Source organism: Flexivirga sp. (genome assembly GCF_051955415.1).
Taxonomy (GTDB): Bacteria; Actinomycetota; Actinomycetes; order Actinomycetales; family Dermatophilaceae; genus Flexivirga.
In genome coordinates, this window is the sequence record NZ_JBQCGS010000035.1 from 1 (window position 1) to 52,250 (window position 52,250).

General features: G+C 68.5%; 47 protein-coding genes and 1 pseudogene. 13 read left to right on the top strand and 35 right to left on the bottom strand.

From position 1 onward, the window contains the following. Positions 1-497 (bottom strand): annotated as a pseudogene (locus ACTHL4_RS05670) (nitrite/sulfite reductase); the annotation flags it as partial. Positions 498-613: 116 nt separating this feature from the next. Here ACTHL4_RS05670 and ACTHL4_RS05675 point away from each other — a divergent pair. Together ACTHL4_RS05675 and ACTHL4_RS05680 are read left to right on the top strand one after the other, a co-directional pair. After that, on the top strand, positions 614-1,534 hold the full coding sequence (locus ACTHL4_RS05675) for a DUF4439 domain-containing protein (RefSeq protein WP_440281770.1): 921 nt from the start codon (positions 614-616) through the stop codon (positions 1,532-1,534). A 3-nt stretch (positions 1,535-1,537) separates the two neighbouring features. Beyond that, the gene (locus ACTHL4_RS05680) at positions 1,538-2,545 is read left to right on the top strand and encodes an aminoglycoside phosphotransferase family protein (RefSeq protein WP_440281771.1); all 1,008 of its coding nucleotides are present in this window, start codon (positions 1,538-1,540) and stop codon (positions 2,543-2,545) included. A 50-nt stretch (positions 2,546-2,595) separates the two neighbouring features. Here the strand turns inward: ACTHL4_RS05680 and ACTHL4_RS05685 are convergent, their stop codons facing one another. The 4 genes from ACTHL4_RS05685 to ACTHL4_RS05700 all read right to left on the bottom strand — a co-directional run bounded on the left by ACTHL4_RS05685 (position 2,596) and on the right by ACTHL4_RS05700 (position 6,527). Beyond that, the gene (locus ACTHL4_RS05685) at positions 2,596-3,375 is read right to left on the bottom strand and encodes a DsbA family protein (RefSeq protein ID WP_440281772.1); all 780 of its coding nucleotides are present in this window, start codon (positions 3,373-3,375) and stop codon (positions 2,596-2,598) included. Between the two features lie 111 nt (positions 3,376-3,486). Next, positions 3,487-3,999: a MauE/DoxX family redox-associated membrane protein gene (locus tag ACTHL4_RS05690; protein WP_440281773.1), complete on the bottom strand. Its 513-nt coding sequence runs from the start codon at positions 3,997-3,999 to the stop codon at positions 3,487-3,489. Positions 4,000-4,008: 9 nt separating this feature from the next. Then, positions 4,009-4,755 (bottom strand): HAD family hydrolase, encoded by a 747-nt coding sequence (locus ACTHL4_RS05695; protein WP_440281774.1) that lies wholly within the window; start codon positions 4,753-4,755, stop codon positions 4,009-4,011. Further along, positions 4,752-6,527: a proline--tRNA ligase gene (locus tag ACTHL4_RS05700; protein WP_440281775.1), complete on the bottom strand. Its 1,776-nt coding sequence runs from the start codon at positions 6,525-6,527 to the stop codon at positions 4,752-4,754. Before ACTHL4_RS05700 ends, ACTHL4_RS05695 begins: the two co-directional genes overlap by 4 nt. Before the next feature lie 234 nt (positions 6,528-6,761). On the opposite strand from ACTHL4_RS05700, the gene ACTHL4_RS05705 reads away from it, so the two are divergent. The 3 genes from ACTHL4_RS05705 to ACTHL4_RS05715 are packed head-to-tail and all read left to right on the top strand — an operon-like array spanning position 6,762 to position 10,736. Further along, on the top strand, positions 6,762-7,802 hold the full coding sequence (locus tag ACTHL4_RS05705; protein WP_440281776.1) for an imelysin family protein: 1,041 nt from the start codon (positions 6,762-6,764) through the stop codon (positions 7,800-7,802). Next, positions 7,799-9,016 (top strand): Dyp-type peroxidase, encoded by a 1,218-nt coding sequence (locus ACTHL4_RS05710; protein WP_440281777.1) that lies wholly within the window; start codon positions 7,799-7,801, stop codon positions 9,014-9,016. The genes ACTHL4_RS05705 and ACTHL4_RS05710 overlap by 4 nt, the downstream gene beginning before the upstream one ends. 37 nt (positions 9,017-9,053) lie before the next feature. Next, positions 9,054-10,736, top strand: coding sequence for a phospholipase C (locus ACTHL4_RS05715; protein ID WP_440281778.1), 1,683 nt, complete (start codon positions 9,054-9,056; stop codon positions 10,734-10,736). A 116-nt stretch (positions 10,737-10,852) separates the two neighbouring features. On the opposite strand, the gene ACTHL4_RS05720 is transcribed toward ACTHL4_RS05715, so the two are convergent. Next, on the bottom strand, positions 10,853-11,596 hold the full coding sequence (locus ACTHL4_RS05720; protein ID WP_440281779.1) for a DUF981 family protein: 744 nt from the start codon (positions 11,594-11,596) through the stop codon (positions 10,853-10,855). Between the two features lie 137 nt (positions 11,597-11,733). Between ACTHL4_RS05720 and ACTHL4_RS05725 the strand changes: the two genes are divergently transcribed. Beyond that, positions 11,734-12,348, top strand: coding sequence for a TetR/AcrR family transcriptional regulator (locus ACTHL4_RS05725; protein WP_440281780.1), 615 nt, complete (start codon positions 11,734-11,736; stop codon positions 12,346-12,348). 1 nt (position 12,349) lies between these two features. On the opposite strand, the gene ACTHL4_RS05730 is transcribed toward ACTHL4_RS05725, so the two are convergent. Next, positions 12,350-14,008, bottom strand: coding sequence for an acyl-CoA dehydrogenase family protein (locus ACTHL4_RS05730; RefSeq protein ID WP_440281781.1), 1,659 nt, complete (start codon positions 14,006-14,008; stop codon positions 12,350-12,352). A gap of 48 nt (positions 14,009-14,056) precedes the next feature. Between ACTHL4_RS05730 and ACTHL4_RS05735 the strand changes: the two genes are divergently transcribed. Continuing rightward, positions 14,057-15,445, top strand: a complete 1,389-nt coding sequence (locus tag ACTHL4_RS05735; protein ID WP_440281782.1) for a CoA transferase — start codon at positions 14,057-14,059, stop codon at positions 15,443-15,445. A 14-nt stretch (positions 15,446-15,459) separates the two neighbouring features. Here ACTHL4_RS05735 and ACTHL4_RS05740 read toward each other — a convergent pair whose 3' ends face one another. Both ACTHL4_RS05740 and ACTHL4_RS05745 read right to left on the bottom strand, forming a co-directional pair. Then, on the bottom strand, positions 15,460-15,849 hold the full coding sequence (locus ACTHL4_RS05740) for a DoxX family protein (protein ID WP_440281783.1): 390 nt from the start codon (positions 15,847-15,849) through the stop codon (positions 15,460-15,462). Between the two features lie 12 nt (positions 15,850-15,861). Beyond that, on the bottom strand, positions 15,862-16,704 hold the full coding sequence (locus ACTHL4_RS05745; RefSeq protein WP_440281784.1) for a GNAT family N-acetyltransferase: 843 nt from the start codon (positions 16,702-16,704) through the stop codon (positions 15,862-15,864). 82 nt (positions 16,705-16,786) lie between these two features. On the opposite strand from ACTHL4_RS05745, the gene ACTHL4_RS05750 reads away from it, so the two are divergent. Next, on the top strand, positions 16,787-17,404 hold the full coding sequence (locus ACTHL4_RS05750) for a DUF402 domain-containing protein (RefSeq protein ID WP_440281785.1): 618 nt from the start codon (positions 16,787-16,789) through the stop codon (positions 17,402-17,404). Here ACTHL4_RS05750 and ACTHL4_RS05755 read toward each other — a convergent pair. Both ACTHL4_RS05755 and ispG read right to left on the bottom strand, forming a co-directional pair. Beyond that, a complete protein-coding gene (locus tag ACTHL4_RS05755; RefSeq protein WP_440281786.1) occupies positions 17,384-19,162 on the bottom strand; it encodes an alpha/beta-hydrolase family protein in 1,779 nt (592 codons plus the stop codon). The two genes, ACTHL4_RS05750 and ACTHL4_RS05755, sit on opposite strands and share 21 nt — an antisense overlap. 91 nt (positions 19,163-19,253) lie before the next feature. Next, positions 19,254-20,396 (bottom strand): flavodoxin-dependent (E)-4-hydroxy-3-methylbut-2-enyl-diphosphate synthase, encoded by a 1,143-nt coding sequence (gene ispG / locus ACTHL4_RS05760; RefSeq protein WP_440281815.1) that lies wholly within the window; start codon positions 20,394-20,396, stop codon positions 19,254-19,256. 267 nt (positions 20,397-20,663) lie between these two features. Here ispG and ACTHL4_RS05765 point away from each other — a divergent pair, with 267 nt between their 5' ends. After that, positions 20,664-22,145, top strand: a complete 1,482-nt coding sequence (locus ACTHL4_RS05765) for a nucleobase:cation symporter-2 family protein (protein ID WP_440281787.1) — start codon at positions 20,664-20,666, stop codon at positions 22,143-22,145. Between the two features lie 312 nt (positions 22,146-22,457). Here ACTHL4_RS05765 and ACTHL4_RS05770 read toward each other — a convergent pair whose 3' ends face one another. The 4 genes from ACTHL4_RS05770 to dxr form a co-directional block, all read right to left on the bottom strand. Then, positions 22,458-23,192, bottom strand: a complete 735-nt coding sequence (locus tag ACTHL4_RS05770; RefSeq protein WP_440281788.1) for a class I SAM-dependent DNA methyltransferase — start codon at positions 23,190-23,192, stop codon at positions 22,458-22,460. A 73-nt stretch (positions 23,193-23,265) separates the two neighbouring features. Next, positions 23,266-23,853, bottom strand: coding sequence for a DinB family protein (locus tag ACTHL4_RS05775; RefSeq protein WP_440281789.1), 588 nt, complete (start codon positions 23,851-23,853; stop codon positions 23,266-23,268). 86 nt (positions 23,854-23,939) lie between these two features. Then, on the bottom strand, positions 23,940-25,271 hold the full coding sequence (locus ACTHL4_RS05780) for a M50 family metallopeptidase (protein WP_440281790.1): 1,332 nt from the start codon (positions 25,269-25,271) through the stop codon (positions 23,940-23,942). Between the two features lie 35 nt (positions 25,272-25,306). After that, positions 25,307-26,512: a 1-deoxy-D-xylulose-5-phosphate reductoisomerase gene (gene dxr, locus ACTHL4_RS05785; RefSeq protein ID WP_440281791.1), complete on the bottom strand. Its 1,206-nt coding sequence runs from the start codon at positions 26,510-26,512 to the stop codon at positions 25,307-25,309. A 227-nt stretch (positions 26,513-26,739) separates the two neighbouring features. On the opposite strand from dxr, the gene ACTHL4_RS05790 reads away from it, so the two are divergent. Next, positions 26,740-27,219: a hypothetical protein gene (locus ACTHL4_RS05790; RefSeq protein ID WP_440281792.1), complete on the top strand. Its 480-nt coding sequence runs from the start codon at positions 26,740-26,742 to the stop codon at positions 27,217-27,219. 723 nt (positions 27,220-27,942) lie between these two features. On the opposite strand, the gene ACTHL4_RS05795 is transcribed toward ACTHL4_RS05790, so the two are convergent. From ACTHL4_RS05795 to ACTHL4_RS05840, 10 genes are all read right to left on the bottom strand, one after another. Further along, complete coding sequence (locus ACTHL4_RS05795; RefSeq protein ID WP_440281793.1) at positions 27,943-29,307, bottom strand: phage major capsid protein; 1,365 nt, start codon at positions 29,305-29,307, stop codon at positions 27,943-27,945. Between the two features lie 1,124 nt (positions 29,308-30,431). Then, positions 30,432-30,695 carry a WhiB family transcriptional regulator gene (locus tag ACTHL4_RS05800; RefSeq protein WP_440281794.1) on the bottom strand — a complete coding sequence of 88 codons (264 nt, stop codon included), beginning with the start codon at positions 30,693-30,695 and terminating at the stop codon, positions 30,432-30,434. Then, positions 30,692-31,531 carry a hypothetical protein gene (locus ACTHL4_RS05805; protein WP_440281795.1) on the bottom strand — a complete coding sequence of 280 codons (840 nt, stop codon included), beginning with the start codon at positions 31,529-31,531 and terminating at the stop codon, positions 30,692-30,694. The genes ACTHL4_RS05800 and ACTHL4_RS05805 overlap by 4 nt, the downstream gene beginning before the upstream one ends. A 247-nt stretch (positions 31,532-31,778) precedes the next feature. Next, positions 31,779-33,992 (bottom strand): bifunctional DNA primase/polymerase, encoded by a 2,214-nt coding sequence (locus ACTHL4_RS05810; protein ID WP_440281796.1) that lies wholly within the window; start codon positions 33,990-33,992, stop codon positions 31,779-31,781. Continuing rightward, on the bottom strand, positions 33,989-34,186 hold the full coding sequence (locus ACTHL4_RS05815; RefSeq protein WP_440281797.1) for a helix-turn-helix domain-containing protein: 198 nt from the start codon (positions 34,184-34,186) through the stop codon (positions 33,989-33,991). The genes ACTHL4_RS05810 and ACTHL4_RS05815 overlap by 4 nt, the downstream gene beginning before the upstream one ends. Positions 34,187-34,532: 346 nt before the next feature. Further along, entirely contained in the window at positions 34,533-35,708 is a 1,176-nt protein-coding gene (locus ACTHL4_RS05820; RefSeq protein WP_440281798.1) for a tyrosine-type recombinase/integrase, read from the bottom strand. Positions 35,709-35,803: 95 nt separating this feature from the next. Continuing rightward, entirely contained in the window at positions 35,804-36,559 is a 756-nt protein-coding gene (locus tag ACTHL4_RS05825; RefSeq protein WP_440281799.1) for a hypothetical protein, read from the bottom strand. Next, positions 36,556-37,221 (bottom strand): hypothetical protein, encoded by a 666-nt coding sequence (locus ACTHL4_RS05830; RefSeq protein ID WP_440281800.1) that lies wholly within the window; start codon positions 37,219-37,221, stop codon positions 36,556-36,558. Before ACTHL4_RS05830 ends, ACTHL4_RS05825 begins: the two co-directional genes overlap by 4 nt. Then, on the bottom strand, positions 37,218-37,505 hold the full coding sequence (locus ACTHL4_RS05835) for a hypothetical protein (protein ID WP_440281801.1): 288 nt from the start codon (positions 37,503-37,505) through the stop codon (positions 37,218-37,220). Before ACTHL4_RS05835 ends, ACTHL4_RS05830 begins: the two co-directional genes overlap by 4 nt. 94 nt (positions 37,506-37,599) lie before the next feature. Further along, positions 37,600-39,057 (bottom strand): NAD-dependent succinate-semialdehyde dehydrogenase, encoded by a 1,458-nt coding sequence (locus ACTHL4_RS05840; RefSeq protein WP_440281802.1) that lies wholly within the window; start codon positions 39,055-39,057, stop codon positions 37,600-37,602. A gap of 55 nt (positions 39,058-39,112) precedes the next feature. Here ACTHL4_RS05840 and ACTHL4_RS05845 point away from each other — a divergent pair, with 55 nt between their 5' ends. After that, a complete protein-coding gene (locus ACTHL4_RS05845; protein ID WP_440281803.1) occupies positions 39,113-39,799 on the top strand; it encodes a copper homeostasis protein CutC in 687 nt (228 codons plus the stop codon). Here ACTHL4_RS05845 and ACTHL4_RS05850 read toward each other — a convergent pair whose 3' ends face one another. Genes ACTHL4_RS05850 through ACTHL4_RS05875 form a run of 6 tightly spaced genes read right to left on the bottom strand, consistent with a single transcriptional unit; the run spans position 39,800 to position 45,651 of the window. Further along, positions 39,800-41,278: a M81 family metallopeptidase gene (locus tag ACTHL4_RS05850; RefSeq protein WP_440281804.1), complete on the bottom strand. Its 1,479-nt coding sequence runs from the start codon at positions 41,276-41,278 to the stop codon at positions 39,800-39,802. It lies immediately after the preceding gene. Then, a complete protein-coding gene (locus ACTHL4_RS05855; RefSeq protein ID WP_440281805.1) occupies positions 41,275-43,191 on the bottom strand; it encodes a M3 family metallopeptidase in 1,917 nt (638 codons plus the stop codon). Before ACTHL4_RS05855 ends, ACTHL4_RS05850 begins: the two co-directional genes overlap by 4 nt. A 24-nt stretch (positions 43,192-43,215) precedes the next feature. Further along, positions 43,216-44,085 carry a bifunctional DNA-formamidopyrimidine glycosylase/DNA-(apurinic or apyrimidinic site) lyase gene (mutM, locus tag ACTHL4_RS05860; RefSeq protein ID WP_440281806.1) on the bottom strand — a complete coding sequence of 290 codons (870 nt, stop codon included), beginning with the start codon at positions 44,083-44,085 and terminating at the stop codon, positions 43,216-43,218. After that, a complete protein-coding gene (gene rnc, locus ACTHL4_RS05865) occupies positions 44,078-44,857 on the bottom strand; it encodes a ribonuclease III (protein WP_440281807.1) in 780 nt (259 codons plus the stop codon). Before rnc ends, mutM begins: the two co-directional genes overlap by 8 nt. Before the next feature lie 16 nt (positions 44,858-44,873). After that, complete coding sequence (gene rpmF, locus ACTHL4_RS05870) at positions 44,874-45,068, bottom strand: 50S ribosomal protein L32 (protein ID WP_440281808.1); 195 nt, start codon at positions 45,066-45,068, stop codon at positions 44,874-44,876. Between the two features lies 1 nt (position 45,069). After that, on the bottom strand, positions 45,070-45,651 hold the full coding sequence (locus ACTHL4_RS05875; RefSeq protein ID WP_440281809.1) for a YceD family protein: 582 nt from the start codon (positions 45,649-45,651) through the stop codon (positions 45,070-45,072). Positions 45,652-45,804: 153 nt separating this feature from the next. Here ACTHL4_RS05875 and ACTHL4_RS05880 point away from each other — a divergent pair, with 153 nt between their 5' ends. Next, the gene (locus ACTHL4_RS05880) at positions 45,805-46,896 is read left to right on the top strand and encodes a hypothetical protein (protein WP_440281810.1); all 1,092 of its coding nucleotides are present in this window, start codon (positions 45,805-45,807) and stop codon (positions 46,894-46,896) included. Here ACTHL4_RS05880 and coaD read toward each other — a convergent pair. From coaD to ACTHL4_RS05900, 4 genes are read right to left on the bottom strand one after another with little or no spacing between them, the layout of a single operon-like run. Then, on the bottom strand, positions 46,841-47,329 hold the full coding sequence (coaD, locus tag ACTHL4_RS05885; RefSeq protein ID WP_440281811.1) for a pantetheine-phosphate adenylyltransferase: 489 nt from the start codon (positions 47,327-47,329) through the stop codon (positions 46,841-46,843). The genes ACTHL4_RS05880 and coaD overlap by 56 nt on opposite strands. 24 nt (positions 47,330-47,353) lie before the next feature. Then, entirely contained in the window at positions 47,354-47,929 is a 576-nt protein-coding gene (rsmD, locus tag ACTHL4_RS05890; protein ID WP_440281812.1) for a 16S rRNA (guanine(966)-N(2))-methyltransferase RsmD, read from the bottom strand. After that, positions 47,926-50,130 (bottom strand): ATP-dependent DNA helicase RecG, encoded by a 2,205-nt coding sequence (locus tag ACTHL4_RS05895; RefSeq protein WP_440281813.1) that lies wholly within the window; start codon positions 50,128-50,130, stop codon positions 47,926-47,928. Before ACTHL4_RS05895 ends, rsmD begins: the two co-directional genes overlap by 4 nt. Next, a complete protein-coding gene (locus tag ACTHL4_RS05900; protein WP_440281814.1) occupies positions 50,131-51,711 on the bottom strand; it encodes a DAK2 domain-containing protein in 1,581 nt (526 codons plus the stop codon). 194 nt (positions 51,712-51,905) lie between these two features. On the opposite strand from ACTHL4_RS05900, the gene rpmB reads away from it, so the two are divergent. Further along, positions 51,906-52,100: a 50S ribosomal protein L28 gene (gene rpmB, locus ACTHL4_RS05905; RefSeq protein WP_166118878.1), complete on the top strand. Its 195-nt coding sequence runs from the start codon at positions 51,906-51,908 to the stop codon at positions 52,098-52,100. Positions 52,101-52,250 lie beyond the last annotated feature (150 nt).

Consider the following 52,250-nt stretch of genomic DNA (forward strand, 5'->3'; position numbering starts at 1 on the left):
GTACACCCACCCCCCCGGGGGGTCCCGCCCCCGCACCCGCCGGTGGACGGGCGGCCGCCGCCCGCGACACGTCGCCAGATCTCCGGCACGTTCTCGATCTCGATCCAGTGGAACTGCACATTCCCGCGATCGGTGATGTCCGCGGTGTTCCGTGCGAACTCCTGGGAGATGCCGGCGATCACCCGCACCTGCTCGGTGGACAGCTTCCCGCCGTCGATGCGCACGCGCATCATGAAGTACGGCGCCTCCAGCTCCTCCGGCGACAGGGTCGCCGTCTGGCCACCCGGGATCCCGTCGCGGCGTTGGGTGTAGAGACCCCACCAGCGCATTCGCCCGCGTAGGTCATCGGCCGGGATCGACGCGAAACCCTCACGGGCGTAGGTCTCCTCGATCCGCGCCCGCACGTTGAGACCGTCGTCGTCGCGCTTGTATGCCTCGTTATGGTTCAGCGGCTCGTGCTCACCGAGCGCCCACTGTCCGTTGGTCTTGGTCACCACGTCCCATAACGTTCCATTTGCCGATGCAAAACGTCAAATGATGTTCAGAGAGTGACACGACCCGACGGGACCGGTCGCTGCGCCGACAGCCGGCTCGCGCGTGCGAGGATGCGACCATGCCCAGCGCCTCCCAGCACGCCACCGTGCGCCGGCGCGCCGTGCTGGGCGCGGCCCTCGCCGGCTGCGTCGCCACGCTGACCGGCTGCGGCATACGGCTCGAACGTGACGCGCCTCACATCCCCGGCATCAAGACGCAGGGCCCACCGCCGGACCAAACCGTGCTGCGCCGACTGCTCGACTCGCTCGATGCATCGATCAACGCCGCCGCGACCGACACGGCCGCCTGGGCGGCGAAGCTGGCGGCCCTCCATCGCGCCCAGCGGACCAGGGTCACCGCCGTGATGGCCACCCAGGGCATGACGCCTTCGGCAAGCACAGCTGCGCCCAGCGGTCCGGCGGTCGATCCCGGCGCACTGTTCAGGTTCGAGCAGGCTGGTGCCCGCGCGGTCGGCACCCTCGCAGACCTGTCCCACCGGAACCTGCCGATGGCGGCGGCGGTCGCGGTGACCCAGAACGCCGGTGCCTCCCTGCTGGGCCACGGGGTCGAGGTCAGTGGCGCCACGGTGCCGAAAGCCGCTGTGGCGCAAGCGATCCTGCCCGCACTGCGCGCGGCGACCTACGCGCTGGAGGTGATCGTCGCCAAGACACCGCTCGACCAGCGCACCCGCGCGGAGGACACCGTGACGATGCTGCACGCGACGCGAGCGCGCTTTGAAGCGGCCCTGGGCAGCGACCTGCCGCTGCCTCCCGACGGCTACGCGCTGCCCGTCCAGCCGACATCGGACGCCCGGCGTCGGCAGCTCGCCCAACGAGTCCTGCACGACCTGGTCACAGCCTGCGCCGACCAGGTCGTCGCCACCAGCGCCGACCACACCTCCTTCATCGGACTCACCAACCTGTGGGCGGACGCCACGGAACAGTGGTGGCGGTGGGGCGCCGCGCCGACGCCCTTCCCCGGACTCAAGTCGGTCGAGTAGCGGATGGCGGAGCGCAGCGGGGGAAATCCGTGTATCGGGACCACTTCAGGCGGGTCTCGATACACCTCCTCCGCTTCGCTCCCCCGGCACTCGACCAACCTCGACGACTTCGGACCGAGCATCCCGGCCGCGTTCCGGCAGATCGTCCGAGGCCGCGCCGCCGAGCCCGCGGTCAGCGGCGAGGACTGGCTGGCCCGGCTGCCCGGGCAGGTGGCCGAGCTGGCCGGCGCCTGGGGTCTGGTGGCCGACGGCCCGGTCTGGCACGGCGTGTGCGCCGTGGTCATACCGTGCCACCGGGACGGGCAGCCGGTCGTGCTCAAGGTCAGCTGGCCGCACGAGGAGGCCAGGCTGGAGCACCTGGCGCTGCAGGCATGGGGTGGTGACGGTGCGGTGCGGCTGCTGGCGGCCGATCCCCCGCGTTGGGCGATGCTGCTCGAACCGCTGCTGCACGACCGGAACCTCGACTCGACCGGGCTGCTCGAGGCGTGCGAGACGATCGGTGGTCTGATGCGCCGCCTGGACCGGTCCGCGACGCCGCAGTTCACCAGGCTGAGCGATGAGATCGAGCGATGGATCCCGTTGTGCCGCAATGGTTCGCCGCTCGTCCCGCGCCGTCTCACGGAACAGGCCGCCGCGACTCTGGGCGACCTGCGCGACGGCTGCGACGGTCGCCTGATCCACCAGGACCTGCACTTCCAGAACGTCCTGGCGGCCGAGCGCGAGCCATGGCTGGCGATCGACCCCAAGCCGTTGTCCGGCGAGTGGGCCTTCGCCGTCGCGCCCGTGCTGTGGAACCGCTGGGACGAGGCGGCCGCCGCGACGAATCTGCGCACCCACCTACGTCTGCGCGTCGGCCTGGTTTGCGACGCCGCGGGCCTCGACGAGGATCGGGCGATGGCATGGAGCTTCGTGCGCCTGGTCACCAACGCGATATGGGAGGCGCAGGAGCCGCAGCCCGGGCAGGCGGAGCTCTCCCAATGGATCGCTGCCGCGAAAGCGATGACCGCCTGAACACAAACGGCGGCCACACCGTGAAGGTGTGGCCGCCGCCTCGAGTGGTCCTACTTCGTCAGCTTGGCCAGCACCTTGTCGAAGGTGTCCTTGGTGCTCAGCAACTGGGAGTACTCGGTCGCGTTCTTGCTCGACGACAACTCCTTGCCGTTGATGAACAGCGTCGGAGTGCCGGTGACGCCGTTCTTCGTGGCGTTGTCGGCGGTCGCCTTGACGTACTTGTTGTAGGTGCCCTTGTCGACGCACGAGTTGAACTTGGTCAGCGCGGCTCCGGTGATGCCGGCCTGCTTGCCGGACTTCTTCAGGTCCGCCTTGGTGAAGGTGTCGCCCTGCGCCTCCTGCTGCTCGGGACGCTGCCCGGCGAAGGTCGCCTTGTGGTACTCGGCGGCCTTGCCAGCGTCGGCGGCGCAGTAGAGGCCGTTGGCTGCGATCGTGGACGCCGGCTGGTTGCTCATGTTGTCCTCGAGGAACGTCATGAGGTGCCACACCAGCTTGATCTTGCCCGTCTTGGCCTGCTGCAGGATCTGCTCACCGTTGGCCTTCTCCAACTCGTTGCAGATCGGGCACTGAAAGTCCTCGTAGATGTCCACCGTGGGCGCGCCGGACTGCAGCTTCACGTCCGGATAGGCACGCAGACCCTCGGCGTTGGAGGTGCCGCCCTTGGGCACCGGGCCCGAGTAGGAGCCGCTCTTGTTCGCCTGGGTCACGAACACCGCCACGACGACGACCACCACCAGGATGGTGGCGATGACGCCACCGATGAGTCCCTTGGACGGTCCGTCCTTGGGCTTGGTGGCAGCAAGTCTCTGCGAGGCATCAGGGCGTGGCATGGAGTCACCTTAACTGTCGTTGTGTGTGAATCTGCGATCACTTCGCCGTCATGGCAACGATCAGGAACGCACTGTGGTTCGGTCGCGGCGGGTGTGGCGGCGAAGCTGCGCTCAACCCCACAGTGCGCGGTCGGCGCTGAGTCGGGTGCGCGGCCAGATCACCAGCCAGGCAGCGCACAGCAGGAGGCCGACGTCGCGCAGGATGTCCCACTTGTATGCCGCCGTGGTCGGCAACTTCCCGTTGCTGCCGAAACAACCGCACTGGATCACGATCCCGCGCGCCCACACCGAGCTGATGCCGATGATGAAGGCGATCATCAGCAACCCGCCGAGCACCGCCGTCATCCGGGTCATCAGACCGGCGATCAGCAACAGGCCCAGGATGATCTCGACGAACGGCATCACCGTGCCCCAGATGTTGGACAGGTCATAGGACAGGATGCGGAACGCCTGCGTGTCCAACCGGGTCGTCTGCAGATCACGCGCCTTGAGCACGCCGGCGACCAGATAGGTGACGCCGAGGATCAGCCGAGCCGCCACGCCGATCCAATCCATCGCGGGGTGCTGGTGCCACTTCGTCGTCGCGCTCACCTGCGACGACACCGACTCGGTCTGCTCTGCCACGCCGACAGACTAAACGACTTCGCTGTCCGAGCCGTGCCGACGGGCGGGCCCGCGGTCCGCCAGCCAGCCGCCGACGACGGCCAGCACGTCGAGCAGCTCGTGCGCGACCGCGTCGGGCCGCGCCGCGGTCACCACGATCTGCTCCTGCGGCAGCACCGAGTGCGGAATCCAGATGGCGCGCATGCCGACCTGCTGCGGTCCGTGGACGTCCTCGAAGAGGCGGTCACCGACATACACGCACTTCGCGGGGTCGGCTCGCACCGCGTCGGCGGCCGCGCGGAAGGCCTCGTGGTGCGGCTTGACCCACGGGATCTCGCTGGAGTAGACGTCCCCGTCGATCAGCTCGAGCACGCCATCACGCTCGAACAGCGCGCGGTGGTAGTCGCGGTCCCAGATCGTGTTGGACAGCACACCCACGCGAATCCCCTTGGCGCGCAACCCTTGCCACACCTGCTGGACCTGCGGGTCGATCTGCGTGTGCGGCTCCCAGAACGCGCGGTATGCCGCCAGCGCCGCCGGGTGCGAGCCGCCGCGCAGGTCCGCCCCGGCTTCGACGAGGATCTCCTCGATCCGGGCGCTGCTGTGCTCGGTGCGAGCGCGAGCCCACGCCACGGCGGTCGCCTCCAGCAGCCGCTGCGCGAGCGCCGGGTCGCCGTAGGCGGCGGCGTAGGACATCGCCTCGGCCTCGAAATCGATGTCGTGCCAGGGCGTCAGCGTGCCGCCCCAGTCGAAGATGACGGCTTCGACGTTGCTCACAACGTCGGAGTTCCCTCGGCGATCTCGCGAGTCACCTCGGTGACCACGTCGTCGACCGCGACCTCGCGGCGATCACCGGAGCGCCGGTCCTTCAGCTCGACCACACCGTCGGCCAGGCCCTTGCCGATGACGAGAATCGTCGGGACACCGATCAATTCGGAGTCCTTGAACTTCACGCCCGGGGACACCTTGCGCCGGTCGTCGAAGAGCACGTCGATCCCTGCCGCCTCCAGCTCGCGGACGATGTCCTCGGCCTTGACGAAGACCGCCTCGTTCTTGCCGGTCGCCACGACGTGCACGTCGGCGGGCGCGACGTTGCGCGGCCAGATGAGACCGATCTCGTCCAGGTTGTCCTCGGCGATCGCCCCGACCGCACGCGTCACGCCCACGCCGTACGAACCCATCGTGACGGTGACCAGCTTGCCGTTCTCGTCCAGCACCTTCAGGCCGAGCGCCTCGGCATACTTCGTGCCGAGTTGGAAGATGTGCCCCATCTCGATGCCACGGGACAGCTTCAGCGTGCCGTGCCCCGTCGGCGAGGCGTCCCCCTCGCGGATCTCAGCCGCCTGGATCGTGCCGTCGGCGGTGAAGTCGCGTCCGTGCACCAGGTCGATCACGTGGTGGCCGGCCCGGTCCGCGCCGGTGACCCATGCCGACCCCACGGCGACGGACGGGTCGAGCAGGTAGCGGATCCCGCTGGCGTTTCCCTCGCCGAGGACGCCGGGACCGATGTAGCCCTTCGCCAGCACGGGGTATGCCGCGAAGTCCTTCTCCTCGAACGCGGCGACCTCGGCGGGCGCGACCTTGACCTCCAGGCGCTTGGCGTCCACCTCGCGGTCGCCGGGCAGCCCGATGGCCAGCGGCTCGCGTGTGCCGTCGGGGTGCTCGAGCATCACGATGACGTTCTTCAGCGTGTCGGCAGCGGTCCAGTCCCGGCCGTCGGCGCGCGCGTGATCCTTGTTCAGCGCGGTGACCAGCGTCTCGATCGTGGGAGTGTCCGGGGTGGGCTCCACGTGCGCGGGCCCGGCGGTCACCGCCACCTCGGGGGCCTGCGCGATCTCGACGGCCTCGACGTTGGCGGCATACCCACTGTCGTCGCGGACGAAGGTGTCCTCGCCGTGCGGGCTGACCGCCAGGAACTCCTCGGAGGCGGAGCCGCCCATGGCGCCGGAGTCCGCCTTGACGATCACGTACTCGAAGCCGAGCCGGTCGAAGATGCGGATGTAGGCGTCGCGGTGGGCGTCATACGCCTTCTGCAGGCCGGCATGGTCGACGTCGAAGGAGTAGGAGTCCTTCATGATGAACTCGCGGCCACGCAGGATGCCGGCCCGCGGGCGGGCCTCGTCGCGGTACTTGTTCTGGATCTGGAAGAGCGCCAGCGGCAGGTCCTTGTACGAGGAGTACATGTCCTTGACGGTTAGGCAGAACATCTCCTCGTGCGTGGGGCCGAGCAACATGTCGGCGTCCTTGCGATCCTTGAGCCGGAAGAGGTTGTCGCCGTATTCGGTCCAGCGGTTGGTCGCCTCGTAGGGCTCCCGCGGCAACAGGGCCGGGAACTTCACCTCCTGGCTGCCGATGCGTTCCATCTCCTCGCGGATGATGCCCTCGACCTTGCCCAGGACGCGCATGCCGAGCGGCAGCCAGGTGTAGATGCCGGGCGCTACCCGACGGATGTAGCCCGCGCGGACCAACAGCTTGTGGCCCGGCAGCTCCGCGTCGGCCGGGTCCTCGCGCAGGGTTCGCAGGAACAGGGTCGACATACGCAGTGCCACGGGGGCTCCTTCGGATACGTGCGGTGGGTTGCGCGCAAGGATACCGACCCGGTCGCGGACGGCGGCGCTCACATTGGCCGGTCCGGAAGCTCACCTGGTCACCGCGCGAGCACTACCGTGACGAGAGTGCCGCCAAGAATGTGGCCACTCGCCGCGCTGAGCGTCGCCGTGATCTCGCTGTCGGGTTGTCAGACCGAAGACGTGTCGGGATCGACGGCCTCGGCTGCCCCTGCGATGCCGATGGTCCAGGCCTCCCGCAGCCACTGCGGAGCGGGCTGGACGCACGCGGCAGCCGGCCTCGTGCAGGTGCAGGTGCGCAACACCGACGTGAATGCCGAAGAGGTCTACCTGGCCGACGCCGACGGCAAGCTGTACGGCGAGATCGATCCCCTCGCACCCGGCGCCACCGCAGTCCTGCGCACCAGGCTCTCGGCAGGCAGCTACCACGTGGTCTGTTCGGTCAACGACGGCACGCCGGTGCACGGTCCGGAGGTGTCGGTCAGTGGCGCGGCAGCAGGCGTCCGTGGCGTGCGGCCGGTGACCTCCGCCGATCTGGCACCGAGGGTGATCGCCTACCAACGCTGGGTCGAGGGCCGGCTGACGGTCCTACGCGGACAGGCGAAGACTTTGTCCGCAGCGCTGAGTTCGGGTGATCGCGGCTCCGCGCGGGCGGCCTGGCGCACGGCGAATCGCATGTGGAACACGATGGGCGGTGCGTATGGCGCGTTCGGCGACCTCGGCGACGCGATCGCCGGCGACCCGCTCGGACTGCCCAGGGGCGTGCAGGACCCGCGATGGACCGGGCTGCTGCGCATCGAGTACGGCCTCTGGCACGGCCAGACGCCGACGGCACTGGCCCGGGCGTCGCTGAGGCTCGAGAGAGACCTCGGGTCGTTGGACCGGCACCTGAAGCGCACCCAGTTCCAGCCGCTGGACATCGTTCGGCGCACCCACGAGATCACCGAGGACACCCTGCAGCAGACACTCACCGGCCACGCGGACTACGGCGCACACGTGCAACTGGCCGATGCTCTCGCGCAACTGGACGGCACCACCGAACTGCTGACGATGCTGCAGCCTCTGCTGGCGCCGCGATACCCGGGGCTGCCGGCGGTTCAGCGCCAGATCGCCAAGGCTCGCACGGACATTCGCGGACAGCACCGATGGGCCCCTGGCGCCCCCGACGCCGGCCACGAACTCGTGGACAGCGACATCGCGCAGCTCGCCGAGCTGCTCGCACCCGTCCCCACCATCCTCGAACCCAGGATCACATGAACGACGTCAGTCGCAGGTCGATGCTTCGCGCCGGGGTCCTCACCGGCGGCGCCGGGGCCGTCGCGGTCGCCGCCACCGCCGGACGTGCCCTCGCCGACGCGCCGGCGCCCGCCGCGGGACGCCGGCTCGCGCCGTTCCACGGCATACATCAAAGCGGTGTGCTCGGTCAGCCACTGCCGGCGGCGACCATCGTGGCGTTCGACCTGACGACCGGCACCCGGTCCGGGCTCGCCGCACTGCTGCGGACACTCACCGACACGCTCCGGTCCGTGACGGCCGGCGGTGCCGCCGCGTCGCCGGGCATCACCACGACCGCCGGCACCGGCCTGCTCGGTCCGGATGTGCCCACTCACGCACTCGAATCCGTCGTCGCCCTCGGCGCGGAGGTCTTCACCGAACGATTCGGGCTCGCCGGCGCGAAACCGCGACGGCTGCGTGCCATGGACACCTTCCCCGACGATCAGCTCGACCCGGCCTGGTGCGGCGGGGACCTGTTGGTGACGTTGCAGAGCCAGGACCGGGACGTCGTGACCAACGCGCTGCGGGAGGTCTGCCGAGCCACCCGTGGTTCGATGCAGATCCGTTGGAAGCAGGACGGATTCACCCCACCACCGCGGCCGACCGGTCAGCCGCGCAACCTGCTGGGCTTCAAGGACGGCATCGCCGGACCCGATCCGAGCGACGACCGGCAGATGCGCTCACTGGTCTGGGCCGGCGCCGGCGAGCCGGCCTGGGCCGCCGGCGGCAGCTACTACGTCATGCGCCGGATCCGGATGCTGGTCGAGTTCTGGGACCGGGTCTCCACCTCCGAGCAGGAGCGGATGTTCGGACGGCGCAAGGACAGCGGCGCGCCACTGACCGGCGGACGTGAAGAGTCGCTGCCGGACTACCGGAACGACCCGAACGGCAGCGCCATACCGCTGGACAGCCACATCCGGATGGCCAATCCGCGCACCCCGGCGACCGCTGCGTCGCAGTTCCTGCGCCGGTCCTATTCGTATGACGCCGGCGTTGATTCGGTCGGCAACCTGGACATGGGCCTGATGTTCGGGGCGTTCAACGCGGACCTGGACCGGCAGTTCGTGACCGTCCAACGCCGCCTCGCCGGCGAGCCGCTGGTCGACTACATCACCCCGGTCGGCGGCGGCTACTTCTTCGCGCTGCCAGGAGTGCGCGACGCCACAGACTTCTACGGCAGTGCCCTACTGGCGTAGTCGTGTCCCCCACCACGCATCACGGAAGGAACAGATCGTGCACAAGAAGCCTGCACTGCTCGTCGCTGCGTCGACGAGTGCGGTGATCGTCGCCGCAGGTGCCACCGTCGCGCTGCAGTCCAGCGCGCACGCCGCGACGCCGCCTCCATCACATTCGCGTCATCAGGCCGCCCGCACCACCACGCCGATCAAGCATCTGGTCGTCCTGTTCGACGAGAACGTGTCGTTCGACCACTACTTCGGCACCTACCCGCACGCCGCCAACACCGACGGCACGAAGTTCACCGCAGCCCGTCATACGCCACGCGCCGACACCGAGCAGAACGCCGGCCTGATCCGCTCCAATCCCAATCTCTACAAGCCGTTCCGTCTCTCTCCGGACCAGGCGGTCACCTGCGACCAGAACCACGCCTACACCCCGGAACAGAAGGCGGCCGACGGCGGCAAGAACGACAAGGTCATCGAGAACACCAGTGTCGACACCTGCACCGGGGAGTTCGGCGCGCCCGGACTGGCGATGGGCTACTTCGACGGCAACACCGTCACCGGGATGTGGAACTACGCGCAGCACTACGCGATGAGCGACAACATGTACGGCTCGAACTACGGGCCGTCCTCGCCCGGTGCGATCAATCTGGCGTCCGGCAACACCTGGGGCATCCATGCGGTCGATCCCAGGACCGGCGAACCGACGTCGGACAGTTACGTCGTCTCCACGCCCGACGCGCACGGCGTGGGCACCATGACCAACGACCCGGACCCCGCCTTCGACGACTGTTCGGACCACAACCACACCTCGACCAACAACCTCGGTGTCATGCAGGGCAAGAACATCGGCGACGAGTTGAGCTCCGCCGGCATCTCGTGGGGTTGGTTCCAGGGCGGGTTCACGCCGAACACGGCGTACGCCGGAGACGGCAGCTACGCGCAGTGCACCACCGCGCACGCCAACGTCGGCGGCGGCACGTCGGTGGACTACAGCCCGCACCACAACCCCTTCGCCTATTACAAGTCCACGTCCAACCCACACCACCTGCCCCCGAAGTCGCTCGCCGAGGTCGGTCACGACGGGCAGGCCAACCACCAGTACGACCTGACCTGGTTCAACGACGCGCTCAAGCACGGCAACATGCCGGCGGTGTCGTTCCTGAAGGCGCCGTCCTACCAGGACGGTCACGCCGGCTACTCGGATCCGATCGACGAGCAGCACTTCCTGGTGAACGAGATCAACGCCATCCAGCAGTCGCCGGAGTGGAAGAGCACGGCGATCGTTGTCACGTATGACGATTCGGACGGCTGGTACGACCACCAATTCGCCACGATCCGCACCGGTGCGCGCGACACGAACCTCAACGAGCCGATGTGCACCCGGGTCAAGGAACCGGTCACCGCGAGTGGCCCGCAGGACGACCGGTGCGGTCCCGGACCGCGGCTGCCGTTCCTCGTGATCTCGCCCTACTCGAAGGTCAACTCGATCAGCCACCAGCCGCTGGAGCAGGCCTCGGTCATCAAGTTCGTCGAACAGAACTGGAAGTTGCCGCAGCTGGGCAACGGTTCGTTCGACGCACGCGCGCACTCGTTCGCCTCGCTGCTCAGCTTCGGGCGGCCGAAGGCGTCCACCGTGCTGCTGAACCAGGACGGCTCGGTCAAGAGCGTGACTCCCCCGGCGAAACACCACGGGCATGGAAAGGCGCACGGAAACGGGCACGGGCACGCCTGACGCGCGCCGAGGAAGTCGCGACAGTAGCGACCTCCTCGCCTGAAAGTCGCTCTCGGGGCGAGCAACCGACGACGGTCGTCGGTTACTCGCCCTGAGCGCATCTGTCAGCCGCTCCGTCACATCGTGTTGACGATGAGACCGATGTGGGTGAAGAAGTTCATCGCGCCGAAGAGTGCGAAGACGACGCCGGCCACGGCCCACGACCAGCCGGTAATGCGCAGCGCAACCGCTGTCGTGTCGACACGCTCACGGACGGCACGCACCGCGAAGGGGAACGCGATCGCACCGATCCCGACGAGCGCCAGCAGCAACGACATGAAGGTCGCCTCGATCATCGGGTGATCGGCGAACGCGCCGGAGATCGGCTCCTGCGCCGGTGCGGCGAACAGCTTGTACCGGATGCCGGCGGACCCGATCGCCAGCATCGACAGCCCGAGGAAGCCGATGAAGGCACTCAGCGGACCGGCGACCCGCGCCGCCGCGCGGAGTGCGCTGGCCGGCCCCTGCGCGGCACGTTCGATCAGACCGGCACCACGGCGCCACAGATAGAGCGCGGCGGCCAGCAGCAACACACCGAAGCCGAGGCTGGTCTCGCCGAAGATGATGTTGTCGAAGGGGAACCCGCCGGCCGCCAACGGCCAGGTCAGGGTCATGTGCAGCCCCGTCGTGCTGAGGATCAGCCCCAGCACCCCGAAGTTGAGCGCCCACCCGTCAGTGCTCAGCTCACGGGGCGACCGGATCAGTTCCCGGGCGAAGAGCACCAGCGTCAGCAGGCCGACCCCGGCCGCCACCGCCATGATCGTGTTGTACGTGGGCATGTTCGCCCAGTCGATCTTCAGGCCTTTGTCCGCCGTCTGCATACCTGCCAACTGAATCGATGCCGCGTGCACCGTTCCCACCTACTTTCGTCGTGCTGCGTGCGTCGTCGCACGTCATCAGCTAAAACCTATACATGTGTGTAGGTATTCCCGCACGCCGGGCGGCATACGATGCGGGTATGGCGAACTCCTCTGCCGCCCGGCGTCATACCCGACAGGCACGCAGCACGGCCAAACAGGAGGCGATGCGGTCGGCAGCCGCGCGGCTACTGATCGAGGAGGGCCCGGCGGCGGTCACCCACCGTCGCGTCGCCACCGCCGCGGGAGTGGCCGCCGGCTCCGCGACGTACTACTTCCCCAGCCGTGAGGAGCTCTACGCGCAGGCGGTCTCGGCTGCCGAGGAGCTGCGCGCGTCCGGCGCGGAACAGTTTGCCGCCGAGCTGACTCGGCGCCGCCGCGGTGCGACCCGGACAGCACAACTGCTCCTGGAGACGCTGTACTACCCGCGGCTGACCGCGGACGTGGTCCCGGTCCGGCTGGAGCCGATGATCTCCGCGACCCGCGAGCCCGGCCTCGCCTCGATCATGCGTGCGCACCGGCCAAGGTTGCTGGCTGCGTTGGGCACGGTCCTGACCAAGTGCAACCCGTCGGCCCGCCACGTGTCGGAGGCCGACCTCGAGCTCATCGCGCTGTCGATCGACGGCGCCCTGCTGTATGGCGCCGCGGGCGAGGACGACCCGGTGCCCTACGCCACCGCAATGGTGGCCCGACTGGTGTCCCTGATCGAGGTTTGAGTCACCCGGCGACGGGTTGCGCACGCCGCACGATCGATGCGGTGTCGAGTCCGGGGGGCAAGGTGCCGAAAACTCCGGCGTGCCGGCCCAGCACCCGGGAAGCCAGGAATGCCTCCGCGACCTCGGTCGGCGACTGCCGGACCAGCAGACTGGCTTGCACAAGCACCGCCATGCGTGCCGCGAGCCAGCGGGCGACATACTCGGCGCTGGACGTATCTCCCAGGTCAGCAATGGTTTTCAGCACTTCAGTGACACCGTCGTGCAGCTCCGCGACTCCGGCCTGCTCGACCTCGTCGCGCCAGGCATCGATCCCCTCCGGCTGACGCTGCAGCACCCGCAGCACGTCCAGTGCGTTGACGTTGCCACTGCCCTCCCAGATGGAGTTGAGCGGCGACTCGCGGAAAAGCATCGGCAGGCCGGAGTCCTCGACGTAACCGTTGCCGCCGAGCACCTCCAGCGCTTCCGCCACGTGGAACGGCGTGCGCTTGCACACCCAGAACTTCGCCAACGGCAAGCCGATGCGGCGCAGGGCACGCTGCGCCGGGTCGTCCGGCGTCTCGAGCGCCCGCGCGAGGCGCAGACCGAGCGCCGTGGCCGCCTCGGACTCGAGGGCGAGATCGGCCAGCACGTTGCTCATCGCCGGTTTGTCGACCAGCAGGCCGCCGAACGCGCTGCGATGCTGCGCATGCCAGATCGCCTCGGCGAGGCTGCGGCGCATGAGCGCCGAGGACCCGAGCACGCAATCCAGCCGGGTCGCGGCGACCATCTCGATGATGGTGCGCACGCCGGCGCCCTCGTCACCGAGCCGGCGGGCGTGGACGCCGGCGAACTCCAACTCGCTGGACGCGTTCGACCGATTGCCCAGCTTGTCCTTCAAGCGCACGATGTGCAGCGGGTTGCGGCTGCCGTCCGGCAGCACGCGTGGCACCACGAAACAGGTCAGGCCGCCCGGTGCCTGAGCGAGCACCAGGAAGAGGTCGTTCATCGGGGCGGAGGTGAACCACTTGTGACCGGTCAGCCGGTAGCTGCCGTCAGCCGTCGGAGCGGCCACGGTCGTGTTGGTGCGCACATCGGAGCCGCCCTGCTTCTCCGTCATACCCATGCCCGCGAGCAGACCACGCTTGCCGGTGGGTTCACGCAGGCCGAAATCGTAGGTGGTGGAAGACAATCCGGGCGTGAGCTCGTCGGCAAGTGCAGCGTCGGCACGGAGCGCGGGCACCGCGGCGTAGGTCATCGTCATCGGGCATCCGTGCCCCGGCTCGATCGCGCTCCACGCGATGTATGCCGCTGCCCGCCGCAGGTGCTGCATCGGTTCGGCCGATGTCCACGGCGCACCGGTCAGTCCGAAGCCGACACCCTTGTCGAGCATCCAGTGCCAGCTCGGGTGGAAGTCGACCTCATCGACACGCGCACCGAAGCGATCGACCGGGCGGAAGACCGGCTCCTGCGCATTGGCGAGCATCCCGTGTTCGCGAGCCTCCGCCGAACCGGCCAGTTGCCCGACCGGCGCGAGCGAGGCAAGCACCCGATCGGCAGCTGCGCCGGCCAGGGCACGCACCGCAGCTGTCAGCGCCGCATCCCCGGTGACGGTGTTGTGGCCGACCAGCACCGGGGACTGATTGCCGGGCTTCCGGGCGAAGGGATCAGTGGAGTCCGCCATGCGTGACAGACTACGCAGCTCCCCGGCCCTGGACGCTACGGTCGTCGGATGGAACCGACCTCTTGGCCGGCGCTGCCGCTGCCGTGGGCGTCCGACGAGCTCGCCCGTGGCCCGCGACGCTGGTGGACCGGTCCGCTGGACGTCGAAGGGCTCGCCGTCGGCAGTGTCGTCGCGGCGGCCTCTGCGGCGAATGCCCTTGCATCTGCACGTGGTTCGTCCTGGCGCTCGTTCGTCGCGAGCGGCCTGGTCGGCGCATCGTTCGGGTCGCTCGACCGGCTCAGGGTGAACGGGGAAGCACTGCACGGATGGGGCGAACTGTCCGGTTTCTTCCGGACCGCCGACGGCTGGATCCGGCTGCACGGCAACTATCCCCACCATGCCGACGTGATCCGTGCCGTTCTCGGCGCGCCGGACCGGCGTGCGGTCGCGAGCGCCATACAGGAGCGCACTGCGGTGTCGCTCGAGGAGGAGCTGCGCGCCGCCGGCGGCATCGCCGGTGCGGTACGCAGCGCGGACGTATGGCGCGCGCACCCCCACCATCGCGCGGCCATCGCCGACCGTCCGCTGGTGACCGTCGATCCGTCGACCGGTGCGACCAGTCCTCTCCTGCCGTCGGATTCGCTGCCCTTGCACGGAGTCCGCGTGCTGGATCTGACCCGGGTCATCGCCGGCCCGACGGCAGCACGCTTCCTCGGTGCGCTGGGCGCCGATGTGCTGCGGATCGACCGGCCCGACCGCCCCGAACTGCTCGAACAGCACCTGGACACCGGTTTCGCGAAACGGACGGCGGCACTCGACTTCGCCGACACGCACGGTCTGGCGACGGTGCGCGAGCTCGCCGGCACCGCCGACATCGTGCTCAGCGGCTACCGACCGGGGTCCCTGCACCGCTTCGGACTGGACCGGTCGTCGCTCCTCGCCGATCATCCCCGCATGGTGGTCGTCGAACTGTCCGCGTGGGGCGACATGGGCGCCTGGGGACAGGAGCGTGGCTTCGACAGCATCGTGCAGGCCGTCAGTGGCATCGCCACCGGCTACGCGGACGGCCAGGGCCGGCCCGGGGCGCTCCCGGTCCAGGCGTTGGACCACGCCACCGGGTACCTGATCGCGGCGACGGCCATGCGACTGCTGGCCCGCCGCCCGTACGAGGGCGGCGCCGGCGCACGGCTGGCCCTTGCCCGCACCGCGCACTGGCTGTTGCAGCGGGATGCGGCCCCCGTCGAGCCGCAGGACGCCTTCGACGGCCCCGACTGCCCGCTGTGGTCGGCCAGCGCCGCCTCGCCGTACGGCAGCATCGACTACGTGCGCCCGCCGCTGTTCGCCGGCCACGTGCCGCTGGACTTCCCGTCGCCGCCGCGCCGCTATGCGGCCGACCCGCCGGAATGGTGGCTCGACGACGAACCGAACGAATCAGCGGATGACCGGCTGAGCCACTGAGTGGCGCGTGCAGGTCAGCGGCCGGCGCCCCACGCGGCCCGGATGAGCGGCCACTGCAATGGCAGGCGCGCCACCGTGCCGGCCAGGAACATCGCCCGGGACGGCGAGGCACCCCGGGTGGCAACCACCTTCGCTGCGTTGGCCGTCATCTGCACGTTGGCCGGGAACACGCCCAGCAGCAGCGCAGCCGAGGCGCGGCCGGCGGTGCGGCGCGTCGTCGGCACGAGCAGCCCTGCGGCGCAGGCCAATTCGGCGATGCCGGAGGCACGGATGACGTCAACCGGCCGCGGCACCTTCGACGGCATGATCGGGGCGAACGTCTGCGGACGCACCAGATGCAGCACGCCGGAAGTGGCGAACGCGCCCACGAGGATCTTGGCGGTCGGGGTCAGGGAGGCAACCATGCTCGGAGTGTTTCAGAGGATGACGGTCGCGAAGGTGCCCACCTGCCGGAAGCCGGCGGCATGGTAGGTGCGCAGCGCCGGCTCGTTGTAGCCGTTGACATAGAGCGTCACCGTCGGCGCGATGGTCTCGATGACCTGCTGCACCACCGCCCGCATCGCGGGCGTCGCCAGGCCCTGTCCGCGCCGCTCGGGCGCCACCCAGACGCCTTGCAACTGCGCCACTCCGGCCGCCAGCGAGCCGACGTCGGCCTTGAAGACGACCCGGTGGCCCTCGGTCACGACGAAGGTGTGCCCGGCGCTGATGAGCGAGGTGACCATGCGGCGGTATTCACGATCGGAGCCGGTGTAGGGCGGGTAGCCGATCTCCTCGGTGAACATCGCGGCCGAGGCGGGCAGCACCTCGTCGACCTCGTCGAGCCGAGCCCGGCGCACCCGGGCGTCCACCGGGCCGGTGCCGTGCGCCGGGAGCGACGACACGGCCAGCATCGGCTGGTCCGGCCGGACCGATCGTGCGTCGCCCCAGTGCCTTTCCAGCCGTTGCCACAGCCCGAGGACCTGTTCGGCGTCGCCGAAGATGGAGGAGCAGCGGCGTCGCTTGCGCCGCAACCGGACTGCGAAGGCGTCCAGAGCCGCATCGTCGGCGGCGATCGGCACGACGTTGGCGGACGTCCAGCACATCGACCGCAGCCGTCGACCGTCGTCCGTGCCGAGCAGTGCGCCGACGTAGGACGGGCCGCCCTCGATGAGGCGCGCCGCGACGAAGACGTTGGCCAGTGGGTCCGCCGCACACAGGTCCAACGCCGCCGAGAAGTCGCCGGGGCCGAGAGCCCGTGCTCCGCCGAGCGTCCGTAACACACCTCCAGCCTTGCACCGTCCGCTCCCGCACACACCGAAATCCGCTGATCGATTCGGGGTGTCTCTCGTTACAGTGCCGCTGATGACTTCTCCCACGGCCTCCGACCCCTCCGGAACACGCGTTCACGCCGACTACCGCAAGTGGGACGGATCGCCGCACTGGCAGAGCTACGGCACTCTGCTGGGTGTCGATGTCCACGGTTGCTGGGTGGGCTTCCCGCAGGGGACGCACTTCGAGCGGCCCGGCGCGGCCTTCGACCTCGAGCGTGACTCGGTCTCGCTGTTCCCACCGGCGACGGGCTTCACGCCGGCGTTCAACGAGCCGACCGGGTCGCCCGAGCTGGTCCAGGTGTATGTCGACATCACCACTCCGCCGGTCTGGTCACGCACCGACGACGGGGGCTGGCGGGTGACGATGATCGACCTCGATCTGGACGTCGTGCAGCGCGCGAACGGCTTCCTGTATGTCGACGACGAGGACGAATTCCTCGACCATCAGCGCAGATTCGGTTACCCGGAGGAGGTCGTCCGGCGAGCTGAGGACGACACCAGGAGGGTGTTCGGCGCGATCCGGGACGGGCGGGGCCCGTTCGACGACACCGGATGGCGCTGGATGCGCCGGCTGCACCCGGGCACGACCGACGGCACGTCATACGGTCAGGATGCGGACGGCACCGAGTCAGCCGTCGGCGTCGAGTGACTCGACCGACCTGACGATCTCGGTCTTCTCGGACGCGTCGACCGGCACGCCGAGGACGCCTGCCCAGCCGTCGACCTGCTCGGCCCGGTAGCGGTGTCCGTGACCGCCCACCGAGGAGTTGGCCGAGATCAGGTCCACGGTCGTGAGCCAGAAGGTCACCAGCGGATACCAGGTGAGGTCCTTGTCCACGTCGTGGCCCGCGCGCTCACGGGTCCATGCCGGCTGACGGTAGATCAGTGAGGGGTCCCACCAGACGATCGGATCGGACGGATGCTGCAAGAACAACACCCGGGGCGGGCGCCAGTCGCCGAGCGGGCGGCCGTAGGCGTCCCGGTCGATCTGTGCGGTGTTGCCCGCGAAGCGGATGTGCCGCCCGTTGTCGATCACCGGAGCGACCTGCGGGCTGCCACGCTGGCGATCCCTGGTGATGGACCGCCAGAGCGGCGTGGAGTTGGGCGTGCCGCTCCACAGCGCACCGTCGACCATCGACAGCAACTGGTCGGCGCGACTGAACGCGGCCTCGGTGCTCAACGCACCGAGCGACTCGCCCGAGAGCAACAACTCCGGCCGCCGGTCCGGTGAGCGCGCCTGGATCATCGCGTGGACGGTTCGCACCAGCTCCTCCCCGCCCTGCGCCGGCAGCGAGCGGTTGGTGAGGAACTGCACCACGCTGGGCAGGAACGAGTACTGCACCGCGACGGTGGCGACGTCGCCACCGGTGAGCACCTCCAGGGTGCGCACGTTGTATTCGTCCACCCAGCCACTGCCCGTGGTGCCGACCACGTTGATGAATCTGCGGTCCAGGGCGCCGGTACGGCGCAACTCCTGGACGATGACGTGCACCAGTGCGTGCGGGTCGACATCGCCGGTCTCCGGCGCGGCGTAGAGCCGGATGGGCTGCTGGGCGGGCTGCCCGGTGATCGCCGAGATGGTCTGCGCGGACGGCGTGTGCGCGGTGTAGATCTGGCCCTCCCGCCCCAGCTTCGACCACGGCTGGGTCGCGCCGGGGCCACCGGAGACCAGCGGTGAGATCGGAGCCGTCAGCCCGTCCGGCGGCGCGTTGTTGACCTTCGCCGCGGACGCCGACAACGCCTCCAGCCCCTTCACCGCGATGACGCTGCGGGTCAGCCAGGTCGCCGACCCGGCCACCAGGCACACGGCCAGCAGGCCTGCGACCGGTTTCGGGAGCGCGAAGCCGAGCACGAACCGGGACGCGCGAAAGGCGCTGCGCACCGTCCACACGATCGCCAGCAGCACGGCCGTGAGGGCGATCGCGGCGAGCAGCGACAGTCCGTCGCTGAGCAGCGAGGGGGCCGGCAGATCGACCAACCGGGCGCTGTGTCGGCGACCGCGATAACCGGCGAACCAGACCGTGATCGTGATGGCCACCGCGAGCGTCCACAACACGATGTGCACGCGGGTGCGACGCGCTTCGGCGAAGACCACGCGCACACCCAGCCAGCCGAAGACGACGGACGCGACCGAGCCCAGCAGGGTGCCCGCGGCGTACCCGGTGATGGCGGACAGGGCCGAGGCGGCGGCCTGCACGGCCCACGGCCGCGGCAACAGGCTGGGGGCGAAACTCGCCAGCAGCGCCAGCCAGCCGAGCACCAACCCGGTGACTGACCGGCGTGCCAGGAAGCGGGCGAAAACGTTGGGTTCGCCGGCGTTCTCGGACTCGGTGGGGTCGTCATCCCGGATGGCCACCGGGCCGGGTGACGTGTCTGCGACCTCAGGAGCGGAAGCGCGGCTGGTCACCCCCGAAGGGTATCCATCGTCGGCGTCGCACCGCCGCACGGCTCCCTGCAGCCTCGCAACAGCCCGAGGTCCACAGCGGGCGCTCGGCCGGTCAGCCGACTGTGACGCTCGGGCTGCCCGCGGCGTCCTCGTCCACCGGCTCGCCCATCTCGTCGGCGATGCGCATGGCTTCCTCGATGAGGGTCTCGACGATCTGCGACTCGGGAACGGTCTTGATCACCTCGCCCTTGACGAAGATCTGTCCCTTGCCGTTGCCGGACGCAACGCCCAGATCGGCCTCCCGCGCCTCGCCGGGGCCGTTGACGACGCAACCCATCACCGCGACGCGAAGCGGGACCGTCATACCTTCGAGGCCGGCGGTGACCTCGTCGGCGAGCTTGTAGACATCGACCTGTGCCCGCCCGCAGGAAGGGCATGAGACGATCTCCAGCTTGCGCGGCTTGAGGTTGAGGGACTGCAGGATCTGGTTGCCCACCTTGATCTCCTCCACCGGTGGCGCGGAGAGCGAGACGCGGATGGTGTCGCCGATGCCCTGCGACAACAACGCCCCGAAGGCGGTCGCGGACTTGATGGTGCCCTGGAACGCCGGGCCGGCCTCGGTGACGCCCAGGTGCAGCGGCCAGTCGCCGCGCTCGGCGAGCAACTGGTAGGCGCGCACCATGACCACCGGGTCGTTGTGCTTCACCGAGATCTTGAAGTCGTGGAAATCGTGCTCCTCGAAGAGGCTGGCCTCCCAGACGGCCGACTCGACGAGCGCCTCCGCGGTTGGCTTGCCGTACTTCTCCAGCAGTCGCCTGTCGAGCGAGCCGGCGTTGACACCGATCCGCAGCGAGACGCCGGCGTCCTTGGCGGCGCGCGCGATCTGCTTGACCTGGTCGTCGAACTTGCGGATGTTGCCGGGGTTGACCCGCACGCCCGCACAGCCGGCGTCGATGGCGGCGAAGACATATTTCGGCTGGAAGTGGATGTCGGCGATGACCGGGATCTGCGACTTCTTCGCGATCGCCGGCAACGCATCGGCGTCGTCCTGGCTCGGGCACGCCACCCGCACGATGTCGCAGCCCGCCGCCGTCAGCTCGGCGATCTGCTGCAGTGTGGCGTTGATGTCGGTGGTCGGTGTCGTGCACATCGACTGCACGGAGATCGGAGCGTCTCCTCCGACCTCGACCTTCCCGACCTTGATCTTGCGAGACTTGCGGCGGGGAGCGAGCACCGGCGCCGGAGCGCTCGGCATACCGAGAGAAACAGTCACGTCTCCAGTATGACTCTCGGTCCGAAGTGATCGGCACGTGCCCGACCGGCCGCCCGCGCCGTCCCGCTGACCGAGCACTCTTCAACAAACTGTTGACGCGGAATGTGGTCCATGTCACGCTTTCGGATATCGAAAATGCAGTTCCACATTATGAAACGGAGAGAATCGTGCACGCTGAGCTCCCCCGACCTTCCTGCTCGCGCCCCGACCCTGGCGGTCCCGCGCCCAGACACCTCTGAGGATGGCGCCGTGAAACTCCTACGACGCGAGGGCACCTCGAAGTATCAGGGTCGTCCCGAGGACACGATGTACCGTCCCGGCCGACTGTTGATCTACGGAACCCAACACATCCTGACGATGTATGGCGGAGTGATCGCCCCACCCATCATCATCGGCGGAGCCGCGCATCTGAAGCCCAGCGACATCGCGCTGCTCGTCACCGCCGGCCTGTTCATCAGCGGCCTGGCCACCCTGCTGCAGACGCTGGGCGTCGGACCGGTGGGCAGCCGCCTGCCGATCGTCCAAGGCGTGTCCTTCGCCAGCGTCTCGACCATGGTGTCGATCGCCAGCAAGGACGGGCTGCGGCCGGTCCTCGGCTCGATCATCGTCGCCGGCATCATCGGCGTGCTCGCCTCGACCTACTTCGCGCGCATCGTGCGGTTCTTCCCCGCGGTCGTGACGGGCTCGATCATCACCGTCATCGGCGCTTCGCTGCTGCCGGTCTCGTTCAGTTGGTGCATGGGCGGCAACCAGTCGGCCAAAGACTTCGGCGACCCCTCCCACATCGGCCTGGCGGCGATCACCCTGCTGATCATCGTGTTGATCAGCCGGCTCTTCCAGGGCGCGATCTCGCGACTGTCGATCCTGATCGGCATGGTGATCGGCACGCTGATCGCCGTCGTGACGGGTCACGCGGACTTCTCCGCGGTCAAGGACGCCAAGGTCGTCGCCCTGCCACAGTTCCTGCACTTCGGCTCCCCGGAGTTCCAGTTCGGCGCGATCGTGTCGATGACCATCGTCATCTTCGTGATCATGACCGAGACCACCGCCGACATCCTGGCGATCGGCGAGATCGTGGAGACCGAGGTGGACGACAAGCGCGTCGCGGCCGGCCTGCGCGCCGACATGGCGGCCACGACCGTTGCGCCGCTGGTCGGCAGCTTCCCGGCCAGCGCCTTCGCGCAGAACGTCGGTCTGGTGGCACTCACCGGGATCAAGAGCCGGTTCGCCGTCGCGGCCGGTGGTGGCGTGCTGGTCGTGCTCGGCCTGCTGCCGGTCGTCGGCGCAGTGATCGCGGGCATCCCCTATCCGGTGCTGGGCGGCGCGGGGATCATCCTGTTCGGTTCGGTCACGGCGAGCGGCATCCGCACCCTCGCCCGGGTCGACTACTCGGGCGGACTGAACCTCGTCATCGTCTCGGTCGCCTTCGCGTTCGGCATGATCCCGGTCGGCATGCCCACCTTCTGGGACAAGTTCCCGGACTGGTTCAGCGTGATCATGGACTCGGGCATCAGCTCGGCCGCGATCAGCGCGGTGCTGCTCAACATCTTCTTCAACGAGTGGAAGTGGGGCAACAAGCCGGGTGCGTCCGTGTTCGCCGAGCGGGAGAACCGCGTCGACGAACTGGGCGAACGCCTCGAGGACGACATCGCCGCGTCGGAGCGTCGGCCGCGTCGTGGTCAGTCCAAGGACACTGTGACCGCCAGCGTGGACGGGGTCACCGCCGAGTAACGTCCGCCACCCGAAACACCGTCATGCCGGTCTGCACTGGAGCAGGCCGGCATGACGGCTTCGGTATGGCGACAGGTGCTTCGGCCAGGTCGTGCGGCTGGGATCCCCAATCACCTGAATATCGGGATGCTCCGTGACGTAGTTGCAGCGCTCGCAGAGCCCTTCACCATTGCGCTCGGACGTCTCACCACCGTCGGCGTGGGAATAGCCAACAACAGCAACACTCTTCGGTGATGAATGTTATTCACAAGTACTCCCTCCCCAGCGACGATGCCGTTCGAGAGGGGTGCGGATAACGAATCTCGGCGGACCTCAGCCCGGCAGCCGCCACACCGACACGTGCGACTCGCTGTCTGCGGTGAACTCGCTGCCGTGCCAGTCGGCGAACCGCTGCTCGAGCGTCATACCGGCGAGCTGTGCCATCAGGTCACACTCCGCCGGCCAGGCGTAGCGGAAGTTGCCGACACCGTGACGGAATGAACCGTCGTCCTGGCGGGTGTAATGGTGGGACTGGCTCTGCTGGGTCACCAGGTCATACGTGTCGAAGCCGACGTGGCGCTCCCCCACGTGGAACGGCACCGCGGTCTGACCCGGTGGCAGACGCCGCAGATTCGGGACGCCGATCTCGACGACGAAACGGCCGCCCGGCACCAGGTGTCGAGCGGCATTTCGGAACACCTCGACCTGTTCGTCCTGGGTTCGCACGTTGCCCAGGCTGTTCCAGACGAGGAAGACCAGGGTGAAGTCGCCGTCCACGGAGGTCGTCGCCATGTCGCCGACCGTGACCGGGACGTCGGCACGCTTGGCGGCCAACTGGTCGGCCATGGGCTGCGACAACTCGATCCCGGACACGCTGATTCCCTTGTCGTGCAACGGGATGGCCACTCTCCCGGTGCCGATCGCGAACTCGAGCGCCGGTCCCTTTCCGGCCAGTCGCGCCAGAAAGTCGACCGCCGGATCCAACACCTCCGACGTGAACATGAACGACGACTCCTCGTCATACCGCTCGGCGGTCTCGGCGTCCCACAGGTCACTGCTGCTCGTCATGGCCACGACCCTGCCGCGACCCGCGGGACAATGCCACCGAATAAGTGCCAGCGAAGATGTCCGATGAATATCGTTACGCGCCGATAGTGCCCGGCTCGGCGACGAAGGGCTGGAAGAACTGCGACGGCGCAGCACCCTCCAGGGTGAGGACGAGCGCCGGCACCGACGCACCGTCGATCTGCTCACGGATGATGTCGGCGTGCCCGGCATGGCGGGCGAGTTCCTCGATCACGTGCACCAACAGATAGCGCACCTTCGCCGGACGTTCGTCGAAGATCCCGTCCCACGGCGCCGGCGGCTCCGTGATGCCGGCGTCCGGGTCCGCCTCCGTCAGCTTCGCGGCGAACGCCGTTCGGGCGGCGTCGAATTCGGCCAGCACATCGGTCACTGCCTCGTCCTCACCCACCACAAGACTGCTCAGGTAGGCCGAGAAGCCGGCCTCGTCGAGAGCCCTGGTGACACCGTCCAGCCGCTCGACGTTGCCACGCAACACGTATGCCGCATGCTTGACCAGCGCGGCCACGGACAGCGAACTGCGGCAGGGTGTCGCCTTCGCCTCGGCCTCGGTCAGTCCGTGCAGCGATGCCCGCAGATGGTCCAGTTGCTGCTGGATGTAACCGGTCAGACCGGTGATCTCGTCGTGCTCGGCAGGTGCGTACATGGTGGCTCCTCATCGTCAGCGGTGGTGCGAACGAGACGAGCCTGCCGCTCCTTGCGGACAGTATCGGTCCGCTGGCGCGAGCGGCGTCAGCCGAGCTTGACCGGGTTGACGATGTCGGCGTAGGCCAACAGCGCGAACATCACCAACAGCACCACCGACACGCCGTACGCCAGCGGCAGCGCCTTGGCCACGTCGACATACACCGGACCCTCAATGCCTCGCGCTCGCGCGATGCGCCGCTTGATCGCCTCCCACAACGCCCCGGCGATGTGGCCGCCGTCCAGGGGCAGCAGAGGCACCAGGTTGAAGACGAACAGTGCCATGTTGAGCGATGCCAGGATCATCAGCAGGATCACGATCTTGTCCTGCGTGCTGGCGTACTTGGACTCGGTCACGTCGCCGGCCGCGCGGCCGACGCCCACGACCGACTGTGGGCTGTACTGGTCACGGGTGCCGCCGCTGAAGGCCGCGTTCCAGACGCCGACCATCTTCTGCGGGATCTTCAGGAAGACCGAGGACGTCTTGCCCAAGGCGTCGCCGAACGTCTGCATGGCCTCCGGCAGCGACTGGCGCTCGTCGCGGTAGGTGCCCCCGATCGACGCACCGATCACCCCCACGTCGGCGTACTCGACCTCGCCCTTCCAGTTGACGACCTTCGCACCGTTGCTGTCCTGCTTCGGCATCCGCTGCAGCTTGGGGGTCACTTGCAACCGGACGTCGGTGCCGTGGCGTTCCACCACCAACGGGATCTGCTCCCCGGGGTGGGAGCGCACGATCTGCGTGAACTCGGTGGTGGAGGTGATCTTGGTGCCGTCGATCGACACGATCCGGTCGCCCGGCTCGATCCCGGCCGCAGCAGCCGCGCTGCGGTCGGCGCCCGAGCACGCCGTGACCGTGGCACCGCCGGCGGTCGGCGAACACGGTTGCACCGAGGCGATGTTCGCGGTCTGCTGCACCGGAAGCCCGATGCCGCTGGCGATGATCACCAGCAGCACCAAGGCGATGACCAGGTTCATGAACGGGCCGCCGAACATGATGACGACCTTCTTCCAGGTCGGCAGCTTGTAGAAGACCCGGTCCGCGTCGTGCGGCGCGATGTGTTCGTAGGCGTCTTCCCGCATCTGGTCGGCCAGCTGACTGAAGCGGCCGGTCGACGAGGCGCGGATGTAGCCGGCCTCTTCGCCGGCGCGCGGCGGGAACATGCCGATCATGCGGATGTAGCCGCCCAACGGGATCGCCTTGAGCCCGTATTCGGTCTCTCCCCGGCGCCGCGACCAGATCGTCGGGCCGAAGCCGACCATGTACTGGGTCACCTTGACGCCGAACAGCTTCGCAGGCGTGAGGTGACCCAACTCGTGCAGAGCGATGGAGACGCCGATGCCGAGCAGCAGAATGATCACGCCGAGCAGGAACAACACGCCTACCAGCGTCTCATGGCCACCTGCGACGGCGCTCAGCGCCGATCGAGGATCTCCTGTGCGTGTGCTCGAGCCCACGTCTCCGCGGCCAGCACCTGCTCGACGGTGAGCTCGGCGTCCGAGGCGGCGTGGTCGTCCACCACGGACCGCACGGTGCCGACGATGTCGGTGAAGGTGATGCGGCCGTCGTGGAAGGCGGCCACGCACTCCTCGTTCGCGGCGTTGTAGACGGCGGGGTAGGTCGAGCCCGCCATGCCGACTTCACGAGCGAGTCGCACAGCAGGGAACGCGTCGTCGTTCAGCGGCTCGAACCGCCAGTCGGCAGCCTTCGACCAATCGATGGGCGCCTCCGCCTCGGGCACTCGATCGGGCCAGCCGAGTCCGAGAGCGATCGGCACCAGCATGGTCGGCAGTCCGATCTGGGCCACGACCGCACCGTCGACGAACTCGACCATCGAATGGATGCATTGCTGCGGGTGGACCACGACGTCGATGCGATCGAACGGTATGTCGAAGAGCAGATGCGCCTCGATCACCTCCAGGCCCTTGTTGACCAACGTGGCCGAGTTGGTGGTGATGACCTTGCCCATCGCGAAGTTCGGGTGGGCGAGCGCCTGTTGCGGCGACACCCTCTTCAGCTCCTCGAACGGCAATCCCCGGAACGGGCCCCCGCTGGCGGTGATCACCAGGCGGCGTACTTCCCGTTCGCTGCCGGCCCGCAGACTCTGGGCGATCGCCGAGTGCTCACTGTCGACCGGCACGATCTGTCCGGGTCGAGCGGCGCGTGTGACGATCGGCCCACCGACGATCAGGGACTCCTTGTTCGCCAGTGCCAGCGTCGATCCGGCGTCCAGGGCCGCGAGCGTCGGCCGGAGCCCGATCGAGCCGGTGATGCCGTTGAGGACCACGTCGGCCCCACACCGCGCGACCTGCTCCGAGGCATCCGGACCGACCACGATGTCCGGGCGGTATGACGACCGACCTGCCGCGCGCGCTTCCTCCTGCAGCACCCGCGCGAACGCGTGCTGGTCACCGGTGGCCAACCCGACGAGGGCGGCCCGGCACTGCACGGCCTGCTGCGCCAGCAGACGCGGCTGCCCTCCGCCGGCACTCAACGCGGTCACCCGGAAACGGTCGGGATTGCGCGACACGATGTCGATCGCCTGCGTGCCGATCGAGCCGGTGGAACCCAGGATCGCGACGGAACGCTGGGCCGGGGCAGCGGCAGTTGTCTGAGTCACGCCCTCATTATTGGTGGCGCAAGCCCAGCGATCGCAACGCGGCCCGCAGAATCCCAACGTTTCGTGGCCCGCACATGCTCGAACACAGTTGCAAACATCGGTTCGCGTTGTGCGTTTTTGCACAGCAGCTCTCGGCGCGCTCAGCAGTGTCGAGCGGAGCTCAAGCGGGCACGCCTGATGCCGCGAGCCGCACCCGCGAACGTGGCCCTCACCGTGATGATGACCTCATGGACTGGTCACAGATTCTGGCAAGTAGCGTCGTCGGCATCGTTTCAGGCCTTGCGGGTAGCTTCCTTGGCTACGTCGGCGCGAAGAACTCGGCTCGTCGCGAGCTCATAAGCAAGGCCCTCCAGCAGATGAACTTGTGTCTCAATCTTGCGGCTGGCCCGGGGTCGGTCAACGACGTCACCAACGACTTCTTGGACTTGCGTGGAACGTTGTATGCACTCGGCGTCCCGTCAGTTTATGCACGCCTCCACATGCCTCTGATGATCACAGAAGGCCTGGAACGCAAGCGGAAGAATCGCGGCGACGCCCCACTAGGCTCCGGGTTTAGCCTCGACGAACTCGGCGCCAGGAGCACAGACCTCCATCTCATCCTTGGGGCATACCTCGCTCATCCCGTCCGCGCTCGCTACATGCACTTGAGGGCGAAGCGCAACGCGCGCAGGCTCGCCCGGCATAGATCGATGCAGTCTCTCTTTTAGGTGCCTCGGACCTCACGGGGACACCCGGCCACGTACAGCGCCACGCTGCGCCGTAGCTTGCGCAGCGTCAGGCTCGCGCGGTGCGAGCCACTACGGCAAGGGGAACTCATGGGCATCACGACACGTCGCCAGCTCCGCAGGGAGATAGCCCAGCTCGAAGACCTGCTCGGCTTCGAGGTGCGCTGGCGCACAGAGCTGCAGGTCGAGAATCGCAAGCTCGCGGAGCTCGCGCCCGCAGGCGATGAGCGTGCAACGCCTGGCAGCTCTCCGGCGCGAGCTCGGTAACGCTCGCCAGGCGACGAAAACGCCCCCGAGTGACGTGATCACTCGGGGGCGTTCCCATGCGCGCGAAGCATGTCGGCTCTCGCGCGCGAAGTCTGATTAGCAAGTGTGGCCAGACCGGGCCACCTACGCGCTTGCTTCCCTGTGGCGCACGCCGCCACCTACGCGCTTGCTTCTCTGTGGCGCACGCCGCCACCTACGCACTTGGCGAAACACGGCGTGCGCTGCCGTGTCCGAGCCGCTCTTGACTAGCAAAGGTTGTCGCGCGGCGTTCGGAGCATTGCGACCAGGGAAGTATATAGCTGTACTATTCATATCCAAGTCGTCACAGCGGCGCGCCCCGCGCCTGGTGGGAGAGCCAGAGCGCGGGGCGCGTTGATTGCCCAAGCCTGGCAAGGGCGAAAGGCTGAAAACCCTTGCCAGGCTTGGAAGTTCGGTCGACTACTTGCCGAAGACGGGCGTAGTCATGCCCGTTCCGCTCACCACAGCGACACTCTTCGGCTGGCGGTGCGCCAGCGCCACGTAAGCGTGCACGCGGACCAACCACGAGAGCTGGGACGCGTAGGTCTGCTCGAAGGCGCCGACGTGAATATCGGACTCGTAGAGGATCGAGTCTTCCGCGCGGAGAACAAAGATCTCGTCCTGGTTGGTGCCCGCGCCGAGGTCGGACGGAATCGACGGATCGACAAACACAGGCAGCCCGAGCAGCGTGCCGACGCGGCCCTGAGCGCCCGCGATGGACTGGCCACCGAACGCGTTGAGCCCGATGCCGTCGGCGACAACCATCGGGCGCCCCGTCGAATCGGTAGCGGCCAGCAGCGACGCCCAGCGGGTCGGAGTCATCAGGATGTGCGTCGCGGGCGCGTAACGGTTCTGCGCCACGGTGGCGAGCGCCTGAGCGACAGTCTGAATGACGCCTTCGCTGCTCGGCGTGGTCGCGGTGTAGGGAACTGCGGTCGCCACCGACTGCAGCCCCTCAATCTGGCCACCCGAGCCCGAGCCCGTCAGGATCGCAAGATTCAGCGCACGCGCGTAGTCGGCCGCGAGATCGCCGATCACCATGCGGTCGACGTCGATCGGCGACTGCTCGACAAGCTGCGACGAAACGACCTGAGCACCCGCGAGCGTGATCACGGGAGCGGTCACGCTCGAAGTGGTCATGTCGACCTGCGAAATGGCGGTGTTCTGTGCGGCCTGCTGTGCGACGTTCGAGCCGGTAGCGATCTTCGGAACGTTGATCGAGTCAGTACCGGCAGGCAGCGCCTCACGGCGGAGCACGTCGGCGGTCACACGGCCCGGCCTGGCGAGCTGGACGAACTGGTCTACCAGCCACAGCGGCGGCACGAACTCGCCCGCGGCGCTGTTGGTGGTGCTGAGCGCGCGCGTGCGGCTGGCATCTTCGGCGAGCCGCTGGGCGCTCTCGTAGTCGCCCGAGCGCGCGCGGCACATGTCCTTGAAGAAGCTGTAACCATTTTCGGGCAGGTAGACACCACCCATCCGGGCGTATTCGTTGCGGGAGCGCTCAACGTCCCCCGTCACCCCGAGCTCGCGGGAGTGGACCTCAACGCGGGCAACGTGCGCATCGTGGCGCGCTCGCGCGGCGTCTTCCTTGGCGATAGTGCCAGCCATCACGGCGCGGTTCGCTTCCAGCGAGTCAACGAGGCTCTCTTGCCGGTCATACTCGCGAACCTCGGAGTTCTTCAGCGCGCGGTTCCCATCGTTTTGGGCGCGGTCGAGGATTTCGCCCATCTTTTCCTTGGCGTCGGCGATCTGGTCGTCGAAGCGAGTAAGCAAAGCGTCAGTCATTTGGTTTTGGTTCCATTTCGGAATTGGCTGCCGAATTTGGGCAGCGATACGGAGAGTGAAAGCGGATCGACCACGCGCATATGTGCGCTTGGGATCACGGCGTCTCATGTCTCACAGGTGCGGCCCCGGTGGAGCTCGCGCGCGAGGCGGTCGGGCCTGGCCCTCACGGCTAACTGGTCGAATTCGACGCTTCAGAGGCTATATCTAGGGCGTCACAGTTCCAAGAAATAGGCGCAGAATGTACACAAATAATCACGTTTAGTCCTGCATTTGTCCCAGATAGAACACGGAAATTGCAACGGTTATGGCCGGTTTTCCGCTTGTTTCCGGGACATTTAGCGGCGCCTTTTTGGTTCCGGGACGGGTAAAAATCGTGGGGAGAGAAAGCCGCAGAGGGGTCGGGGTCCGGCCGCACTCTCGCGAAGTTCACGGTACCCCCCTAGGGTATGCTCAAAAATAGGGCGCCGCATTCGTTGGAATTGCAGCGTTTTTAGGGCACGCGCGGAGGTTCATTCCATGACGTGCGAGGCGTGGAATGCGTCGCCTTTCGAGCTTGGCGGCTCGCTTGCTTGTGAGTAGTTAGTTAGTTCTTTGGTGATGAGTTGTTGATTATTCGTTTCTTCTCTTTGCAATAGGAACTGCCACGAGAGCCGGCCACCGTGCATTCTTTAGGTGAATAGGGCAGACAGTACTCGTGAATAGCACGCGGTTTAGTTCTTGGGATATTGAGTGCTCACGCGGGTTACTCCTGCGAGCTCATGGCGCGCGAGCTCTGCAGTGGCCTCGCGTTTGACTGGCGCCGACAGCGCCACGCCTAGCGCGAGCACCGCGACGCATTCAATAATGCATGTCGGGTGATTGCGCCAGGCGTGGCGATAGAACACACTGTGCGGCCACCTACGCGACTTTCAGCCTGCCCCAGTAGTCAGATACCTCGGGCCATTTACGGCGCTCAGCGCGCCTTGCAACAATTCGCAGAACTCAGCTCGGGAACGCCTTCGCCTGCTCTTGTGCCCATCGTCGCCCGGCACGTTGCTGGCGACGGGTCGCGCGGCGTGATGCCTGGCGCGTCGTGAGGTTCTTCGCGCGTATGTCGACGCGCCGAATCTCGCGTTGCTTGTGCGTCATGCGGCATCCGCTCGGCACTCGCGCACGGCGCCCGCGTCCGACGCCTCGCGGTCGACGCCTCCCCACACGCCCGTGGTCTCGTCGGCGCCAGCCTCGCAGCACGCGACGACGACAGGGCAAGCCAGGCACGCCCGAGCAGCGCGCGCCCGCTCCGTGGCGTCTTCCGACGTCCACAGCGCACGGTCTGAGCTGCCACACGGCAGGCGCTCGCCGGGCGCCAAGCTCACGATCTCGACGGCCAGCCGCTCGCGGGCGTTCACTCTGCCGCCTCCTGCCCGGTCACGCTCGCAGCCTCGCGCCAAACGAGAGTGCGCACCCGACCATCGGCGCCACGCGCGCGGAAGGGCACGCCCAGCGCGTCAGGCTTGCCGAAGACACCGAGATCGGCCAGCTTCTCGCGTACCCGCTCGGACTTGGCAGCGGCCAGCCGCTCGGGTCGATTAGCAGCGAGCACGTAGCGCGCGCATGTCTCGCCGTCCTTGCCAACGAATTCGAGCCGGTCCAGCACGCCCGAGTGGCACAGCGACCCGAGCGCGATGAGAGGCATGTAATCGACGCAGCCGAGCTCGTCCCATAGGTCGCCCACGCTGACGTGCCCGCGCTGGCACGCCAGCGAGATAGCGGCAACCTTCGCGGCGTCGATATCGGCCTTGTCGTCGCGCGCCTCGGTGAACAACGGTCGCGCCGTCTCTTTCACGCGGTGGGAGAGCTCAGCGTCACTCTCGCCAGCGGACAGAGCCGCCGCGAGCTCGGCGACGGCCACGCGTATTGACGCACGCGGCGCCTGGTCGCCTTCGGGGTCGAGTGCTCGAATGAGCTTGCGTCGCGGGCCGCGCGCTGGCTGATACGCGAGCTCTTCGGCTTCTCCATCCGCGAGCATTTCCCCGAGCACGACATCGAAGACGGGGCGCTCGGTCGACTTGAAGCTCTTCCGCAGTTGTCCGCGCGCGATGCCCTCGGCGCCAGCTTCGGCGAGCTTGGCGAGTAGACGCTCTCGCACGCGGATAGCTTCGCTGGCGAGGTAGACGAGCACGCGCGGCGCCTGGTCGCCCTGGTCGTCGTTGCTCGCGCGGGGGGTAGTGGTGGTGCCAGTCATGCTTGTTTCTCCCTTGTTAGGTATGCCTTAGTTGATGGTTCGGCCCATCGTTTTTCTGTGTGCCCATGGCCCACGCCTATATCGGCGTGGGGGCCAATAGGGAAAGCACCTTGGGCACATAGCGGGCCAGCCGAGCCCATAGGTCGGAAACGTCTAAAATCGTTGAAATTCTGCGACCTATGGGCTCGGCGGTAGTTGTGCCAATAGGTTTGGGCCAATAGGTCGGCCCATCGGCTCGGCAGTGTTGCTACTTGACGCTGAAATACGTCTGCCTGCGCCCGTCGACCTCTACCCGCGCGAGCCCTTGCTCAGTCAGCATCGCCAACGCGCGCGAGTCGTCACCGTTGCGGAATGGCTCGCCCTCGTCGCGCAACGCTTGGCGAACCTCGCGCGACGTCATGCCTGCCGGGTGCCGATGCAAGAGCGCTTCGACGGTCGATGCCAGCTCGAGCACGGCTTGCGCCTTCCGCGCGTCCTTCGCCGAGCCGAGCCCGGTAAGCGAGAGCGTCGACGTCTCGGGATCGAACGAGAGCCGATCTTGCGCGACGTCAACGTCTCGGCCGGTCGCCTTGAAGTAGCGCGATCCGTCGTCCTCTACCGTCAGCGTCCAAATAGCGTCGGGCCAGTCATTGAGCGCCGACGCACCGCGCACCCGTTGCCCCGCGTGCCCTGCGTGAGCCGTCAGGATGAGGTCACGACACCCGGCCTCCGCGCGCGCGAACGCTGCCAGGTCGATAAGCCACCGTGAGACTTCCGAGTTGTTGTCTTGGTCGCCTGCTCCGGCGTAGGCGTTCGCGAAGGGGTCGACGATGAGCGTCTCTACCTTGAGCTCACGCAAGCGAGCCGCGAGCCGTGACCGCTCGGCTGGCACGCCCAACGGATTAGGCATCCCTCGAAGGTTGAATAAGACGATCCGCTCGCGGTCGATCCCGTGCCGGTCCGCCCAGCCCGCCAGCGTGCGCCCGTTCACCTCGAAGTTGAGCAGCGCCACGCGTGCCGTTGACTCGATCGGCAGCACCGCGAATCGGGCTAGGAACTTGCCACCTTCGATGAGTGCACGCGCGAGATTGAGTGCCATTGTCGTTTTGCCTGCCTTGGCTTGCGCGATGAGCAAAGTCGACGCGTCGGACGGCATCACATCGGCCACGCGGAACGCTGGCGCGTCCATGGTGAGTGCTTCCGCAATGGTGCATTCGCCGAAGTCGCTCGGCTCGCTCACGGGTTGCTCGCGGTGCGCTGCCTTGGCCCACTCGCGCGCGCTGTGTTCCCAATAGGCGCGCTCGAAGGTTGCCCGGTATGACTCGGGTACGCCCTCGGGAATCGGCAGCATGGCCGAATCCTCTTGCTTTTCAGCGGTGTTCACGCTCTCGGCGTCTTGTGCGCTCGGCACGCTTAGCAGCGGGTCTACGCATTTGCCGGCCAGGATCGACGCAACGCCGCTCGCGGGCACCTGGCACGACTCGCGCGGAGCGTCACCGGCCTGAGCGACCACGAGGGCTACGGCGCCCGATACGGCCCGGTCCCACTCTGCGACCGCGCCCGCACGGTCGGCCGACACGGACTCGGCGAACTTGTGCCCGAGCTCGCTGAGCGCGCCAGGCACGCCCTGGTGGCCCTCCCCCGCGAGGTGGCACAGTCGATTGGTCACGCTCAGCGCCCACTCATGGCGTGAGCCGTTGCCGAAGCTCGCTAGCGATTCCGCCAACGCCCCTCTAACGCGCGCGCACGGCTCGGTCGTCTCGTTGTGCCGGGTGAGCCACGCGCGCGCGTCCTGGTCGCTCACGTCGGCCTTGCTCTGCAGCGTGGCAAGTTCGCCACGGGTGAAGTGCTGCACCCACTCGTTAGGCAGCGCGGGCAGCTCGCCGACGCCTGGCAGACCGTCGGACACGTTGCCGTCAGGCGAAATCCATTGGTACGCGCCACCTTCGGGATGCACGCTCGGCCACGCCACGACGTAGCGGTGCTCGCGTCGCACGGTGTCTATGTCCTTGCCGAGCACGCCCGGCCAGCGCAAGCCTTCGGGAACTCTGTAGAGCCGTATTCCGGCCACGCCTGCCCCGCGCGAGGTAGAGCGCCACGTCGGAGGCAAGGCGCCGAGCTCGCGCTCTAGGTCCGCGAGCGTGTCGCCTCCGCGCTTGTCGTCGTGGTGGTCGACGTCGACGCCCAGCACATCGGCAGGCATGCGCAACGCGAGGTTGGCGCTCGGTTGATCTTCGCACCATGCCGCAACGTCTGCGCCGCTCGGATCGACCCCGGCAGTGCCCGTAAACCCTTTAGGCACAGGCGTTTTCGCGCCATAGGGCAGCGGTAACACGCCCGGCCAGCCTGCCGCACGGTAGAGGGGCGCGGCGCGTGCATACCTGTCTTGCACGCCTTCGACCGTTGCGCTTGTTGGTGATTCAGCCTCTTCGGCGCCGCTGCCGCCTTCAGTCGCGGCGCTCTCGTGCGTCTCAGTGCTCACGCGTTGCGGCCGGTCGAGACTGGTACTGCCAGCGCCACGGCGTCAGCTCGCGCTATGCGCATAGTCCGCTCGCCGAGCGTGATCGCGGGCAGCGAGCCGTCAGCGACCCGACGCCGAATTGACTTCGGCGAACATTTGTAGAGCTCGGCGACCTCGGCCACCGTCATATAGATGCTTTCGTTGGTGCTCGTCATGGTTCAATCCTTTGTTTATGCATAGTTTCTCTATGTAGTTGGTTGCGGTTATTGGATTGCTAAGCCGCTCGGGCGCGCTGCCTAGCTGTGTTGCGTTTTCACTGTGGAGTTGTCAAAGAACGTGCGCACACTGCTCGCGAGAGCGTTTTAGTGCCGAGCTGAGCAGTGGCGCTTGTGGCCGTTGTGTCCCTTCCGACCGGGTGCTTAGTGGACCACGAGCGATGATCAACGCCAACCAATCGTGATTGCGTTACACATAACTGCAGGTCGCGCACCTACGGCCTTGCACACAAAAGGCGCCCGACGTCCTCGCGAGAGGGAGTCGGGCGCCTGGCGCTCGGTGTGCCTACGCGCTCGGCCCTGCTATCGCCTTCGGCCCGGTGACCGTCGGCGACATGGCAGAGCGCAACGCCTCGGCGAGCCGATTACGCGTCTCCGGCAGTAGGTGCCCGTAAACCTGTCGCGTCGTCAGAATCGACTCATGTCCTAGTTGGTCCTGCACCATTTCGAGGGTCGCCCCGTTGCTGATCAACCATGACGCGTGCGAGTGCCGTGCGTCGTGAATACGCGGCCCGTCGTATGCGTACTTCTCGCCCTCCACGCGCGGACTCGCCAGCCCAGCAGCGATGCACGCGGGCACCCACACCCGCTCGCGCCAGGTGCCCGGCCAGACAACGCCCCCACGCTTGGCAGTGAACAACAACGCGCCCGGCTCGCGGTCGAGGAGCGGCGCTACGAGCTCTGCAGCGTCGTCGGACAGCAACGCGATTCGGCGCGACTTGCGCGACTTGGGCGCCCCGATCACGGGCGCCTTGCCAGGCGTCGACTTCCACGCCTTCGACACGCGCACAGTGGACAGCGCGCCTAGCGTCACATCACCGACCGTGAGCGCCGTCGCTTCGCCCCAGCGCAAGCCCGAGCCGAAGAGCAACGCCGCTAGCGGCCGGTCTCGCTCGGGAATCGCGGCGATGAGTCGCCGATATTCGGCAGGCGTCAAGAATCGCTCTGCCTGCCCGCTCTCGGCCTCCCGAGCACGCGGCAACCTTGTGCCCTTGCACGGATTGCGGTCGATGTGCCCCGCAAGGATCGCCGAATTCAGCACCGCAGACAGCGCGCGAACGATGGTCTTGATCGTTCCGGCCGCGAGCCCCTGCCGCTCTAGCCCGTTGACCAAACCCGCGACGTGCTCGCGGGTGATTGCGTCCAGCGGCGTCAAGTCCTGCCAGTAGAGGCGCGCGCGAGAGTGGTAGTCGACGCGTGTCCGCTCGGTGACGCCCGTCAGCTGCTCTGTGTGCTTCGGCAGCCACTCGCCCAGCGTCGGCACGTAGACGACCCCGGCGCCCTCGCGCTCGGTCCGGAGGCGAATCGCTGCCGGTCCGCCGATCAACTCCACTTGACGCGCGAAGCTCTCGGCGTCCTTGCGCGCGCGAAAGGTCTCCGTCGTCTGTCGCCCCCGCTCGTCGCGCGTTCGCACGCGGTAGGTCGTGCCTGTCTTGCCCTTGCTCTCGATCACGGTCGCCATGCCACGCACTCTAGCGCCGCCGATGTGCGACAAAGTGCAAATACAGTTTGTGTCTCTCTCGTGACGTTGCAATTGCAACGTTTTTAAGAGTTGAATCACGCTCTCATTAAATGCCATTCGTCCGACGCTGGAATCTGCCCCTCGCCGAGGAACTCGCGCATGATGCGAGCACCTACCGAACTGACCTGTGCCGGTTGCAGCTGCAGCTGCCGTGCCGGGTCCTCGTCGGGCATCGCCGTCCGCCGGTGGGACCAACTCCCCGCAGTGCCGAGCAGAAACCCGAGCAGCACCTGTTCGCCGCGCCGGTCGACCGTTGCGCGCCATACGGTGGCATCCAGCTGAGCAATGCCTTCGCCCCACAGCTCGGGCGCCAGGCCGCCGGCTTGAAGGGCTGCCGACGAGATGGTCACCGGGGCGCCCTCACCGTCGCGCGCGCCGTCGATCGTGCAGAACGCGTCGACCTCGCCCGGGAGGGCGTCCGGACTGATCAGCCGGAATTCGTGGGCACCACCGTCGGTCACGTCCTCCAGCACGACGACCTCGGTGCCCAGATGGTGATAGCGCAGCACGCCGAGATCAGCCGTCGCCTTGCTGATCAACAGCGTCGCCGTGGAGCACTCGCGCACCTGGAGCATCGTCACCACGTCCTCGGGCAGCTCCATGCCCGATCCGCCGTCGACCGCGACGGCGCCGTGCGAGCACAGGGAGCGATAGGCGACCTGGAGCGCCAGCTGGCGCTCGCGCTCGTCCAGTCCGCCCAGGTAGGGCATGTCGACGACCGGGTGCTCGGCGCCGAACAGGGCGAGCTCTTCGTCGGTGAAGCGCACCAGCGGCTGTGTGGCGCGTCTCATACGCGCCCGCCGATCGGGTGCACGCGCGTCGGCGGGGGCTGGATGCCGGCAGGCGTGCGCCACGGCGGCGTCCACGGGAGCCGGGCGGCACCGCCGGTCCGGTCCGCCGGTGCCGGCAACAGCTTGATCGACCCGTGCGGCGGGGTCCAGTCGCGGGGCGGCCGCACCGGCCCGGTCCACCGCGGCGGCTGGATCGGCCCTCGCCGGTTCCGCCGTCCCACCGGTGGCCGCACGGGTCCGGTCCATCGTGGCGGGCCGGACGGCCCGCCCAGCAACAGTCGGGTCGCCTCGGACTGCAGCGCCATGAGTTGCCGTTGGAACCTGGTCCGGGAAAGGGCCATCGCTTCCTCCACCAGGCGTCGCTCGGTGGTGGCGTCCGGCGGCAATGAACGGGCGCGCAGCTGGGCGTCGCCGAGTTCGTGCGCGAAGCCGGATGTCAGCACGCCGATCCGCTCGATCACCGCTGCGGCATCCGTCACCAGGGCGCCATGTCGGCCGGCTGCGGTGGCGAAGGCCGCGGCTCCGGCGCCCGACCATCGGCTCGCCGTGACTTCCGTCGCCCTCCGCAGGGCGCCGCGCAGCCTGTCGAGCTCCGTCACCAGCGCGAGGCTGCGCCGACCGGCGCGCGCCAGCAGCTCCGGGTCACCGTCGAGCGGTCTCATCGCGGCCCTGCGAGGGCTACCCGGACCAACCAGTCGGTGCGCGTGTAGCCGTTCGCGGCTGCGTCCAGCTCGGTCGCCGTCGTCTCCACCGCCGCGCAGACCGCGCCGACGAGGAGCGGCACAGCGGTCAGGAAGTCCTCGGTGCCATCGCTGTCACCCGCGAGGCCGGCGCGCAGGTCGTCGACGATCGCGCGAGCCAGCGCCGGCATCCCATGGTCCGCCGCGGATCTCAGCGTCGACGACGCCGCCGTCACGGTGCGCGGGTCCACTGTGAGCAGTCCCATCCCGGCTCCCTTCCTCGTCTCGCACCGAGGGTAGGACCGGGTGCCGATCAGCCGCAGAAGTTGTCCACAGGCCGCACCGTGACGGCTGCTCGACTCAGAGAGCCAGTCCGACGTACTTGGTCTCGAGGTACTCCTCGATGCCCTCGAAGCCGCCCTCACGTCCGAAACCGCTGGCCTTCACGCCGCCGAAGGGTGCTGCCGGGTTGGACACCACGCCCTGGTTGACGCCGACCATGCCGTAGTCCAGCGCCTCGCTGACGCGCAGCACGCGGGCGTAGTCGCGGGTGAAGAAGTAGCCGACCAGTCCGTATTCGGTGTCGTTGGCTCGACGGATGACGTCGTCCTCGTCAGTGAAGGTCTGGATGGCGGCAACCGGCCCGAAGATCTCTTCGCGAGCCATCGCAGCGTCACCGGGCAGGCCGGTGATCACCGTCGGGTTGAAGAAGTAGCCCGCCCCGTCACCCTTGCCGCCGCCGGTCACGACGCGCGCTCCGCGCTCCGTCGCGTCCGCGACCAAGTTCGTGACCTTGTCGACGGCCTTGGCGTTGATCAGCGGCCCGACGTCGACACCGTCGGTCATACCGTCACCGACGGTCAGCGACGACATCCGGGCCGCGAACTTCTCACTGAACTCGGCGGCGACGTCGGCGTGCACGAAGAAGCGGTTGGCCGCTGTGCACGCCTCGCCGATGTTGCGCATCTTGGCGAGCATCGCGCCGTTCACCGCCGCATCGATGTCGGCGTCGTCGAAGACGATGAACGGCGCGTTGCCGCCCAACTCCATCGACACCCGCAGCACCTGCTGCGCGGACTGTTCGATCAGGGTCCGGCCCACCTGGGTGGACCCGGTGAAGGTCAGCTTCCGAGACCGCGGGTCGCGGATGAGCGGTTCCATGACCCCACCGCTGTTGCTGGTGGTCACGACGTTGAGGACCCCAGCGGGTAGGCCGACCTCCTCCAGCACCTGCGCGAGGTAGAGCATCGACAACGGCGTCTCGGCGGCCGGCTTGACGACCATCGTGCATCCAGCCGCGATGGCCGGGCCGATCTTGCGCGTGCCCATGGCCAGCGGGAAGTTCCATGGCGTGATCATCAGCGTCGGTCCGACGGGCTGCTTCATCGTCATCAGCCGCGTCGCGCCGTTCGGCGCCACGGAGTAGCGCCCCGAGACGCGGACCGCCTCCTCGGCGAACCACCGGAAGAACTCCGAGCCGTAGGCCACCTCGCCGCGGGCTTCGGCCAGTGGCTTGCCCATCTCCAGGGTCATCAGTTCGGCGAATGCGTCCGTGCGCTCGACGATCAACTCGTATGCCGCACGAAGGATCTCGCTGCGATCACGCGGCGCGGAACGCGCCCACTCCGCCTGAGCCTCGGACGCGGCCGTCAAGGCGGCGGCGCCGTCGGCGACCGAGGCGTCGGCCACCCGTGCCAACGCGCCACCGGTCGCCGGATTGTCGACCTCGAGTGTCGCGCCGCCTTCGGCGTCCCTCCAGGTGCCACCGATGAACAACTGCTTCTTGACCTGCTCAACCACGGAAGACGTCTGTGTCATGGGCCAAGCCTGCCACCTGCCTGCTCGCCGTGGCATGGGGCCCAGAATGAGAGCCATGAGCGGGATGCTGGAAGTGATCGTGACCGATGTGGCGGATGCCCGTGCGGCGGCCGACGGCGGGGCAGATCGCCTCGAGCTGGTCGCCGATCCGCGGCGCGGCGGAATGACTCCGTCGCCGGGCACCGTCAGCGCTGTCCTCGCGGCCACCGACCTGCCGGTCCGCGTGATGGTTCGGCGCACCGAGTCGCACGCGCTCAGCGAACATATGGCAGCGACGCTGTGCCGGGACGTCGAATCCCTGCCGATGGCAACGGAGTTCGTGTGCGGAGGCATCGACCTGCCCGGAGTGCCCTCCCTGGCCCTGGAGCCGGTCATTGCGGCGTTCGGCGGGCGACGGTGGACCTTCCATCGCGCGCTGGACGATGCACCGGACCTGCTGGCCGCGTCCACCGCGGCGGTGTTGCTGCCCGGCTGCGACCAGGTCCTGACCGCTGGCGACCCGGCCGGCGTCGATGCCGGCATGCCGCGGCTTCGGGCGGTTCTGCGCGACCCGGACCTCGCCGCCTTCCTGCTGATCGGTGGCGGCGTGACCCTTGGCAACCTCCCCGCGCTCCTCACGGCCGGCGCGCGCGGCGTTCACCTGGGTCGCAGCGTGCGCGAGGACGGCACGTGGGACCGACCGGTGTCCTCGCAGTCGGTCCGTACCGCCGCCGACATGGTGCACGCCGAGGGCCGCAGCTGATCAGTGCGAGGCGTGCGGGCGGAAGAGTTCGACGTCGGGCTCCCAGCCGTCGCGCACCACGTCGAAGGGATGCAGGGGACGGCTGATGCGGGAGTAGCTCAGCCGGTCGATCCGTTGATCCACCGGGCCGTCCGTCAACGCCATGACCCCGCCCGCTGCAACCTCGTGCAGACGCGGCTCGAGATAGCCGATCTTGTTCACCACCAGCCGAGTTCGTGCGAGGTCGATGCCGGCACGCCGATAGTCGTCCGGTGTGTGGAAGGGCGTTCGCCGGGTGGTCAGCACCACCTGCAGTCGGCCGGACCGGACCACCGCGACGTCGCCGGCAACGTCGCTCACCACCCGGTCGACGACCCCGCGCAGCCGCACCTGACCCGGCCAGCCGAAACAGCCACCGACCGTGCGGTCGAAGCTGCTGCCGACGCCGCCAGCGCGCGCCGCCCGCACGCCCGCTGGATCGACCAATGCGCTCCAGACCGCCTCGCCGGGGCCGTCCGTCACGCGAGTATCGGTGATCAGGGCGGCGAGCGTCGTGGCCACGTCACCCGATCCGCCCGCCGTCGGGTTGTCCCCGGTGTCGCTGATGAAGAACGGACCGGCGAGTCCGCCGGCCGCGGCATCGGCCGCGCGGCCCAGTGCCCACCTCAGGCCGCCGGCCGGCCCGCAGAACCGGAAGTCGTCCCGCCGGGCGACGAACCGGCCTGCCAACGACCCACACGCACGCTGTATGGCGCCAGGATCGTCACCGATCACCACGGCCGCGGCGGCGGTGCGGGGCTCGTCCGCCCAGGCATAACCCACCCACAGGGCGGCCTCCCACACACCGCCTGGGACGTCGGGCAGTGAGCGGTACAGGGATGCCGCCGGTTCGACCCGGGTGGAGGTCTTCTCACCCGGCAACGCCACCGGGATCCGGCACCACGCGCGCACCGAACGGACGGCACCGGTGAGCGCACGCACCAGCAGCCGGGCGGCCCGGTCGCGTGTGTCGCACTCGTCGATGTGCGGAGCGGTCCGGTAGCACGTGGGCAGGTCGACCTGGGCGGCGAAGTCCCGTGACACGTTGCCGTGCAGGTCCATGGCCGCGCTCATCACCACCGGTTCGCCACCGGCCGCCTGGCGCACGCGCCGAGCCAGATCGGCCTCGGCATCATCGAGTCCGTCGACCAGCATGGCGCCGTGGATGTCGAGCAGCACGCCGTTCCAGGGCGCTCCTTGCCGCACGCTGTGCAGCACACGGTCGACCAGGGCGTCATACGCCGGTCGTGTCACGGCGCCGCCCGGAAGTGCCCGGGCGACCGGCCCCGGCACGAACTCGACCTCGTCGAGTGCGCCGCGCGCGATCGCCGGGAACCGCTCGAGCACCCGCTCGCCCTCGCGAACACCGAAGTCCCGCAACGTGGTCCGGTGCGGCGCGAACGACGACGATTCCGTGCCGATGCCCGCGATGATCACTCGCGGGCGCGAGCGACGGCTCACTCAGCCAGCCACGCCGCGTAGGCGTCGAAGGTGTAGGGGCGGCCGAGGAAGTCGGCCACCAGGTCCGCCGCGTCCTTGCTGCCACCCGGGACCAGCACCTTGTCCCGGTAGCGTCCGGCGACCTCGGCGTTGTACAGATCGGTCGGGTCGAACGCGCTGAACATGTCCTTGGCGATGACCAGCGACCACATGTAGGTGTAGTAACCGGAGCTGTAACCGTCCAAATGGCCGAACGCGCAATGGAAATGGGTGTCCGGCACATAGGGGAAGACGGAGTATTCCGCCTGCAGTTCCTGCACCACGGCGGTCAGGTCGTCATACCGCCGGAGGTGGAGGTTGAGCGACAGCGCCGCGTAGAACATCTGGGTCCGCGCCTGGAAGCCCTTGCCGAAGTCGTCGGCGCGGCGCATCTTGCTGACGAGTTCGGCCGGGATCGTCTCGCCCGCCTCGTTGGTCGCGAAGGTGGCGAGAATGTCGGCGTCCCAAGCCCATTCCTCGAGCATCTGGCTCGGCGCCTCGACGAAGTCCCACTCGGTCGCGACGCCGGCGAAGGTGATCCACTCCTGGTCACCGCCCAGCACGTGATGGATCAGGTGTCCGAACTCGTGGAAGAGCGTCACGACCTCGTCGTGCTCCATCAGGCCACGGCCGAAGTTGCACATCAGCACGCCCTCGGGCAGCTGCCGGTCGCGCAGGCCTCCGCGCAGGTCGAACTGCGCGGCGTGCTTGTACTTGCCGTCGCGGGGGTGCAGGTCCAGATAGATCCGCCCGATGCGGGTCCCGTCGCGCAGCACGTCGTACGGCGCCACGTCCTCGTGCCAGGTGACCGCGTCGTCGACCGGCTCGAACGCGATACCGAAGAGCCGCCCGGTCACGTCGAGCAGCCCCTGCCGGACCTTGCCGAACGAGAAATAGGTACGCACCTGCTGCGCGTCGACGGCGTACTGCTCCTTGCGGACAAGCTCGGAGTAGAAGGTCAGGTCCGGCGAGGAGATGTCGGTGGCCTCCGGTGCGTCCTGCTGTAGCCGTGCCAGGAGGACGGCCTTGTCGCGCGCCGCACTGTCGGCGGCAGCGGCGGTGATCCTGTCGATGAATTCACTGATGGCAGAGGCGTTTCCGATCATCTTGACCTCGGCGTCGAAATCGGCCCAGGTGTCGTATCCGAGCAGCCGCGCATGCTCGGCGCGCAGTTCGAGGAGTCGCTGCAACACCTCGTCGTTGGCCGGCCAGGCGACGTTGAGACGCTCCAGAGTCATCGCCATGCGGGTTGCGGCATCGCTGCAGAACGTGATCAGCGGTATGGCGTCGGGGTAGTCGGTGGTCACGGTCACCAATCCGTCGTCGCCGACCGGATGGGCAGCCAGCCAGTCCTGCGGCATACCGGCGAGTGCCTCCGGCGGCACCGCGATCGATCGCACCCCTTCGCGGATGTTCTTGCTGTGCAGTTGGCTGGCCCTCAACTCCAGCTCGGCCAGCTCGCTGAGCCGGGCCCGGGTCTGTTCGTCGCGGTCGACGCCGCTGCGGCGGAAATCGCGCAGCGCACGGTCCAGGAACCGTCGCGCCGGGCCGTCCAGACCGGAGGGGTCGAGGGCCGAGAGGATGGCGAACACGTCCCGGTCCATGCCGAGCTCGGTGGAGAAGGCGTCGAGGCGCTGCATCGCCGTCTCGGCCGCACTACGCACCGCCGAGCTGGGGTCGGCCTCGGCATACACCCCGGCGATGCCCGCAGCGTCGGCGAGCGCCACATGGATGTCGTTCCACGCGCGCAGCACCTCCGAGGCGTCCCTGGGCGGGCTGCTCTTGAACGACGTCACCAGTGCGCGCGCCCGCTCCAGACCGCCGTCGCAGGTCCGCCCGACCCACTCGAGGGCCTCGTCGGCGGTGGGCAGGGTCCGCGGCTCCAATGCAGTCATGGAGGCAACCTAACCGGAGCAGCCTCAGGCGACGACGCGTGGGCGCCGCTGGCACCGGGGACAGCTGAACGAGGAGCGATTCATGAACGACTCGCGCACCATCGGTGTGCCGCACCGGCGACACGGTTTGCCTTGGCGTCCATAGGCATTCAGCGATCGTTCGAAGTAGCCACTGGCCCCGTTGACGTCCACGTAGAGACTGTCGAAGCTGGTCCCACCACGGCCCAGTGCCTCGGTCATCACTGCGGCCGCGTGGCCCAGCACGCCGCGGACCGCCGACGCCGTCAGCCGGTCGGTGGCCCGCTCACCGTGCAGGCGCGCGCGCCACAACGCCTCGTCGGCGTAGATGTTGCCGATGCCGGACACCAGCGACTGGTCCAGCAGGGCGCGTTTGAGCTGCGTGTGCCGGCGGCGCATCGCCCGGCCGACGGCTTGCTGGTCGAACGCGCTCTCCAGCGGGTCGGGTGCGATGTGCGTGATGATGTCGGGCACGGTGCCCGGACCGAACGGGTCCGGCACGAGGGAGACCAACTGCAGGCCGCCGAAGGTGCGTTGGTCGACGAACCGCAGTTGCCGTCCGTCGGACAGGTCCAGCAGCGCATGCGCGTGCTTCTCCCGGGGCGCGTCCGGGGCCTCGACGAGGAGTTGCCCACTCATCCCCAGATGTATGACGAGGGCCTCCCCCGCGCCGTCCAACTCCAGCCACAGGTATTTCCCGCGGCGCAGGGCGGCGGTGACGGAGCGCCCGCGCAACCGGTCGGCCAGGTCGAGGGGGCCGGGAACATGCCGCCGGGCGACCCGGTGACCGGACAGCTGTATGTCGATGAGCGACCGGCCGACCACGTGGGTGGCGATGCCGCGCCGGACGACCTCGACCTCGGGAAGCTCAGGCACTACCGGCGCTCGGCGCGCGACGGGCGGCTTCCTCGGCTGCGTCGGCACGCCGCTTGAGGGTCTTCCAGGCGGTCTCGGCTGCCTGCTGCTCGGCGGACTTCTTGTTGCGTCCGACACCGTGGCCGAGTGCCTCCTCGGAGATCAGCACGGTTGCCGTGAACGTCTTGTCGTGGTCCGGCCCGTCCTCCTCGACGCGGTAGACGGGCACGCCCAGGCCGAGCATCGAGGAGATCTCCTGCAGCGAGGTCTTCCAGTCGAGCCCGGCACCCAGGGTCGCGGACTGTTCGATCAACGTGTCCATCAGGCTGTGGATCAGCGAGGTCGCTCCGGGGATCCCGCTGGAGAGGTAGACGGTGCCGATCACGGCTTCCATCGTGTCGGCGAGGATCGAGTCCTTGTCCCGGCCGCCGGTGGTCGCCTCACCTCGTCCCAGCTTCAGATAGGACCCGAGGTCCAGTTGCCGGGCGACCTTGGCCAGGGCGCGCGAGTTGACCACGGCGGCACGGAACTTCGCCAGTTGGCCCTCCGGCAGATCGGGGTGCTCGTGGTAGAGGTGATCGGTCACGATCACCCCGAGCACCGCGTCCCCGAGGAACTCCTGTCGCTCGTTGTGCGGTATGCCGCCGTTCTCGTAGGCGAACGATCGATGGGTGAGGGCGCGCGAAAGCAGCGACTCGTCGACGACCGCGCCGGATCGCTCTGCGAGGATCCGGGCGAGGTCGGCGACGGGCCGCTGCGCGAGTTCGGGACGCTGCCGCTTGCTCGGGCTCACGTCGTCGAAGAGGCCGTCAGGCCTGGTGCTCGGTGCGCTCCGCGGCGCTGTAGTGGCGGTCCTTGTAGGTCCCGCACGCCGGGCAGGCCTGGTGCGACTGCTTCGGCGCGTTGCACCGCGGGCAGGTGGACAGCGCAACCGGGGTCGCCTTCCACTGCGCGCGGCGGGACCGGGTGTTGGAGCGCGACATCTTCCGCTTCGGGACAGCCACGTCAATTCCTCTTCTCGTCGTTGTCGGTGTCGTCATCGCCGCCGGCGAGGTGTGCCAGCGCCGACCACCGTGGGTCGATCACTTCGTGGTGGTGCGTCGGGTCGTCCGCGAGCCGTGCTCCGCACTCGGAGCACAGACCCGGGCAGTCGTCCCGGCACACCGGCTGGAACGGCAGTGCAGGCACCACCGCATCCCGCAGCACGGGCTCCAGATCGGCGAGGTCGCCGTCCAGCTCGTGCACGTCCTCTTCGTCGCCGTCCTCCACCTCATGGTGGCGGGCGGCTCGATCGGCGTAGGCGAACAGCTCCTGAAACGGAACCTCGATCGGCAGATCGACGGGTTCCAGGCACCGCACGCAAGCACCGGTCGCCGTGGCGTGCACCGTGCCGGTGACCAGAACGCCCTCCATCACCGATTCCAGGCGCAACCGCAAGGTCATCGGCTGACCTTCCGGCACGCCGATCACCTCGGTGCCGAAGTGTTCGGGTGCTGCCACCTGGACCTCACCCTCGAGCATCCGGCCGGGTCGCCGCGGCAGCTCTTTGGTGTCCAGAGCCAGCGGGCGTCGCGTATCGGTGTGCATCTTCCGGGGTGTTCGGCAGGAGACATGGCACGATCTCGCCATGGACGACAAGACCGAAGGTCAAGGTTACCGGGTCGGGTGCCCGTCTCCCAAACCGGCGAGCGGCATACGATAACTACAGTTGTAGTAGACCGATCGACAAAGGATTCTCCGATGCACCATGGCAAGCACGAGGCAGGCCACGCAGCCGCGGCGACGGGCCGCCCGGAAAGCACCTTCGCCGCGGAACTGCGGCAGACCGCGTCTCCCCGCACCCTGCTGCTGATCGCCGGAGTGCTCTTCCTGCAGATCGCCTTCATCTTCAGTTACGTGGGCGCATTCCACTCCCCCAGCCCGCACGAGATCACCGTCTCGGTCGCGGCCGGCCCTCGAACCGGGCAGGTCGTCGCCCAGCTCAACGGACTGCACGGACGTCCGCTGCGGGCGTCCGCAGCTCCCACCGCGGACGCCGCCAAGCAGCGCGTGGTCACCGGCGACAGCAGCGCCGCGCTGGTCATGTCCGCGGACAGCACCCAGGACACCCTGTATGTCGCCGGCGGCGGCGGTTCCTCGACCGTGACCGCCGTGGAGGCGACGATCGCGCAGGTGGAGTCGGCCCAACACCGCAGCGCGCACAGCGTCGACCTGGTGCCGTTGCAGGCGCACGACGCGCGCGGCCTCACCGGGTTCTACGTCGTCATCGGTTGGATCGTCGGCGGCTACCTGGTCGCGGCGGCGATCGGCATCCTCGGCAGCCCCCGTCCGCGCGGGCTCGGTGCGGCGGCCGGCCGCCTGACGAGCCTGCTGCCGTATGCCGTGCTCAGCGGACTGCTCGGCACCCTCGTGGTCGACCAGCTGCTCGGCGCGCTGACCGGCCATTTCTGGGCGCTCTGGGGTGTCGGCACACTCCTGGTGCTCGCCAGCGCCGCCGTGACGGTCGCGATGGAGGCGCTGTTCGGGATCGTCGGCATCGGCGTCACGATCCTCGTCTTCGTGGTTCTGGGCAACCCCTCCGCGGGGGGCGCTTATCAGGCCGACGTGCTGCCCGGCTTCTGGCGGGTCATCGGGCCACTGATCCCGAACGGCGCGGGCACCAGCGCGGTGCGCAACATCGTCTACTTCGGCGGCCGTCACCTGACCGGTTCACTGCTGTGCCTGGTCGTCTACATCGCGGTCGGCATCCTGGGCACCCTCGGCGCGACCTGGTGGTTCAACCGAGCCGAGCCAGCAGCGGCGCCAGCACCGGCGGAGGAACCATCGAGCTGACGTCGGCCCCGCGCTGGGCGATGAGCCGGATCAGCGAGCTGGAGTAGTGCGTGTATGCCGGGTCTCCCGGCAGCAACAGCGTCTCGAGCCCCGACATCTCGCGATTCATCAGCGCCATCGGGAGTTCGTACTCATAGTCGGTCAGTCCCCGGATGCCCTTGACCAACACACCGGCGCCGAGTTCGCGACATACGTCGACGATGAGCCGGTCGCCGAACGCGGCAGCGCGGACGTTCGGCAGGTCGGCGGTTGCTGCGCCGATGAGGTCGACGCGCTCCTGCGGGTCGAACGTCCCCTGCTTCGCGGTGTTGTGCAGGACGGCCACGACGACGTCGTCATACAACGCACTCGCGCGGGTGATCACGTCCAGATGCCCGTTCGTGATCGGGTCGTAGGAGCCGGGGCAGACGCACCGCCGTGGATTGCCGGTCATGTCAGGCACCTTAACCAGCGAGGCCTACGCGGAGTCTCCGTGCGGCACGAACTCGGCGAACCAGCAGGTGGTCTCGCCGTATCTGCGCGGCCCGATGAGTTCGACACCCGCCGGCCACAGCGGTTCGGCCGACCGGCTCGAGCGCTCCACCACCAGGACCGCGTCGAGCGCCAGCGAGTCGTGGTCGACCAACTGGCTGAGCACGTCCGCAAGCGCCGGATCGCTCACGGCGTACGGCGGGTCGACGAACAGCAGGTCGGCAGCCGGTGTCAACGGCGCCCGCACCAGTGTCTCGACCGTGCCGGTCCGCACCTGAACGCCCGCGAGTCCGAGGTGGCGCACGTTCTGGTCGATCGTCGCCGCGGCACGGCGGTCCGACTCCACGAGCAACGCGGACGACGCACCACGCGACACCGCCTCCAGCGCCAGCGCGCCGGAGCCGGCATACAGATCGACCACGTGGCTGCCGGTGATCGCGTCGAGGTGCTCCAGCCGGCCGAAGACGGCTTCACGCACCCGGTCCGAGGTGGGCCGGGTGCCCGCGCCCGGCGGAGTCAGCAGCCGGCGGCCACCCGCCGCCCCGGCGATGATACGGGTCATCCGCGCTCCAGGAACGCCGCCTGCTCCTCGCTGAGCCGGTCGGCGACCAGCTCGGCGAGCCGCGGATGCCCGAGCAGCTCCGGGTCGGATGCGACGATCGCGGAGGCGTCCTCGCGCGCGCAGTCGATCAGCTCGACATCCGAGGGGTGACTCAGCCGCAACAGTCGTAGACCGGAGCGGGTGCCGCTCTGCGCAGCACCGAGCACGTCGCCCTCCCGCCGCAGCGACAGGTCCAGGTCGGCCAACCGGAAGCCGTCCGCGGTGGCGGCCACGGCTTCCAGCCGTTCGACGGTCTGCGGGTTCTCGGTCTCGGTGACCAGCAGGCACAGCCCGGCGGCGGCACCGCGGCCCACCCGGCCGCGCAGCTGATGCAGCTGCGAGATGCCGAAACGGTCGGCGTCCATCACCACCATGACGGTCGCGTTGGGTACGTCGACGCCGACCTCGATGACCGTGGTGGAGACCAGCACGTCGATGTCGCCGGCACCGAAGGCCTGCATCACCGCGTCCTTGTCCTCCGCGGACATCCGTCCGTGCAGCATCTCGATCCGCAAGCCGTGCAGCGCCGGCTCGCCGCGCAGGCGTTCGAGCTGCTGGTGCACACCGGTCAGCTCACGCGGGGTCTCCGGCTCCTCGCCCTCGGCATATGCCTCGAAGTCCGGCGGCGGTTCGCCCTCGAAAGCCACCTCGACGGCGCCGTTCATCGGATCCCCGATACGCGGGCAGACCACGTAGGCCTGATGTCCGGCACGGACCTCCTCGGCCACCCGCTGCCAGGTCCGCGTCATCCACGACTCCCGACTGCCCGGAACGACATGGCTGGTGATCGGCTGCCGGCCGCGCGGCAACTCACGCAGCACCGAGGTGTCCATGTCGCCGAACACGGTCATCGCCACCGTGCGCGGGATCGGTGTCGCGGTCATCACCAGCACATGCGGAGGGCGGACTGCCTTGGCGCGCAACGCATCTCGTTGCTCGACGCCGAAGCGGTGCTGCTCGTCGACGACGACCAGGCCGAGGTCGGCGAACATCACGTGCTCCTGGATGAGGGCGTGGGTGCCCACCACGATGCCCACCGGGCCGGTCGCGATGTCGAGCAGCACCTTCTCCCGCTGCGACCGGGTCATCGATCCGGTGAGCAGGGCGACCCGCGTCGCGTTGTCGGCACCGCCGAGCATGCCGGCCTGACCCAGCTCCCCGAGCATCGCGGTGATCGAGCGCTCATGCTGTTGCGCCAGCACCTCGGTGGGCGCCAGCAGGGCTGCCTGAGCACCTGCATCGATCGCGGCCAGCATCGCCCGCAACGCCACGATGGTCTTGCCCGAACCGACCTCACCCTGCAACAACCGGTGCATCGGGTGGCCCTGGGCCATGTCGTGTGCGATCTGCGCGCCCACCTCGCGCTGTCCGGCCGTCAGCTCGAACGGCAACCGCGCGTCGAACGCCTCCAGCAGGCCACCGGAGACCGCACCGCGTGGCGTGGCCTCCAGTCGCCGAGCCTCCGCCCGACGCTGCGCCAGCACGGTCTGCACGACGAGCGCCTCGTCATACCGCATCCGCCGCTTGCCGCGGCCCCAGTCCGCGTCCTGCTGCGGAAAATGCACCTGCTCGTATGCCGTGCGCAGGGCGAGCAACCCGCGCTCGCGGCGGACGTCCGCGGGCACCGGGTCGGCCAGCTCCACCTGCTCCAGCACCAGTCTCATCGCCTGGGTCAGCTGCATGTCGGTGACGCCCTTCACCGCCGGATAGAGCGGGATGAGCCCGCCGCGGTAGACCGGGTCCTCGGCGCCGCCGGAGAAGAGCGTGTAGTCGGGGTGCGCCAGCTGCAGGTCGCTGCCGTAGGTCTGCAACTTGCCCCGGAACACCCCGTGCGCACCGCCCACCAGGCGCTCCTCGTGGCCCCACGCGCTGAAGAACACCAGTGACGCGCGCTGCCCGTCGGCGTCCTCCAGGACGGCGGTCAGCATCGTGCCCTTGCGCCCACGCATCGGCCGGGTGCGCGCCGACACGATCGTCGCCACCAACACGGCGTCCTGACCCAACTGGAAGTCTGCGAGCCGGCCGCTCTTGCTGGCATCGAGGTAGCGCCGGGGCAGGAAGTCGAGCAGATCTCCGACGGTCCGCACACCACGGGCCTTCTCGAGCTTGGTCGCCGCCGCGCCGATGACCGGTTTCAGCGAGCTGTTGCGAGTGATCGGCACCTACTCCACCCCGATGGTCAGCAATGGCTCACCGACACCGCCGGCGACGTGCGTCACCCGCAACCCGGGATGCTCGACCCCGATGCCGCGCAGCAGCCGGTCGACTCGGTCGGCGGCCAGGGCGTCTCCGGTCACCAGCGTCACCAGCTCGGCGTCGCCGACGTCGCCGATCAACCCGTCGATCTGCTGCATGAGCGCATCATCCCCCGGGTCACCGACAACGCGGGCGCTGCGGACATCGGCAGCCGCCTCCCGTGCGGCGGCGCACCACGCATCGAAGCCGGCGCCGGGGTCCAGCACCGCGCCGGCGGCGAGCGCCTGGGCGGCGTCACGGCCGACGGCGACGACGTTGCCCGCGTGCGGGCCGGGCGTGCCGGCGGAGTGCAGTGCGGCCACGGCGTCGTACGCCTCGGGGCTGGCGCACAGCAGCAGCGTGCCGCGGCGCCCGAACCGGGCGCGCAGCGCCGCTCCATCGCGCCAGTCGGTCACCGCGGTGAGACCCGCGCGGGTGAACTCGTGAGCGGCACCTTGCCCTGCGGCCAGCGCGAGTATGACGAAATCGGCTCTGCTCGAAGGACGTTGGTCCTCGAACCGGGTGATGCGGAACCGGTGCGCACGCCCAGCGGCCACACCGGCGTTGACCGCTCCGGCGACGTCATCGACGTGCACGTGCACGGAATGCCGGTCGGGCCCACCGGCGACCACCAGCGAGTCACCGAGGTGGTGCAGGGTGTCCTTCAGCCCCTCGACGGCGGCGTCGGTCGCCTGCTCCAGCAGGAACATCACCTCGTACGCAGGTCCGTCGACCGGCGCGTGGGTGCCGCAGTCGGCGGCAAGCTCGGCCGGCGCAGCGGTCTGCCGGCTGATCCGCAGCCACTCCGGATCGGCATCGCCGGTGACCGCCAGCCCGCCCTCGCCGTGGACCACGCGCTGCAGGGCCTCCAGGACCAGCAGGTAGCCGGCGCCCCCGGCATCGACGACACCGGCCTGCGCCAACACCGGGTTGTCCCACCGGGTGCGCAACAGGGCAGCCGCCGCGCCACCCACCGCGGCGTCGATGACATCGGTCAGGCCGGCAGCTGCGCCGTGGTCGTGACACACCGCCGTGGCGGAGTCCGCAGCCGCCGCCGCGACGGTCAGGATGGTACCCGGCACCGGCGCGGACACGCCGTTCTGCGCCAGCTGGGCCGCCCGGGCGAGCACCGCGGCCAGGTGCTGCGGTCCGAGCCCGGCACCGTCCTGCGCACCCCCGTCCGCGCTCTCGTCCGCGCTCTCGACCAGGGCCGCCACCTCGCTGACCCCGCGCGACAACTGGCTGAGGATGACGCCGGAATTCCCGCGTGCCGCGACGAGTGTCGCCTGGGCCATCGCGGCCGTGGCTCCGGCGACCGTGTCCGGTGCGCGCCGATCGAGCTCGTCGACGGCATCGCTCATCGTCATCAACAGGTTGCTGCCCGTGTCACCGTCCGGCACCGGGAAGACGTTCAGGTCGTTCAGTCTCTGCGCGTATGCCGCCAGGTCGGCCCGCGCGGTGATGACCCACCGACGCAGCGCTGCCAGATCGAGACGGTCGAGCGGCATGGGACGCTGGGAACCTTTCCGGTGGTCGGCACGGGCACCCCGAGCCTAGCCTGGCTGCGAGGAGCGGCCGCAGGCCCGTTTTGGAGACCGACGGCCGCCTCGGCTACGCTTGGGCGGTTCCCGTATGCGACATGCCATCCGGTATGCCCACGGGCCGACACGTTCTTCAACCATTTGATCCAAGGAGATTCACCGTGGCTGCCACCTGCGACGTCTGCGGCAAGGGACCCGGCTTCGGTCACAACATCTCGCACTCGCACCGCCGCACCAAGCGTCGTTGGAACCCCAACATCCAGCGCGTCAAGGCGCTCGTGGGCGAGGCCGGTGTGACCCCGAAGCGCCTGAACGTCTGCACCTCCTGCCTGAAGGCCGGCAAGGTCAAGCGCTGAGGTCTCGTACCTCGCGAACAGCGCGATGAGAGCGGGGCGTCCCCACCGGGACGGCCCGCGCTCGGGTGCCGCAGGGTGTATGGCGGCGCAGGGCTGCGGCCGCGGCGGCGGCACCAACGCGGCGGGGGGCGGGGGCCGCGGGAGCGCGAG

Bases quoted from the DNA above. Each gene is read 5' to 3' on its own strand.
- ACTHL4_RS05685 (WP_440281772.1), bottom strand. From the start codon at position 3,375: ATGCCACGCCCTGATGCCTCGCAGAGACTTGCTGCCACCAAGCCCAAG.
- ACTHL4_RS05720 (WP_440281779.1), bottom strand. From the start codon at position 11,596: ATGCAGACGGCGGACAAAGGCCTGAAGATCGACTGGGCGAACATGCCC.
- rsmD (WP_440281812.1), bottom strand. From the start codon at position 47,929: ATGACCCGTATCATCGCCGGGGCGGCGGGTGGCCGCCGGCTGCTGACT.
- ACTHL4_RS05740 (WP_440281783.1), bottom strand. From the start codon at position 15,849: ATGGTTGCCTCCCTGACCCCGACCGCCAAGATCCTCGTGGGCGCGTTC.
- ACTHL4_RS05710 (WP_440281777.1), top strand. From the start codon at position 7,799: ATGAACGACGTCAGTCGCAGGTCGATGCTTCGCGCCGGGGTCCTCACC.
- ACTHL4_RS05790 (WP_440281792.1), top strand. From the start codon at position 26,740: ATGGACTGGTCACAGATTCTGGCAAGTAGCGTCGTCGGCATCGTTTCA.
- coaD (WP_440281811.1), bottom strand. From the start codon at position 47,329: ATGACCGGCAATCCACGGCGGTGCGTCTGCCCCGGCTCCTACGACCCG.
- ACTHL4_RS05820 (WP_440281798.1), bottom strand. From the start codon at position 35,708: ATGGCGACCGTGATCGAGAGCAAGGGCAAGACAGGCACGACCTACCGC.
- ispG (WP_440281815.1), bottom strand. From the start codon at position 20,396: ATGCCGAGCGCTCCGGCGCCGGTGCTCGCTCCCCGCCGCAAGTCTCGC.
- ACTHL4_RS05735 (WP_440281782.1), top strand. From the start codon at position 14,057: ATGGAACCGACCTCTTGGCCGGCGCTGCCGCTGCCGTGGGCGTCCGAC.
- ACTHL4_RS05875 (WP_440281809.1), bottom strand. From the start codon at position 45,651: ATGCACACCGATACGCGACGCCCGCTGGCTCTGGACACCAAAGAGCTG.
- ACTHL4_RS05750 (WP_440281785.1), top strand. From the start codon at position 16,787: ATGACTTCTCCCACGGCCTCCGACCCCTCCGGAACACGCGTTCACGCC.
- ACTHL4_RS05830 (WP_440281800.1), bottom strand. From the start codon at position 37,221: ATGAGACCGCTCGACGGTGACCCGGAGCTGCTGGCGCGCGCCGGTCGG.
- ACTHL4_RS05725 (WP_440281780.1), top strand. From the start codon at position 11,734: ATGGCGAACTCCTCTGCCGCCCGGCGTCATACCCGACAGGCACGCAGC.
- ACTHL4_RS05825 (WP_440281799.1), bottom strand. From the start codon at position 36,559: ATGAGACGCGCCACACAGCCGCTGGTGCGCTTCACCGACGAAGAGCTC.
- ACTHL4_RS05770 (WP_440281788.1), bottom strand. From the start codon at position 23,192: ATGACGAGCAGCAGTGACCTGTGGGACGCCGAGACCGCCGAGCGGTAT.
- ACTHL4_RS05840 (WP_440281802.1), bottom strand. From the start codon at position 39,057: ATGACACAGACGTCTTCCGTGGTTGAGCAGGTCAAGAAGCAGTTGTTC.
- ACTHL4_RS05845 (WP_440281803.1), top strand. From the start codon at position 39,113: ATGAGCGGGATGCTGGAAGTGATCGTGACCGATGTGGCGGATGCCCGT.
- ACTHL4_RS05680 (WP_440281771.1), top strand. From the start codon at position 1,538: ATGGCGGAGCGCAGCGGGGGAAATCCGTGTATCGGGACCACTTCAGGC.
- ACTHL4_RS05675 (WP_440281770.1), top strand. From the start codon at position 614: ATGCCCAGCGCCTCCCAGCACGCCACCGTGCGCCGGCGCGCCGTGCTG.
- ACTHL4_RS05775 (WP_440281789.1), bottom strand. From the start codon at position 23,853: ATGTACGCACCTGCCGAGCACGACGAGATCACCGGTCTGACCGGTTAC.
- ACTHL4_RS05795 (WP_440281793.1), bottom strand. From the start codon at position 29,307: ATGACTGACGCTTTGCTTACTCGCTTCGACGACCAGATCGCCGACGCC.
- ACTHL4_RS05855 (WP_440281805.1), bottom strand. From the start codon at position 43,191: ATGACTGCATTGGAGCCGCGGACCCTGCCCACCGCCGACGAGGCCCTC.
- ACTHL4_RS05900 (WP_440281814.1), bottom strand. From the start codon at position 51,711: ATGCCGCTCGACCGTCTCGATCTGGCAGCGCTGCGTCGGTGGGTCATC.
- ACTHL4_RS05835 (WP_440281801.1), bottom strand. From the start codon at position 37,505: ATGGGACTGCTCACAGTGGACCCGCGCACCGTGACGGCGGCGTCGTCG.
- ACTHL4_RS05815 (WP_440281797.1), bottom strand. From the start codon at position 34,186: ATGACGAGCACCAACGAAAGCATCTATATGACGGTGGCCGAGGTCGCC.
- ACTHL4_RS05805 (WP_440281795.1), bottom strand. From the start codon at position 31,531: ATGACTGGCACCACCACTACCCCCCGCGCGAGCAACGACGACCAGGGC.
- ACTHL4_RS05705 (WP_440281776.1), top strand. From the start codon at position 6,762: ATGCCGATGGTCCAGGCCTCCCGCAGCCACTGCGGAGCGGGCTGGACG.
- ACTHL4_RS05730 (WP_440281781.1), bottom strand. From the start codon at position 14,008: ATGGCGGACTCCACTGATCCCTTCGCCCGGAAGCCCGGCAATCAGTCC.
- ACTHL4_RS05880 (WP_440281810.1), top strand. From the start codon at position 45,805: ATGCACCATGGCAAGCACGAGGCAGGCCACGCAGCCGCGGCGACGGGC.